The sequence below is a fragment of the Actinoplanes awajinensis subsp. mycoplanecinus genome (assembly GCF_001509495.1).
Lineage (GTDB): Bacteria > Actinomycetota > Actinomycetes > Mycobacteriales > Micromonosporaceae > Actinoplanes > Actinoplanes palleronii.
In genome coordinates, this window is the sequence record NZ_LLZH01000122.1 from 1 (window position 1) to 55,980 (window position 55,980).

Below are 55,980 nucleotides of genomic sequence, written 5' to 3' on the forward strand. Positions count from 1 at the left end.
CTCGACCGCACCCGAACCACCCACCTCCAACGCCTCAACTTCACCCTCGCCGCATAACCCCACCAAATAAACCAACAGGGTCTCCGCAGGCTACGAGCCGAGTCCCGCGGTGGTCCCGCGCGATACCGCCCCACTCCCGACCGCAGCGCGCCCCCGGCCCCGGCTGGTTCTCCGGGGTGCCTCCGGCACCCCGAGACACCCCTCACCACCAGCCGAAACCCGCCAGCTGGCATTCACAGCCGAATCCAGCACCCCGCGCCAGCCCTCACCACGAGCCCGCCACCGTCAGCTGGTGCTGGCGGCTGTCTCCGGTCCGTTGAGGCAACCGTGAGCACCAGCTCCGCCGTGGCCGGCTGGTGGTGGCGGTTGTCTCCGGCGCCTTGAGACCGCCGTGAGAACCAGCCGGGGTCGGGAGACGCGCAACGGTCCGGACCGGCGCGGGTGTTCCGCGCTGCGGATCAGCCCACGCGTCACGACCGCGCCACTCACCACACAGGGCCCCGCACCCCCAACCCGCGACGCGCCCTTCACATCCCAGCTGGTCCGCAGGGGTGTCTCCGGGCCTGCGAGGCACCTCTGGGAGCCAGCCGGCGTTCGTGAGCTGGTCCGCAGGGGTGTCTCCGAGCCCTCGAGACACCTCTGCGAGCCAGCTGGCGTTTGTGGGCTGGTCCTCGGGGGTGTCTCCGAGGCACCCCCGGGAGCCGGCCAGGTTCTCGGGCGTTGAGCGCCGGGCCCCCGGCTGGTCCGCAGGGGTGTCTCCGGGGTCGCGAGGCACCCCTGCGGACCAGCCGGGGATGCGGGGGCGCGGCGCGGTCGGGGGTGGGGCGGTGTCGCGTGAGACCGCCGGGGGAGCTGGCGTGTGTCCTGCGGGTGCTCCGTATGACGAGCGAAAGGGGCACCGGTTTACGGTGAGGATCATGCGGATTGTGGTGCTTGACGACTATCAGCGGGTGGCGCGTTCCTATGGGCCGTTCGACGGGCTGCCCGAGGCCGACGTCGAGGTGCTGCACGAGCACCTCGACGATCAGGAGGCGCTGGTGAGCGCGCTCCGCGGCGCCGACGTCGTGGCCGCGATGCGGGAGCGGACGCCGTTCACCGCGGAGTTGTTCGCGCGGCTGCCGGACCTGCGATTGCTGATCACGACCGGGATGGTCAACGCGTCGATCGATCTGGACGCGGCGAGGGCTTGCGGTGTCACGGTCTGCGGGACCACCATGGCCGGGTCCGTGACTAGCTCGAACACCGCCGAGCTGACCTGGGCGCTGATCCTCGCGGTGCAGCGGCACGTCGCCGCCGAGGACCGGGCGCTGCGGGACGGGCGCTGGCAGACCACGATCGGGACCGATCTGAACGGTACGACGCTGGGCGTGCTCGGGCTGGGCCGGCTCGGCTCCCAGGTGGCGCGGATCGGGCAGGCGTTCGACATGCGAGTGATCGCGTGGAGCGAGAACCTCACGCCGGCGCGCGCGGCCGAGGCCGGTGCCACCTACGTCAGCCGGGACGAGCTGTTCGCGGCGAGTGACGTGCTGACGGTCCACCTCAAGCTCAGTGATCGTACAAAATCGGTTGTCGGTGCCGCCGAACTGGCGGCCATGAAGCGAACCGCGGTCTTGATCAACACCTCGCGCGGGCCGATCGTCGACCGGGACGCGCTGGTCGCGGCACTGACCGCGGGCACGATCGCCGGCGCGGGCCTGGACGTCTACGACGTGGAGCCGCTCCCTGCCGGTGATCCGCTGCGCGGCGCGCCGAACACCGTGCTGCTGCCGCACCTCGGTTACGTCACCGACCGGACCTACCAGGTGATGTATCAGCAGATCGTCGACGACGTCACGGCCTGGCGCGACGGCACGCCGGTGCGCGTGCTGACCTGACCTCAGGCCGCGAGCCGCCCGAAGCTCGACCGGTGGAAGACCAGCGGCGACGCCCCCTCCGCGTGCTCGACCGCGTGCAGCCGCAGCAGCACGATCGCGTGATCGCCGGCCGCCACCTCCCGGTCGATCGAACAGTCGAACCGGGCCAGCCCGTTGTCGAGCAGCACCGCGCCGGCCGCGGTCACCGAGGCGGGCAGGCCGTCGAAGCGGTGTTCGACCGGCCCGGCCAGCTGCCGGCAGGTCTCGCCGTGGTGGTCGGCGAGCACGGTGATGCCGAGGCGGGCGGCGCGGCGCAGGTCCGGCCAGGTCTTAGAGCTGTTCGCGATCGAGAACGAGACCAGCGGCGGGTCCAGGCTCACCGAGGTGAACGAGCTGGCGGCGAGCCCGAGCAGGCGCCCGTCGACCGCCGCCGCGACCGCGACCACGCCGCTGGGGAAGGCGCCGAACGCCCGGCGCAGAGCGGCCGGGTCCAGGCTCATGGCGTCGGCCGTCCCGCGGCGGCGAACGGCACCGCGACGCTGTGCCGCCGCCGGGGACGCTCGTCCTTCCACAGTCCCCGCTCGGCCAGGATCGGCAGCACCCCCTCGCCGAACCAGTACGCGCCCTCGAGGTGCGGGTAGGCCGACAGCACGAACTCGTCGATGCCGAGCGCGGCATATTCCGCGATCCGGTCGGCGACCTGCTCGTGGCTGCCGACCAGCGCGGTGCCGGCGCCGCCGCGGACCAGGCCGACCCCGGCCCACACGTTCGGATAGATCTCAAGGCCGTCCTTCGAGCCGCCGTGCAGCTCGAGCATCCGCTTCTGGCCCTCCGACTCGCTCAGCCGCAGACCCTGCTGCACCTTGACGATCATCTCGGGGGAGATCCCGGCCAGCAGCCGGTCCGCCTCGGCCCAGGCCTCCGCGGCGGTGTCGCGGGTGATGGTGTGCATCCGGATGCCGAACCGGATCGGCCGGTCGTCCGGCCCACGGCCCTGCTCGGCGGCGAGCTTGCGGATCCAGGCGATCTTCTCGGCTACCGCGGCCGGCGGCTCGCCCCAGGTCAGGTACACGTCGGCGTGCTTGGCCGCGACGATCCCGGCGGCCGGCGAGGACCCGCCGAAGTAGACGGCCGGCACCGGGTCGGGGATCTGGTCGAGCCGGGCCGCGTCCACCGACAGGTGCTCGCCGTGGAAGTCGACGGTCTCACCGGCCCACAGCCGCCGGACGATCTCCAGGAACTCGTCGCACCGCTGGTAACGGGCGTCCTTGTCCAGGTAGTCGCCGTACATCCGCTGCTCGTGGCTCTCCCCGCCGGTGACCACGTTGAGCAGCAGCCGCCCGTCGGTCAAATTCTGGTAGGTGCCGGCCATCTGCGCGGCCAGGAACGGCGACACCAGTCCGGGGCGGAACGCGACGAGGAACTTGAGCCGCTCCGAGGTCTGGCTGAGCATCGCGGTGCTGAGCCACGCGTCCTGGCACCACGCGCCGGCCGGGGTCAGCGCCGCCTCGAAGCCGTTCGCCTCGGCGGCCCGGGCCACCTGCGTGAGATAGCCCAGGTCAGCGGGCCGTCCGGAGCCGCCCGCGGACAGTCCGTGCCCGCCGCCGACCACCTGACGCCCGTCGCCGCCGTTGGTGGGCAGGAACCAGTGAAACTTCAGCGACATGGGGCGTCCTTCGCTCGAAGACGAGATTACCTACAGAGTTACTAGGTTTTAGATCAACATCAAGATCTTTGGGGTACGGCAAAGCCGACCGCCCCATCGGCCCCGCCGATCCCTCAGCCCTCCCGGCGCCAGTCGCCACGCGCCACCGCCGCGGGGCTGGCTCCGGCCCGTGACACTCGCCGCGGGTCGCCGCCGTCGGCCCGTCCCGGCCCGCTGCGGACGTCGCTGGTCGCTGCCCGTGGGCACGTTCCGGTCCCGGCTGGTCGTCAGGGGTGTCTCCGGGTGGCGGAGGCACCCCTGACGACCAGCCGGGGGTCTGCCAGTGCGGCACTGGTCAGCGCGACGCGCCGGCCAGCCGGATGATCGTTTGCTCGAAGTCGTGGATCACCGGGGGCACCCGGTCGAACCGGCGGCGCAACAGCAACATCGTGACCGGCGGCACCGGCTCCGCCAACGGCCGCGTAGTGATCACCCCGGCCTGTTCCAGCGGGTCACCCACCACGCTGTAGTCCGGCAGGATCGTCGGCCCGGTCCCGTTCGCGACGAGCACCTTGCCCATCTCGGCGCCGTCGGTGGAGAACGTCTCCGGCGGGGGAGCGTCGCCGAACAACCGCTGCGCGAGCCGGTGCATCAGATACCCCGGCCGCATCGCCACGAACGGCCGCGCCCGCAACTCCTCGACACTGATCACGTCGAGCGCGGCGAGGGGGTCGTCGGCGCGGCAGCACACCACCGGCCGCCCGCGCAGCAGCACGGTCCGCTCCAGCGTCGGCGGGATCGGGTCGTCCGGGAAGACGTTCACCAGGCCCACGTCGAGCCGGCCCTCCAGCAGTGCTTCCTGGATCTCGCCCTGCAGCATCGCGGCCACGTCGACGGTGGTGTTCGGGTGCCCGGCGCCGAACTCGCGCACGGCCGGTACCAGCAGCGCCGACGTACCGGCGTTGACCGTGCCGACCCGGATGGTGCGGATCGTCCGGGCGTGATCGCGCGCCGCGTTCTTCAGCTGCGCCACCCCGGCCAGGATCTCCGCCATCAGCGGCAGCAGGTCCCGGCCCTCCCGGCTGACCCGGGCGCCGGCCCGGTGCCGTTCCAGCAGCGGAACGCCCAGCTCGCGCTCCAGGCTGCTGATGCCCTCGCTGAGCGCGGACTGCGACACGTGCAGTTGCTCGGCGGCACGCCGCAGCGACCCGTGCTGCGTCACGGCTGCCAGATATTCGAGCTGCTCCAGCCGCACGGCGGACACCTTTCCTGCTGTCAGGGCCGATCAGCGCCGGCCGAAGCTCTCAGACCGATCGGCGCCGGCCGACGCTGCCGGAGCCGATCGGCGCGGGTCGACGATGGCGGCGGTCAGACCGGGCTTACTCCCGCGACGGTCAAACCGAGCAGCCGACTCGCCTCCGCGGCCCCGTCCGGGTGGTGCTCGGTGGCCAGCGCGATCCCGGTGATCAGGTTGAGCAGGTCGGTGATCGTGACACCGGGCGTCACCATGCCGTCGGCGGCCGCGCGGCGCACCAGCGGCTCACCGGCCTCGGTCAGCCGCGCGGTCGCGCAGTGCTCGTGCCCCTCGCCCGCACCGGCAAGCTGGTCGCGGCCGTGAGTGGCTCCGCCGGGCGAGGCGGGCTGGTCGCGGCCGCCGGCTGCGGCGATGTGGTCGCGGTTCAGGGCCTCGGCCAGCCCGCGGGTGGTCGCGCCGAAGGTCAGCACCGAGCCGAGCCACTCCAGCAGCGCGGCGCGGCTGTCCGGGTGCCCGGCCAGGCTCGCCGCCTGCTCGGACAGCTCGTCGATCTGCTTGCGGAACACCGCTTCGAGCAGGTCATGGCGGGTCGGGAAGTGCCGCCGCACGGTGCCGGACCCGACGCCGGCGGTGCGGGCGATCTGCTCGAGCGACGCGTCGGTGCCCTGCTCGGCGACGGCCTGCTTGGCCACGGCCAGCAGCAACTCGTAGTTGCGGCGGGCGTCCGCGCGCTGGCCGGCCATCGCGCTCCTCACGGTGGTTAAGTGGCGGGGTCCGCCGTATCGTACTCTTCAAGAAACGGCGGACCCCGCCGTTTATCTCGGTCGCGAAGGAGAAGAAGATGTCCGATCCCGTTCTGGTCGTCGGCGCCACCGGAAAACAGGGCGGCGCCGCGGTCCGCTCCTTGCTTGCGGCAGATTTTCCGGTACGAGCACTGGTCCGCGACCCGGCCACCGACCGGGCGAAAGCAGTCGCCGCCCTCGGCGTCGAGCTGGTCACCGGTGATCTGAACGATCCCGCGTCGCTGCGCGCGGCGGTCGACGGCGCACGAACCGTGTTCTCGGTCCAGATGGCCCCGGTCAAGGACGGCGCCTACGACTTCCCCGGCGAACTCCGCCAGGCGGAAAACCTGATCGAGGCGGCCCGCACCGCCGGGGTGCCGCAGCTCGTGCACACCTCGGTGTCCGGTTCGGATCGGCTTGCCACGGCACCCGGCCGGGAGTCCGGCCGGTGGAAGCCGCTGGAGCCCTACTACGACACGAAGTCCGGCATCGAGCACGTCGTACAAAAAGCGGGTTTTGCTCGGTGGACCCTCATCAAGCCGGGCTTCTTCATGGAGAACTTCCTGCTCTCGGCGGCCTATCTGTTCCCGCGCGGCGTGGCGGGCGGCCTCGTGACCGTCGTCAAACCGTCCACGTGGCTGTCCCTGGTCGCGGTCCAGGACATCGGCGCCGCGGTCGCCGCCGCGGTCGCGGCGCCGCAGCGCTTCCACGAGGTCGAGCTGGAGTTGGCCAGTGACTACCTGCCGATGACCGCTATTGCCCAGGTGTTGTCCGACGCGCTCGGCGTCCCGCTCACCGCGCCGGACATGACGGAGGAGCAGGCGCTGGCGGCCGGAATGCCGCCCTACGCGGGCCTCCCGATGGAGCTGATGAACGTCGCCGGCCAGCCGGCCCGCCCGGAGTTCGCCCGCGCCCTGGGCATCCCGCTCACCTCGTTCGAGACGTGGGCCAGCACCCACATGCGCTGACCCGATCCCGGCTGGTGCTGAGGGCTGCCTGAACACCCTCGAGACAACCCTCAGTACCAGCCGAGGCCCGCCCGCCGAGGCCGCCCGCCGAGGCCGGTCGGCTGGTGCTGAGGGCTGTGTCAGCGGTCGTGAGGCGACCCTCAGCGCCAGCCGGGTTCGGATCGCGCGCGGCCAGCGCCCATTGCCGGCTGATGCGTTCACGAGGGAGCACCGCTGGCGACTTAGACCAGGCCGGCCGCGTTGTGCTCCGCGACCAGGCTCGGGAGTTCGTCGAGGGCGTCGATGCGGAACAGGCACCGCTCCGCCACGGCGGGCAGGTCGAGGATGTGTGCCCACGGGCCACGCCGGATCAGGCACGCCTGCATGCCGGCGTCCATGGCCGGGCGGGCGTCGTTGTCGGGCCGGTCGCCGACGTAGAGGATCGTCGACGGGTCGCGGCCGGCCTCGCGGATGACCCGATCAAAAAAGGCCGCCGACGGCTTCTGCGCGCCCCACCCGTGCGACGTGCCGATCACGTCCACCGGGAGGTCGAGGGCGCGCAGGATCGGCTCGGCGTGTGCGGGCTGATTGCCGGCCAGGCCCACCAGCAGGCCCTGAGCCTGCAGCGCGGTCAGGCACGCCCGCGCGTCCGGATAGAGGTCCTGTTCGCCGAACGACTCCGGCTGCCCGGCCGCCACCCGGCGCTCCGTCTCCACCGCGAGATCAAAATCGGGCCGGAACGTCCGGAACGTCTCCTGGTAGTCCAGCCCTCGGGCGATCACCGACCCGAACACCGCCGAGAACGTGTGCCGCGGCACGCCGAGCCAGTCCGCCCAACCGGCGAACTCCCGCGACTCGTCCAGGATGGTCCCGCCCACGTCGAAGAACACCGCGCCGATCATCAGCCGACCGTAAGGCCGGCGCGGCCGGTTCCCCAAGCCGTGCGCAGCTCGGCGATTGCCGAAGGGACCGCTCTGGCCCTCCGGTTCCAGCTCTGGCTGCTGCCGCTGGACGGCTCCGGCAGCCTCTCCTTCGTGAACGGTTGTTCCGATGTCGTCACGCTGACGCTCGACGGGAACGTGGTGACGCTGCGGGGGTCAGGGCCAGTTTTCGTACGTCGATCTGGTCGGTGCCACCGCCGCGTTTCTCCGGACGCTGATCGATACCGGGACCGCGAAGAGCCCCGCCCTGATCAGGCACCCCCTGATCGCATCGCTGTATCGCGAGAGCGGTGTGCGAGAACTGGGCCGTGCGCAGTTCCTGCGGCACTCGCACCAGGTGCGAAGGGCTCACGACCTCAGCGGGGCCGTGCCGGACAACACAACTGCCTGGTCATCTTCCCGCCGGTCGCCTCATGGTCATTGCGGCCCGGGTTGACCGCGGTCGACATAGTCAACTTACTTATCTAGCAACGCTAGACAAACGAGCGCTGTTAGATCTAGCGTTGCTCTGTCAGGTGTCAGCGCTAGATTTTGGGGTGGTCGTGGTGCTCAACGCGCTCGAGGTGTTCACCGTCGTGGTTGTCGGCGTGATGGTGGGCGTGGAGTTCGCCGTCGCCTTTGTGCTCAACCGGATCCTTGACGCCCTTCCGGACGACAGCGGACAGCTCGGCCGTGCCCACGGCGGCCGGATGCTCGGCGCCGTGATGCCGGTCTGGTACGTCGGCTCGCTCGTCCTCGTCGCGGTCTGGGCCGTCACCGGCTGGCGCGATCCCGGCGCCGGTCTCGTCGTCACCGCCGGCGCACTGCTGGTCCTCAGCGTGATCATGTCGATCCTGCTGCTCGTTCCGATCAACAACCGGAGCAAGACGTGGACGCCGGAAAACCGGCCCGCCGACTGGAAGCAGCAGATCAACCGCTGGGACCGCTTCCACTACGGTCGCGTCGCCGTCATCATCGCCGCGTTCGCACTGCTGGCCGCCGCCCACTGAGCCCCGGCCCGGCAATGCGCTGCCGACAACAAGCCGACAATGCGCCGCGACCCGCGGAAGTGGCTATCCGGCGGTCGCGCGGAGCAGGGCGTTGCCGCCCAGCAGCAGGACGTCGGCGCCGGCGATGAAGGCCATTCCCCGGCGCAGCAGCTGCGCCGCGCGCTCCGGGTCGGGGGCCAGGAAGCCCTGCACCACGTTGGTCAGGCCGACCAGCAGCAGCGGGACGCCGCCGATCAGCAGCAGGCCGACCGAGTTCGGGGTTTTGCCGGTCGCGACCAGCAGGGCGACCATCGTGGTCGGGAGGATGCCGAAGAACACCGCGGCGAGGCCCGCGTACCACTTCAGCGACCGCGTCGGGTCCATCGTCTGCACCCGCCGATGGTAACCGGCCGATCCCGCAGGCGATCGGGGCCGCTGGTCATACCCTTCCAGTTACAAGCTATATCGGACATAGGGGCTTGCCGCAAGGCCCTGGTCACCCCGCAGAATCGGCCGGTAACAGCGCCGATGCGAGAGGACGGTGAGCGGTGACCCGCTCAGTCGTGAACCTGTTCGAGGTCGACCGGAACGCGGTCGAGCTCGTCGGCGGTAAGGGCGCGCATTTGGGGGAGCTGTCGCGCATCGACGGCATCCGGGTCCCGGCCGGGTTCTGCGTCACCACCGCCGCGTTCGACCGGGTCCTGCCCACATGGAGTGAAGAGGGGGTCATCGCGGAGATTTCCGCGGCGGTCCGCGGGGACACCGCGTACGCCGTTCGTTCCAGCGCGACCGCGGAGGATGCGGCGGGGGCGTCGTTCGCCGGGCAGCACGACACGTACCTCAACGTGATCGGGGCGGCGGCCGTGCTCGAGCACGTGCGCCGGTGCTGGGCGTCGCTGTTCACCGAGCGGGCCGTTGCGTACCGGCTGCGCCACGGGGTCGAGCGGGACGCGGTGCGGATGGCCGTGGTCGTACAGGAAATGGTTTTTCCTCAGGCGTCGGGCGTCGCCTTCACCGCGGACCCGGTCACCGGGAACCGTAGGGTGACCTCGATCGAGGCCGGCTTCGGTCTGGGTGAGGCGCTGGTGTCGGGCCTGGTGAACACGGATGTCTACCAGGTGCGCGACGGCGCCGTGATCGCGGAGACGGTCGGGGCGAAACGGCTCGCCGTCCACGCCACGCCCGGCGGCGGGACCGCGCACCACGAGATCGCTCCGGACCGGCAAGGTCTGCCGGTGCTGACAACCCCCGAGATCGTACGACTGGCCGCGCTCGCCCGGCGCGTCGAGGAGCATTTCGGCAGCCCGCAGGACATCGAGTGGTGCCTGGACGACGACGGGTTCGCGATCGTGCAGAGCCGGCCGATCACCACGCTGTTCCCGGTCCCGCCGGCCCCCGACGACCGCAACCGGGTGTACGTCTCGGTCGGTCACCAGCAGATGATGACCGAGGCGATGCGCCCGCTGGGCCTGTCGGTGTGGAAGGCGACCTCGCCGGGGCACATGCTCGACGCGGGCGGGCGCCTGTTCGTCGACGTCACCGCGCGTCTGGCGTCGCCGAGCGCCCGCGCGGCACTGCTGCCGATGATGAGCCGCTCGGACCCGTTGATGGGTGACGCGATGCAGAACGTCGTCGACCGCAAGGACTTCGTCCCGGTGCAGCCGGAGGAACCCCTGGTCGCCCCGGGTGGCACTCCGCCGGCGCCGATCGCGACGGATCGCGCCGTGGTCACCGAGCTGATCGCGGAGCGGGAGGCGGCTCTCGTGACCCTGAAGCGTGACATCGCGCCGCTGACCGGTCCGGAACTGATCGATTTCGTGGTGGCCGACATCGGGCGGATCCGGCAGATCCTTTTCGGTCCACGGAACCTGCAGGCGATCATGGCGGGGATCGACGGCACCTGGTGGCTCAACGAGCACCTGGAGAGCTGGCTGGGTGAGACGAACGCGGCCGACACGCTCACCCAGTCGGCCCCCGACAACGTCACCTCGGAGATGGGGATGGCGCTGCTGGACGTCGCGGACGCCGTCCGTCCGTACCCTGAAGTGGTTGCCTTCCTGCGGAACCTGGAGGGGGACGACTTCCTGGACCGGCTGCCGGAGCTGCCCGGTGGGCGCGAAGCGCGCGCCGTGATCGAGGCCTACCTCGAGCGGTACGGCATGCGCTGCGTCGGCGAGATCGACATCACCCGGCCGCGGTGGAGCGAGCACCCCGCCGCGATCGTGCCGATGATCCTCAGCAACGTCCGCAACGCGGAACCGGGCGCGCGGGAACGGCGCTTCGAGCAGGGCCGGCAGGACGCGCTGCGCAAGGAGCGCGAGGTGCTGGCCCGGCTGCGCTCACTGCCTGGCGACGGCGCGGCCAAGGCGGCCGAGACGAAGCAGGTGATCGACCGGGTCCGGACCTTCATCGGTTACCGGGAGTATCCGAAGTACAACATGATCGCCCGCTACTTCGTCTACAAGCGTGCCCTGCTCGCGGAGGCCGAACGCCTGGTGGCGGCCGGGGTGCTCGGCGACGCCGAGGACATCTACTTCCTGACCTTGGAAGAGCTGCAAGATTTGGTACGTACCCAGCGTGCCGACGACCGGCTGATCGACGAGCGCAAGGCGGCGTTCGCGTCGTTCCGCATTCTCGTCCCGCCCCGGGTGCTCACCTCGGAGGGCGAGGCGGTCACCGGCGCGTACCGGCGCGCCGACCTGCCGTCCGGCGCGCTGGCCGGGCTGGCGGTCTCGGCCGGCGTCGTCGAGGGCCGGGCCCGGGTGCTGCACGACCTGGCCGACGCCGACCTGGCGCCGGGCGACATCCTGGTCACCGCGTACACCGATCCGAGCTGGACGCCGGCCTTCGTCGCGGTCAGTGGCCTGGTGACCGAGGTCGGCGGCCAGATGACCCACGGCGCGGTGATCGCCCGCGAGTACGGCCTGCCCGCCGTGGTCGGCGTCGAGAACGCCACCACCCTGATCAGCGACGGTCAGCAGATCAGGGTGCACGGCACCGACGGCTACGTCGAGCTGCTCTGAGCCCGCTGTCAACTGTGGCTGGCGGTACCTTTTGTTCGGTGGCTGGCCGGATCGGAACGGTTGCCGTATTCGCCCTAGCGTGACGCCATGCGCCGTATTTCCGTGGTCACCGCCCTGATCGTCCTGACCGGAACGACCGCCGCCGCGTCGCCACCCGGTGGTGGACTGCAGCGGTCTACCGACGCCATTCATGCGCTCGGCGCCATCGGTGTGCAGGCCCGCGCTGTCGGTGCCGACGGCCGCTACCACGTGGCCACCAGCGGTGTCGCCGACCTGAGCACCGGGCGGCCGGTGCCGCCGGACGGCCGGTTCCGGATCGCCAGCGCCGGCAAGACCTTCACCGCCGTCGTCGTCCTCCAACTCGCCGGCGAGGGACGGCTGCGGCTCGGCGATCCGGTGGAGCGCTGGCTGCCCGGTGTCGTCCGCGGCAACGGCAACGACGGCCGGCGCATCACCGTGCGCCAATTGCTGCAGCACACCAGCGGCCTGCAGGACGACATCCCGGACTACGCCACCGAGGCCGACTTCCAGCGCCATCGCTACGACGTCTACTCGCCGGAACAGCTGGTGGCGCGGGCGCTGGCGAACCCGCCCGCCGCCGGGTGGCACTACTCGAACACCGGGTACGTCCTGCTCGACATGATCATCGAGCGGGTCACCGGCCGGCACTGGTGGGACGAGGTGCGGCGGCGGATCGTCGGGCCGCTTGGGCTCACCGGGACGTCCTGGCCGGGGGACTCGCCCGCGATACCGGGCCCGCACGCCCGGGCGTACCAGCCGTTCGAGGCGGGCCCGCCGATCGACGTCACCGAGCAGATCATCCCCGACCCCGGCTCAGCGATCATCTCCACGACCCAGGACCTCAACACCTTTTTCCGTACGCTGTTCAGCGGCCGGTTGTTGCCCCCGGCGCAGCTCGCCGAGATGACCCGTATCGTGCCGGTCGCCCCCGAGCTGGCGGCCCTGCTGCCCGGCGCCCGGTACGGCCTCGGCATCTTCCAGCGCCCGCTGCCCTGCGGCGGCACGTACTGGAGCCATCCCGGCGGCTGGGGCGGCTACCTCACCGACAACGGTGTCACCGCGGACGGCCGGCGCAGCGTCGTTCTGTCGGTCAGCAGCGTGCTCGGCACCGGGCCGGACGACTACGTCCGCCAGCAACACGCCGCCGACGCCCTCGTCGAAGGCACACTGTGCGCGGCGGGCGGCTGAGGTCAGACCGTGCAGGTGCCCGGCGGCAGCGAGGGTGAGCTGATCTGCGCCATCGACTGGTTGACCTCGGTGAACGTGGCGAGCTGGCGGTACTGGTCGCCGACCAGGACGTCGATCACGTCGGTGGTGCGGGTGGGCACGAAGACCGGCTCGGCCTGACCGAGGAAGAACGCCCGGATCCACTGGGCGGCGCCGACCGTCTTCGGGCCGAACTGGATCACCGCGACCTGCTTGACCTTGGTCTTGGACTTCCCGGGCTTCTGCACCACGAAGCCCCGGCCCTTGAAGTCGGCGGTCACCTGATCGGCCAGACCGGCGGTCTTGGTCCCGTTGAGCACCCGGATCTTCACCTCGGACGGCTCGTCGGGAAGCGTGAGGTTCACCCGCACCGCACCGGCCGGGCAGTCGTCCGCTGCCGCCGTCCCCTGGGTGTCGCGCACCAGCGAGACCACCACCACGATGATCGCTGCGACGGCTAGGAAGCCGATGACTAGGTAGGCCCGGATACGCGCGTAACTCACGCATGATTAGACGCATGCCGATCGCATTTCGTGTACTCGAGAGGCGAGGAAGCGACGCGCGTCACAGCCTGAGCGGTGAACCGGTGACGCCCCGCAATCAGAGGACGACGACGAGTTTGCCTTGGGTGTGGCCGCGTTCGGCGTCCCGGTGCGCCTCGGCGATCTTGTCGATCGGGTACGTCGCGGCCAGGTGCGGCGTGTATCCGCCCTTTTCCCCCAGGGCGGCCCCCTCGGCGAGCACCGCGGAGTCGTTCTCCGCGTAGAGGTGCCGCACCCCGAGCTCGAGGGCGCCGGCAGCGTCGGCGACGGTCACCACGGTGTCCGGCCCGCCGGCGATCGCGACGAGGTCGGCCAGCGACCCGGAGGCGGCCGCGTCGAGCACGGCGTCCACTCCGGACGGCGCCAGACCGCGGACGCGATCGGCAAGCCCTTCACCGTACGTCGTGGGCAGCGCGCCCAGGCTGCGCAGGAAGTCGTGCTTGCCGGCGCTCGCGGTGCCGATGACCGTCGCGCCGCGGGCCACGGCCATCGCCACGGCGGCGCTGCCGACGCCACCCGCGGCACCCTCGATCAGCAGTGTGCGGCCGGCCAGGTCGCCGAGGGCGTTGAGTGCCCGCCCGGCCGTGGCGACGGCCAGTCCCGCCCCGGCGGCCTGCTCCAGGGTCCACTGCTGCGGCACCGGCGCCCAGGCGGACAGCACGGCGTACTCCGCGGAGGCGCCGAGAACGCCGCCGAGGCCGAACACCCGGTCACCGACGGTCACTCCCGTCACGCCGTCACCGACCTCGTCGACGATGCCGGCGGCGTCCCGGCCGGGGATCGCCGGCAGGGGTGCCGTAGTCGTGGTAGCGGGCTGCACGCATGAGAACTCCTCGGTAGGTGATCACTTTCTCTGGAAAGTAACTTACGGTTGATTACTTTCCGCGGCAAGCGTTTCCCGGATCACTTTCCGCGGCAAGTGTCCGGGTGCTACGGTCGCGCCCATGGGGGCGGATCATGAGTTGGCGCCGGCCCAGGCGGAGACCTGGGAGTCGCTGCTGGCGGTGCTGCTCTGGCTGCCCGCGACCCTGGAGACCCGGCTCAAGCGGCAGGGGCTGAGCCACGCCGAGTTCCTGATCCTGTGGTGCCTGACCCAGCATCAGGACCGGCCGCACACGATGAGCTCGCTCGCCGAACTGTCCCGGGTCACCCCGTCACACCTGTCCCGGATCGCCGCCCGGCTGGAGAAGCAGGGCCTGCTGGTCCGCGAGCCGGACCCGGCCGACGCCCGGTACACGATCGCGTCGCTCACGGCGGCGGGCTCGCGGAAGTACGCCGAGGCGGCGCCCGGGTACTACGCGACGCTCCGCGAGCATCTGTTCGGCCGGCTGACCGACGAGCAGGCCCGGCAGCTCGGCGGGATCACCGGGCAGATCGCGCGCTCGCTGGACCCGCGCGCGAGCTGACCTACTCGGCACGCTCATTGTTGACCATGTGGAAGTGGGTGCAGCGGCCCTCGCCGTCGAACGTGACGGTCCACTGGTTGTCGAACACGCCCAGCTCCGCGTAGGTCCCGGTGCCGTCGATCGTCGCGGTGGCGCCGTCGATCGCGCGGAGCGTCCAGGTGAACTCCCAGCCGCCCTGCTGCCAGGCCCACCGGCCGCGCCAGCCCTCGACGATCGCGTCCCGCCCGAGCCAGTGGGTCGGGTAGGGCTCCTCGTGATACTCGCCGTCCGCGGCGAAGAGGGCGGCGATGTCGGCGGGGTCGTTGGTGCGCCAGGCGTGCTCATACCGCCCGACCCAGGCCGCGACGGCGGCCGCAGTGATCGTTTCCATGCCCTGATGCTGTCCGAGCACCCGCAATCGTGACAGGGTGCACTACACCCACCTGCGGCCCGGTTGGCTCTGAGGGCCGCTATGAGGTCGACGCCGCAGGACGCCGTCGCCGCGGAAGGGGCCGCTGATGACTGCCGATGACACGCTCGCCCGGATCGCTCAGGGTGTTGACCTGCACCATCACCGGGGTGAGCGGGAGGCCGCTCGGGTGCTGTTCGCCGAGATCTGGGCGGAGATCGGTGGTGAGCGGGGAGATCCGCTGCACGTCTGCGTCCTGGCCCACGCGATCGCCGACGTGCAGGACGACGTGCGCGAGGAACTGGCCTGGGATCGACGCGCGCTCGCGGCGGCCGACCTGCTCACCGACGCCAGGATGGCGGCGGCCGGGCTGACCCTGACCGCGGGCGGGCTCTATCCGTCGCTGCACCTCAACCTGGCCGACTGCTATCGCAAGCTCGGTGACCTCGACCAGGCGCGCGAGCATCTGCGGCGAGCCCGGAACGGGATCGGTGCGCTCGCCGACGACGACTACGGCCGCCTGATCAGAGACGGACTGGCCCGGCTGACACGGGAGCTGGCCTGACGGTGCGGGTTCAGCCGTGCGGCGCGTGGTGACCTGCCGTCGGACAGCTCGTGGCCAGGACCCGCGGTATCTTGAGGCCGCTGGCCCATCGACTTCCGGGAGGTGTCCATGACTGCAGAGATGGTCGCGCCGGCCTGGATGCATGAACAGGTCACCGCCGAGCAGTACGCGTCGTGGACCGAAGAGCAGTGTGCGGGCATCGAGATCGTGGATGGGATGGTTCTCGTGAGTCCGAGTGCGTCCAAGCGCCACAACCGCCTGGCCCGGCTTCTGGCGAACGCCTTGGACGCTGCGGCCGGACCTGATTGGAACGCTGACACCGACTTCGACGTCCGGCTGCAGGACGTGCCGTTGAACAACCGTCGTCCTGACGTGACGGTGTACCGGGCGGAGACCATCGACGTCACGCCGACACGGCCCGAGCATGTGCTTCTGGTGGTCGAGGTGGTCTCACCCGGTTCGGAGACGACCGACCGGATCGTCAAGGCGGATCAGTATGCGAGGGCTGGCATTCAGTTCTATTGGCGTGTCGAGCAGGCGGCTACCGGTGCACCGCTGGTTTATACGTATGTTCTCGACCCGGCGACCGGCCGCTACCGCGACGGGGACGTCTTCGCCGGCGTCGTGAAGCTGGTCGCACCCTTTGCCGTCGAGATCGATCTCAGCCAGACCTGACCCCGCTCCGGATCAAGCTCGTCCGCACCGTCGCCTGAGGGTCAGCTGGGCACCGGGGTGAGGGTGACCTGGCCGTCGCGGGCCGCGCCGACCAGGGCGAAGCCGGATCGGTCGACGTCGCAGCAGAACGGCAGATCGCTGGACAGGTCGACGCGGTCGGCCGCGGGTTTCCGGGCGTAGGACCGGGCGTGCTCGGCCGCGCCGGCCACGATGCCGGCGACCAGGTCGGCCCGGCTCGGCTCGGATCCGTGGAGCAGAGCGCTCAGATAGGTCGCGCAGGCCCGGTCCTCGGCGGTCGACCCGGTGCAGACGATCGCGTACCGGGCGCCGGGGTGACGGCGGGCGATCCAGCGTGCGGTGGCGCCGACGTTCGCCGCGGACACCGCGAGCAGGGCCGCCGGGTTCCGGTGCCGCGCCAGCCCGCGCGTGCCGTTCGTGGTGGCCTGGATCAGCCCGCGGCCGTCGAGCCGGGCCGTCGCCATCTCGGCCGGTGAGTTGCCGAAGTCGAAATCCGCCGGCCGCAGCCCGTTCTTCTCACCGGCCAGCAGCCGATCCGGGTGCGATCGTCGAAAGGCGCGGCCGGCCTCCACCGAGGGCACACAGACGATGTCCGTCGCGCCGCGCTCGAAGGCCACCGCCGCCGTGGTGAAGGCACGGATCACATCGACGACCACGACGACGGCGCCGGGCGGCACCTCGGCATCCCCATCCACGATCGACACGTCTGCGATCTTCCGGTGGACCGTCCCGGCGCGGCAAGGTGATTCCCGCGGCGGGATCAGGTGCCGGTGCGGGCCGCGCGGGACTCCAGGTAGCGCTGTTCCGGCAGGCTCAGGGTGCGGCGGGCGGCGGCTCGGTAGTGCTCGCGTGCCGCGGCCGGGTCACCGGCCAGCTCGAGCAGGTGGGCGCGGACCGCGGCGAGCCGGTAGTGCTCGGCCAGCACCGGGTCGGTCGCTGCGGCGTCCAGGTCGGCGAGCGCGACCGCCGGGCCCTCGACCATGGCCCGCGCCACGATCCGGTTCAGCGTGACCATCGGGCTGGGCGCGATCGCGTGCAGCATGCCGTACAGAACAAGGATCTGCGGCCAATCGGTGGCCTCGGCGCGCGTCGCCTCGTCGTGCACCGCGGCGATCGCGGCCTGCAGCTGGAAGGGGCCGAGACGGGCCCGGGGGAGCGTCGCGGTCAGGATCGCGACGCCTTCGGCGATCGCCGCGGCATCCCAGCGCCGCCGGTCCTGTTCGGCGAGCGGGACCAAGGCACCGTCCGATTGTGTACGGGCCGGCCGGCGCGCGTCGGTGAGCAGCATCAGCGCGAGCAGCCCGGCCACCTCGCCCTCGTCCGGCAGTTGCCGGTGCAGCTGCCGGGTGAGCCGGATCGCCTCGCGGGTCAGCTCCACCCGGTGCAGGCTCGGGCCGGAGCTGGCCGTGTAGCCCTCGTTGAAGATCAGGTAGAGCACGTGCAGCACCGCGTCGAGACGGTCGCCGAGCTGCTCCGGCGCGGGCATCTCGAAACGCCCGCCGGCCGCCCGGATGCGCTGCTTGGCCCGGCTGATCCGCTGGCCCACGGTCGGTTCCGGGATCAGCAGGGCGCGGGCGATCTCCGCGGTGGTGAGCCCGCCGACCGCCCGCAGGGTGAGCGTCACCTGCGACGGCGTGGACAGCGCCGGATGGCAGCAGAGGAACAGCACGGTCAGCTCGTCGTCGCGTACCTCGGGGAGCGGCTCGACAGCGACCGCCTCCTCGCGCTTACGGCGCGCCGTGTCGTTGCGCAGCGCCTCCACCCGCCGGCGCGTGGCGACGGTGACCAGCCACCCGCGCGGCGACGCCGGGATCCCCTCGGCCGGCCACTGCCGGGCGGCCGCGAGCAGCGCCTCCTGCACGGCGTCCTCGCAGGTGTCGAAGTCGCCGTAGCGGCGGGTCAGCGCGGCCAGGACCTGCGGCGCGCACTCGCGCAGCAGGTCCTCCAGGCCGGTCAGATGTCCCATTCGCTCAGGTCCAGCACCGGTCGCACCTCGACCTGGGTGTATCCGGCGTCCGGCACCTGGGCGGCCCAGCCGATCGCCTCGTCCCGGCTCGCGCAGTCGATCAGGTAGAAGCCGGCCAGGTGCTCCTTGACCTCCGGGTACGGCCCGTCCGAGGTGATCGTGCGGCCGTCGCGGACCGAGACCTGGGTGGCCAGTTGCGGGTCGGCGAGCCCCTCGCTGGCGACCAGGACCCCGGCCTCACGCAGCTGCTCGGTCAGCTTCAGGTGCCCGACGCCGAAGTCGAAGCGCTGCTGCTCGGACAGGGTTTCCCAGATCTCCAGGGTCCGCGGGTTGGACTGGACCAGGATCACGTACTTCATCGGTGCACTCCCTCGTTTTATCGTCACGGTGGTGTCGAAACCGCGGTCGACGGCTTCGACATACCCACGAAAGCCGTTCGTGCGAGAGAGGAACCGCCGTGGAAGAGATCCGCAAGGTCATCGAGGCCCGGGCCGCGCTGCTGGAGAAGGGCGACGTCGACGCCATTGTGGCGTACTACGCGCCGCAGGTGGTCCAGTTCACCCTGGCGCCGCCGCTGCGTCAGCCGGCCGGGATGGACCCGGCCGGGCTGGCGGCGTGGATCGCCGGGTTCGAGGCGCCGCCGCGCCGCGAGGTCACCCAGCTGGAGATCACCACGGACGGCGACGTCGCGTTCGCGACCAGCATCGACAGCATGGCGGCGACGCCGCGCGGGGCGAGCGAGGGCTTCCGGATGTGGTACCGGGTGACGACCGGGCTGCGCCGGATCGACGGGCGCTGGCTGATCACCCACGAGCACCAGTCGGTGCCGTTCGAGATGGACGGCTCCCTGCGGGCGTCGGTCGACCTGGAACCGTGACGGCCTTTTCACTCATGCCAAGATCAGGTTGTGGATTGGTCGCGGCCGCTCGACGGCATTGAGGACGTCGCGTGGGGCGAGTTCGAGCGGGGTGTCGCGGTCGCGGCGGCGCTCGCGAGCCTGGCCCGGGCGACGCCGGAGCAGGCCGGGCCGATCGCCGACGACATCGATCAGCTGCTGGAGCACTGCAACATCTACCAGCCGGCGGCGGTGCCCGCGGTGGGCGTCCTGGCCCGGATCGCGGCCGCGCACCCGTGTGACGAGGCGAGTGAGCAAGCGCTGCGGCTCATCGACGGGATCGCCTTCGGCTGGACCGACGGTGCGACCGACGAGGAGCGGCAGGCCCGCCGGGCGGAGCTGCGCACCGTGCTGGTGAGCAGCGTGCCGGCGCTGCGGGAGGCGGCCCGGGTGGTGCCGGGGGTACGGCGGCAGGCGTTGCGGCAGGTCGAGCAGATCAGCACCGGAGTGCTGCCGGGCGGGGTGTGGGATCCGCGGTGGCGTGGCGTGGCCCGCGCGTTCATCGAGCGGGATGCGTCTCGGGTGTGGGCGGTGACCGTCGCCGGACGGTCGTTGCTGCTCCTCAGCGGATCGGGTGGACCGGCGGCGCTCTGGGACCCGGCCACCGGGGAACGGGCCGGTCCGGCGCGGCCGCACGACGGCTACGGCAGCCGGGCGCACGCCGACGGCGACGGCGGCCGGTCGCTCGTCCTCACCGAGGCGGAGGTGGCGGCCGCGAGCCGTGGACTCCCCGAGACGGAGTCACGGGCTCTGTTGAGGGCGGCCGGTCACGCCCGTCCCAGCCGGTGGCGCTCCTGGTTCCGGCTGTTCTCGCGGGCCGGCTCGCCTCTCGACCGGATGAAGGGGGCGCGCGTCCCCTTCGAGAGTGCCGGGCGGCCCTGCGTGGCGATCGGCGTCAGCGGCGCGTTGCGTCGTTTCGACGCGACCACCGGCGAGGAGATCGGCCCGGAACTCGCCTTCGGCGACGGTGACCTGCCGCCGGCGGTCTGTGCCTATCAGCAGGACGGCCGCCCGATCCTGGCCGTCGGCGCGCACCGGCAGATCCACCGGCTCGACGCCGAGACCGGTGAACCGGCCGGTCCGCTGCTGGACGGCCACCCCGAGGAGATCACCGGCATCGCGGTGGCCTCGGTCGGTGGCCGCCCTACGCTCTACGCCGCGACGTCGCTGGGCGTGTTCCGCTGGGATGCCTGGACCGGCACCCCCTGGCCGGCCGAATCCGATCAGTACGAGAACGGGTCGTAGCCGGTGTTGTTGCAGGTGCGGCGCTGGGCGATGCAGTTGCGCACGCGCTGGTTCATCGCGGCGGCGTCCCACATCAGGAACGCGTCGCCGTGCATCGACGAGGCGCTCTTGCCGTCCGGGTCCGAGGAGAGGTAGTAGCCGGCCTTCGTGCCCTTCGCGCCGTACGCGATGTCGAACGTCAGGGCCGGGATGCGGACCGGGTGGGCGGCCGGGCAGCCGTCGTTGGTGCCGAACGCGACGTGGTCCTTGTGGTTCGGGCTGTCCAGGTTCTTGCCGTCCCAGCAGTCCGGGAACTGCAGCTGGTAGTGCAGGGTGGCCGGGTTGCCGCAGATCGGCCAGTTGCCGTTCGTGCTGCGGGTGTCGCCGTCGATGTTGCCGGGGCCGTAGAAGGCGCAGTAGAACTGGCCCTGCGTGCCGCGCGGGGTCGGCTTCTTCTTTTTGGCGTCACCGGCGATCATCCGCAGGCCGTTCGGGATCGGCACGATGCCCGTCGAATTGGTGCGGATCGAGCGGTAGTAGACCCGGAACCCGGTGGTCTCGACCGGCTTCTTCGTCGCGGCCTCGTAGAGCGTCGGCACCCAGTAGGCGGAGTGGTCGACGGTCGGCTTGCAGGTGGTGGCGGTGAACTTCGTCAGGTCACCGGCCGTGGTGCCGGCGTCGACGGCCTTGTTGCCGACGAACGAGTGCATGTGCGAGGCGCCCGGCAGGCCCGGGAAGACGATCGGGTCGTCGGCCTTGCGGTGGCTGTACTTGCAGTCGGCCCGGAACTCCGGCAGGTTGCCCGCGTCGCCGGGGGCCTGGGCCTTGGTGGCCTGGTACTTGGCGAGCTGGGTGTTCCAGGCGGCCTGGTCGACCGGGATCCAGCCGCCCTTGGGTGCGGCGGCGGCCTGCTGCGTGGCCGCCTTCGACGCGGGTGCGGCTTTTGTGGAGGCGGAGACGGCGGCGGATGTGGGTGCGGATGCGGACGCCGGTGCGGCTGCCTGACCGGCCGGCGGGGTGGCCGGCGGGCGGTCCGCGCTCGCCTGCTGCGGTTGCTGCTCGGTGGCGGCGTCGGGCCGGCTCGCCCACACGGCCGCTCCGGCGATCAGGGCGACGGCCACACCGGCGGCGGCGATGGCCAGGGCCCGCGGGCGCCGGGCGTGCCGGCCGGGACGCGCCGGCGTCGGGTCGGGCTCGCGGAACGTGGAAGACGGCACAACTAACTCCCCAGCAGGCGGCGCAGACGACATGGCCGGGATCGAGCGGCCGCCGGAATGGTAGGCAGGCCAGTTGCGCGCCGCACAGGCACTTAAAGCAAAACAAAAGAAGAACTGCCCATTCGTACGCAGTTTCCGGACGCTATCCAGAAAGTGTTATTCGCCGTCCCGGCGCGCGTCGGCCGGTGGCGCGGCCGGGCCGGAAATCCGCGCGGACCTCGCGCGAGACCACCGCGGGACGTGGCTCGTAGCCTACGGACGTGCGCCCGCTATTCGTACCAGAAAGGGGTGATGATGAGCGGAAGCGGCCTTGCGTGAAACGAGGGTTTCCGGTTTGTCATCGGACGATTCTGCCTGTCGTTCACGGCAGGGCGCTGCCGGCCCGCTGGATGCCGAAGTTGCGGGCCACCAGGTCGGTCACCAGTGACGACATCGTCTGGGTGTCGCCGCCGGTGGCGGTCCACAGCATGGCGGCGGCCGCGCCGTCGATGCGTACCGTCACGGCGGGCAGGAGGCGCGCCTCGGCCACGATCGGGGGGCCGAGGTCGATGGTGGCCGGCGCGGGCCGGGGCACGGTGGCCGGCGCGGCCTTGGCCTCGGGCGCGGGGTCGTGGCAGATCAGGCAGCCGCCGGTGGTGCCGGTGAGGACGTACTTGGTCACCGCCACCCGGTTCACCGGCTTCCAGGAGCGCTGCCCGCACCAGGAGCAGGCGACACCCGGCAGGTAGGCCTCGGCGGCGGCGTGCGCGTCGGCCGCCTCCCGCGGGTCCTCGGTGTGCTCACCCGGGCGCTGCAGCGCACCCGGGTTCCGGGTCAGCGCGAGCCACCGCGGCTGGGCGCCGCCGGGCGCGCACGCCCAGTAGCGTTGCGCCCGGGCGAAACCGTCGCCGTTGGCCCGGGGATGACGCCGTAGCGCCAGGTGGAGCAGCCCCCGCCCGTCGGGGCCGATCGTCAGCGTGAAGCGGTCTACCTGTTCGGTCACGGCCCGATGATCGGCATCACTCCGGCGGCCACGAGAAAATGTTTCGGCCTGAACCCCGGCTGCTACCCGGCGCCGGGCGTGGGCTGGTGCTCGGGGGTGTCTCGCGGCCCGCGAGACACCCCCGAGCACCAGCCGGAGAAGGGCGGCGCGCTGCGGCCCGGACCGGCTGCGGCGTCGCGCGGGTCCGGCCGGCGGTTACTCCCCGACCAGGTGTGCGAGCAGCGCGAGCACCGCTCCGGTGACGCCCCAGACCAGGGTGACCTGGCCGAGGACGACCGCGGTGGTGCGGGCGCCGGAGGGGGCCGTGCCCGGTTGCTGGAGGGCCCGGACCGCGGCGAACGGTGACAGGGCCATCAGAAACGCGAGGGCCGCCGCGGGCACCGCATAGATCATGTTCTGGTCGGAGCACGAGTCGCTGAAGCAGGCCAGCGAGATCACGGCGGCGAAGAGGAAGTAGATCACCGGCAGGGCCGCGACGACGATCGCCACCCAGAGCGCGATCGTCGCGTTCCGTGAGGCGGGGAGCCAGGCCGAGCGCTGCGGCGGGAAGACCGCCGGGCCGGTGGGGGTGTTCGTCGATGCGGTGGACATGTTGATGATCATGTCAGGTCACCGCCGTCGATATCGGTGTCGGTTCCCCGGGCCGGTCGGGCATGATCCCGAGCATGGTCACCTACCGGTTGCTGCGACAGACGAGCCGCTCCTGCCGATTCGCGAAGGTCACCGTCGAGGTCGCGCCGGCGGGCGAGACCGAGGTGGACGTGACCGCCACCGTCGACGAGGACCGGCGGCGGGAGGCCGTGCTGGGTGCCCGATGGGCCCTGCGCGGCGCCGCCCCGGCGAAGGTGACCGTGGCCGACGTGGTCACCACCGAGATCGACACCGGGATCGGGGACGTCTACGAGGCCACCGCCCGTGCGGTGTGGCAGGCGCTGGGTGTCGAGCACCAGGTGCCGCACGTCGGGTTCAGCGATCCGCTGATGGTGACCACGTGGCTGGGCGACATGGCCGGCCAGCGTCTGCTCGACGTGACCGAGGCGCGGCACCGGGGAGCAGGCCTGCTGCACGCCTGGCTGCACTTCGAGCATGCCATCACGGTCGGGCTGCACGGCCGTGGCGACACGTTGCTGCTGGCGAAGGAGTATCCGTACCCGGCGTACGACGAGACCCGGGTCGGGCCGGCGTCACGGCCGGACGTGCTGGCCGGATTCGTCGGCGGGCGGCTCGTCGACGGCGCGATCATTCTCGGCCACGACGGCGGGGCGGTGTGCGCTGGGCTGGTGCTGCGCTTCGACCGGGGTGACCTGGTGATCGGTTCGCTCGGCGACGAGTGGGTGCTGGCCGTGGACACCGCGCCGGAGACGATCAGTGCGCAGTGGACCACGCAACCCTTTGTCGGCGGGTAGGCCGAGCAGGTCGGCGACGGCGGGGGCAGGCAGCGGCGCACGATCGCGGTCGGGTCCCGGGCGCGCCCGAGCCACCGGCCTTCATCGGCTCAGGGCGACGGGCCGCACGGTCATCGGGGGCAGCGGGTGCCAGCTGGCGGTGACGTCGCGCATCAGCAGCCCGCAGTCCGGGAGCGCGGAGCCGGGCGGGAACCGGACCGGGTTGTCGAAGAACGTGGAGCGCACCGAGGTCAGCTCGACCGCGGTGACCCGCCAGTCCGGGGTGCGCAGCTCCATGCCGTCGAGCCGGGTCGGGTCCGGCGTGCTGGAGAAGCCGGCCGCTCCGCGCCGGAAGAACTCCGACGCCTGGTCCAGGTTGTCGAAGAGGTGACTGCCGGTCAGGGCTGCTGTCGTGCGCACGCAGACGTCGGCGTCGCGGAAAGCGATCCGCAAGGCGTCGGGATTTTCCTGTACGTCGAAGCGGCTCAGCCGGTGATGCCCCGGGAAGACGCGGCCGCCGGCCCAGGCGTTGAGCCGGGAACCGGTGTCGCGGCGCGGGATGTAGACGCCGTGGGCGACCCCGCCGGGGGTGTCCCACTCGACGGCGATCCGGTGCGCGCCGTTCTCGCTGCGCAGGCCGATCGGTGCGGGCAGCCCGGGCGGGCGCACACCGGCCAGCCGGATCAGGCAGATGCCGGCCACCGCCCACCCGTTGACGACCTGCGGGCGCAGCGGTGCGGGCAGCAGTCGCGCGGTGGTCTCCGGGTCGGTGCGGTAGTTCACGAGCAGGCGGCGCTCGATGACGCTCACCAATCGAGGGGCTCTCATCAGGGTGCCTTCCCTCTTCCGGGCCGGTTTTGAGCGGTCGCTCAAGTCGGAGCCTACGCCGGATTGAGCGACCGCTCAACCCGGTTCTCGCTAGGCTGCGGGGATGGTCCGGGATGAGCTGATGCGGTTGCGGGAGCGCGCGGAGGCCGAGGCGGTGACGCTGGCCCGGGATCTGGAGGCGCTGTTCGCGGCGTCGCGGGACTCGAACGCCGACGACGAGCACGATCCGGAGGGCGCGACGATCGGCTTCGAGCGGGCTCAGCTGACCGCGCTGCTGGCCGCCTCGCGGGAGCGGATCGCCGAGGTGGACGACGCGCTGGGCCGGGTGGACGCGGGGACCTACGGCGTCTGCGAGCGATGCGGGCAGGTGATCGCGGGGGAGCGGCTTGCCGCGCGGCCGTTCGCCCGCCACTGTATGGCGTGCGCTTGATCTTTTTTGGACAGTGGACCCGGGTCGCGGCGGTGGTGCTCGGGGCGCTGCTGCTCGGTGTCGTGGGCGCCACCGCGGGGTCGTGGGTGGCCGGGCGGGAGTTCGGGGCGCTGCCGGACGACGTCGAGGCGGTGCGCCTGGCGCAGGAGATCCTGCCGGGTGCGGCGGTGGCCGAGGAGATCGACCGGCACGACTTCCTGTACGGCGCGCACCTCGGCGACGAGGAGTACGGGCCGGGGTATGTGCAGATCTCGTACCAAAAAGGGGTTGATTGCGACCTGGACCGGCTCGCCTGGCAGAACGCGGCGAAGCACGGCTGGGAGGAGGCCGGTGCGATAACCGGCCGGCAGTGCTCGAGCTGGAACTTCCGGCGCGGCGACCTGGTGATGGCCTATGCGCACCAGGGGTCCGGCACCGAGGTGACGTTCTACCGGTCCACGACGAGGTCCACGATCGGTGCGTTGATCGGTGCGCTGGGCGGGATCCTGGCCGGTGTCGCGGTGTTCCGGCCGCTGAGCCGTCGGCCGGTGGTCCTGCTCGCGGCCTTGATCCCGCCGGCGCTGATCCTGGTCCCGGTGACGGGGCTCGTCGTGGTGGCCGCGGTGTCCGGCGTCGAGGGGCCGACACCCCAGTTGTGGAGTGTCTGGCCCGCTCTCGCCCGGCTTGTCTTTTCCTGAGGCCTTTCTTCTATCGAGGGTCGTAGCCGCCGCCGGCGATGTCCTCCAGCAGCGACGGGCGGGACGGCTTCCAGCCGAGAACGGTGCGGGCCTTCTCGCCGGTGGCCTGCTGGTCGAGCAGCAGTGCCGCGCCGAAGCCGCCGAGCCGGTCGACAAGCGCGTCCGGGGTCTCCGGCACCACGCGGCCCTGCAGGCCGAGGCGGTGGCTGGCGGCCTCGCCGAGCTCGCGGACGGTCGGGTTGTCGCCGCTGACACCGAGGAAGACCTCGCCGGTCGCGCCGTGCGTGAGGGTCGCGAGGTAGAGCTCGGCGAGGTCGTCGACGTGCACGCTGGTCCAGTGCTGGGTGCCGGGGCCGACCAGTCTCAGCGCGGCGGGCTCGCCGGCCTGCTCGGCGCCGGCCTGCTCTCCGCCGGTTTTCTCGGCGCCGACGACGTAGGTGATGATGCCCTTGCCGTGACCGTAGACGAGGCCTGGCTCGACCAGCAGCGACCGGATGCCCGGCGCGGACAGCACGCGGGTGTCCAGGGCCTCGCGCCAGGCGACCAGGTCCGGAGCGTTGCGGGGCGTCCGCTCGGTGATCTCCGCGCCGGAGCCGTGCACCCACACACCACCCGTGCGGACGAACGTGCCGCCGGGGCGGAGCCCGTCGAGGACGGCGTCGGCGAACGCGGTCTCGACGGTGGAACTGCTCTGGTCACCGGGGGACGCGGTCGCGATGACCGCGTCGGTCCCGGCCGCGAGGCGACGGACGAGATCGTGGTCGTCGATGCTGCCGATCACCGGTACGGCGCCGAGGCCGCGGACCCGCTCGGCCTTGGCGCCGTCGCGGACCAGGGCCGTCACGGTGTGACCGGCCGAGATCAGGGCGGGCAGCAGGGCCGAGCCGATGTAGCCGGTCGCGCCGGTCAGGAAGACGTTCATGAACGCTGTGCTCCTCGTAACGGGGACTGTGTGCACGTCAAGATCTACCCGCCGGCGGTGTTCGGGAGAAACGAATACTCTCGATTCACCTGATCGCCCACGGCGATAAGCTGAGCCGGTGGAACAGCGTCAGCTCGAATTCTTCGTCGCGGTGGCCGAGGAGCTCAACTTCACCCGGGCCGCCCGCCGGACGCACGCCGTGCAGTCGACCGTCTCGTCGAGCATCCGCGCCCTGGAACGTGACCTCGGCACACCGCTGTTCGCGCGGAGCACCACCCGGGTCGAGCTCACCGAGGCCGGCCGGGCGCTGCTGCCCGAGGCCCGGCGCTCCCTCGACTCGCTCGACCAGGCCCGCGCCGCGGTCGACGGGCTCCGCGCCGGGATCACCGGCAGCCTGCGGATCGGGACGCTGTCCGGGCTGACCGCTGTCGACATGCGCCGGCTGGTCCGCGACTTCCGGCAGCGGCACCCCGGCGTGCAGCTGAACATGCGGGTGGACGCCGCGGGGAGCGACGGGCTGCTGGCCGGGCTGCGGGCTCGGACACTCGACGTCGCGTTCGTGGGTGTGCAGTCGACGACGATTCCCGGCCTGCACCTGGACCCGATCGCGACGTTCCAGCCGCGGCTGATCGTGCCCGCCGGCCACCCCCTGGCCGGCCGGTCCCGGGTGACGCGCGCCGAGCTGGCCGACGAGCCGTTCATCGATCTGCCGGTCGGGTTCTGCAACCGGGCCCGCACCGACGCCGACTTCCGCGACGCGGATCTGACCCGCACGGTGGCGGTCGAGGTGAGCGACGTGACGACGATTCCGAGCTATGTGGAGTCCGGGATCGGGGTGGCGCTGGTGCCGCCGCTGGCGACCGAGGCGGCGGCCGGCGTCGTACCGATCGAACTGGATCCTCCGGCCCGCCCGTGGACCTTGGCCGTGGCGCGGCTCAGCACCCCGGAGCCGACGCGAGCGGTGAGCGCCTTGCTGGCCCTGATCGACGGCGTCGTGGTCCGGCACGGCTGCTACTGAGTTCGCCGGAGGGTGCCGGGCCGCTTTCGCGGCAGGAGGCCATTTTTCGTACGAATGCAGAGCGGACGGCGCGAGTCTGAACGCGACCCGGTGAGCGGTGGCGTTCGGCGGGGAAATAGTATTCCGCGGCCCGTATTCATCGTCGTCGTCACGCCTGGCTCACATCAGCGCGCACACGCTCATGCGGGGTTGGTGGGGTTTCGCGTCGTTGTTCATCACCGCCGGGGTGCTGGTGCTGAACGCGGTGCGCTGGGCGCGGATCCGGGTGCTGCCGGAATCGGAGCGGCCCGCCAACGATCGGACGCTGAAGCCCGGCAAACCGTTGCTGGACCGGCCGGCGGCCTACGGGCTGCTGGTGCCAGCATTGCTCGCCATCTACGTGTGGTTCAGCACCGTCCATTCCTGAGCGCGCCGGTTCGGCCGAACTGCTCCGGAGAAGGTGACAGTGCGTCGCCCTCCTCCGGAGCGCCCGGCCTGACCGTTCAGGACTCGCAGTTGACCGCGGTGTCGGGGTCGGTGTTCGGGGCGCAGGTGTCGTGGTCGGCGCCGCCGTCGAGAGTGTCGACCGTGCCGTCCTTGGTGCCGTCGAGGTGGTCGTCGCCGGCGTCGCCGTAGAGGTGGTCGGTGCCGCCGCCGCCGATCAGCGTGTCGGGGCCGCCACCACCACGGATGATGTCGTCGCCCTCCGAGCCGTCGAGCCGGTTGGTGCCGTCGTTGCCGGTGAGCGTGTCGGCGGCCTGGCCACCGTGGATGTTCTCGATGTCGGTACCGATGGTGTCCTTCTCGCCGGCCTGGCCGTCGTCGGCGATGGCGCCGTCCAGGTCGACGGTGACCGGCACGAACCGCCAGTTGTAGTCGACGGTGTCGCTGCCGGCGCCACCGAGCAGCAGGTCGTCGCCGGTGCCGGACTCGAGCACGTCGTCGCCGGCGCCGCCTTCGAGGCGGTTGGTGCCCGCGTAGTCCTCCAGCACGTCGTTGCCACCGTTGCCGATGATCACGTCGTTGCCGGCCAGCCCGGACAGCCGGTCGGGGCCGTTGGTGCCGTAGAGGTGGTCGTTGCCGAGGCCACCGACGATGTACTCGGCGCTGAGGATGGTGTCGCCCTCGCCCTTGCGGCCGTCGTCGCCCTTCACCCCGTCGGAGTCGGCGGTGAGCGCCTTCTTCCGGCTGGCGTAGGAGACCATGTCGGTCCCGGCGCCGCCGGAGAGCAGGTCCGCGTCCGGACCGGAGGTGTCGGCATCCTGCGCCATGGTGTCGTCGCCGGCGCCGCCGTACTCCCGGTCGTTGCCCTTGCCGCCCTGCAGGTGGTCCTTGCCGTCGCCGCCGGAGAGCGCGTCGTTGCCGTCCCCGCCGGTCAGGAAGTCGGCGCCGGCCAGACCGTAGAGGCGGTCCGCGCCCGATTCGCCCCGCAGCAGGTCGTCGCCCGGACCGCCGATCAGCGTGTCCGCACCGGAACCGCCGTTGGCGAAGAGCGTCAGGCCGGTCCGGTTGGTGACCTTGTCGTTGCCGGAGCCGAGATACGTCACGACCTGGCCGATCTCGAGCGAGGTGGTGCAGCGGACCTTGGTCTTGTCGCCCTTGACCGCCTTGCAGCCCTTGCCGGGTTTCATCGCGACCCGGTCGTCGATCGTCACGGTACGCCCGGAGCGGGTGACCACCACGGTGTTCTTCTTGCCCGAGCCGGCCTTGAACACGACGCTGATCGGGTCGCCCCGCTCACCGCTGGTGTCCAGGTAGACCGTGCCGGTGGCGGCGGCCTCGGCGGGCGCGGTGAACACGCCGACCGCGGCGGTGGTGGAGAGCAGAGCCACACCGACTCTGGTCAGCCAGATGGTTCTGGACAATGTGGACCCCCGTCGTTCAGATGATGTTCATCAACTCGGTCGGATCGTAGGTCATCAGCGGCCGGCGGTGGTTCCCCCGCGGAGCAGGCGCCGCATCGCGCGTCCGAGCCTCGATGTCACCTCGATCCTCCGCAGACCCCGATCGGTGGCGGCGACCAGGCCGCCGGTGACCGGGCAGACCGCTACCGAGCGGGCATCACCGCCGACCGGCACCACCGCGAGCGTCGCGCCGTCGTTCGTCCTGAGCAGCACGACCACCCCGTCGAAGCCGATCGCGATCATCGCACCGTCCGCGGAGAAGCACGGCCGGGTGAACCAGTCGAGCTGCGGCGTGGCCACGCCGGTGATCTCGGCGTCGACCGAGCGCTGCCAGATCACGAAACCGTCGGTATCGGTCAGCAGGATGTCGGCGCGCCAGCCCGGGGGACGGCTGTGGTCGATGCCCGAGGTCTCCCAGACCACCAGGTAGCGGTTGTCCGGGGCGAACACGGCCGCTGGGATGGTGTCGCGCGCCGCCCGCTTGATCTCGGTGACCGGCTCGAGCCCGCCGCGGGCGGTGACCCGGTCGACGCGGACGTGGGCGCCGGCCTGGAACGAGCAGGTCGTGGCGAGCAACGTGCCGTCGGGGGAGAAGTCCACGCAGCCGATCCGCTCGCCGGCCTCGACGTCGGCGGTGATCGTCCGGGTGTCCAGGTCGAGCAGGACCACACGTTCCGGGTCCAGGGCGGCGGCCAGCCACCGGCCGTCCGGGGAGAAGGCCAGCGCGGAGACGTTCGTCAGCTCGCCGAGCAGTTCGGGGTCGGCGAGGTCGTCGCCGCGGAGCTCGACGGGGGCGTCGACCGGCGCGACAGCGATCAACGGCCGCCGCGGATGGACGGCGAGGTCGTGGATCGCGGTGTGCTCGGTCGGCATGATCACCTCGGGCTGTGGCGTCCGGTCGAGCCGCCAGCGGACCAGGGTCGCGTGCCCGGCCACGCTGACGGCGCGCCGACCCGTCCACAAAGCACTCTGCGCGCTACCGATAACGATCACCGGGTCGGTGGGTTCGAGCAGCGATCCGCCCGCGGCGGCCAGCCTTACCCGAACCTCCTCCGGACCGCGGCTGCGCGCCAGGTGGTGCGGGCTACTGCCGCTTCTATCGCGTACGACGGGATTTGCGCCCTCCGCGAGCAGCAGCGCGACCAGAACGTCGTCGCCTTCCCAGACCGCACGGTGCAGCGGCGTCTCGCCGCGGCCGTTCCGGGCTTCGAGTTCCGCCCCGGCGTCCAGCAGCAGCCTGGCCTTGGCCGCACCGGCTTTGTGCAGTGGGGTGTCTCCTTGAAAATCCCGGGCGGTGAGGGACGCGCCACCGCGCAGCAGCACGGTGACGACCTCGGGGTCCCGGGCCCGGTGCAGCGGCGTCTGCCCGAATTCGTTCAGGTGATCGGGGCTGTGCACGGCCTGGAGCAGCAGCGCGGCGACCGCCCCGGTGGTCGCCCAGTGCAACGGCGTGTCCTGGTTGGTGCGGCGGGCCAGCGGATCCGCACCCGCGTCGAGCAGCATCCGGACCGCGCCGGCCGATCCGACCTTGGCCGCCACGTGGAGCGCGGTCTCATCCATCCACCCGCGGGCGCCCACCGCGGCCGCGTCCTCGTCGAGCAACTGTCGCAGGGTGAGCAGGTCACCCTCCCGCGCCGCCTCGATCACCGCGACCTTCTGCACCACACCACCCACCTCGTCGAGCCCCGGATCCTGCCATGATCGCCAATCCTGCCCCGGGAATGCGGGGAGGCCCGCCGCGCGGACCGCTGATCACCGCCCCCGTGGCGGTGATCATGGACCGGCGCCGGGCCGCCGTGGATGATGGGATGACCTTAGGAAGGCCGGCTACAGCCGATCTACAAATCGGCGGTCAGCGCTTGTAGCTTCTCCCGGGCGCGCGCGGCGTCCGCGTGGCCGAGCGCTTCCAGCAGTTCCAGAGCGCGCTCGGCAGCGGCGATCGCCTCGCCGGTCTGCTCGTGCGGGTCGAGGGCGTCGGCGAGGTGCAGCAGGGTGTCCGCCTCGAAGTAGTGGTCGCCGTGCTCGGCGAACAGTTCGACGGCCCGCCGGTAGCAGTCCGCGGCCTGTCGTCGGTCGTCCCGCCGCAGGTGGGCGTAGGCCAGGCTGTCCCAGGCGGCCGCGGCACTCCGGGTGTCGCCGAGCTCGCGGGCCAGCTCGACCGCACGGGTGCAGTGGATCAGGGTCTGGTCGTAGTGGCCGAGCTGGGCGTGGTACCAGCCGACCGAGTTCAGCGCGTTGGCCTGGCCGTAGCGCTGGCCACCGGCCTGGAACGCGGCGTAGGCCGCCTCGGCGTGCGCGAGGGCCAGCTCGTACGAACCGGTCCGGGCGTGCAGCTGGCCCAGCGTCATGGCGGTGTGCCCCTGCGCGACGTGATCACCCAGTTCCCGGTTCATCTCCAGGGCGCGTGCGAGGTGGTCGCGGGCCTCGTCGTAGCGGGCCTCGCGGCTGGCGGCCAGGCCGATGAGCCGGTGCGCGCGGGCCTGCCGGGCCGGGTCGTCGAGGCGCTCGGCGGCGGCCAGCGCGACCCGCTGGGTGGCGGCCATGTCGTGGTAGCGGCTGCGCAGATCGAAGAACCGGGCCAGGGCCCAGGCGAACTCGGTCACCTGCCGGTCGAGTCCGGCGGCGGCCGCTGCCCGGAACACGCCGAGCAGCACCGCCTGCTCGTGGGCGAACCAGGCTTTCGCGGCAGTGGCGTCCGCGAGCGCTTCCGGTCGTACCCCGGAAGCGGGTTCTCCGGGGTCGGAGCGATCACCGTGCGGGACGAGCAGGTGCGCCGCGGCGCACACGGTGTGCAGGTAGTGCTCGGTGGTGCGGACGACCGCTGCCTGCCGGTCCGGCTCGGCGTCGTCGCGCCCGGCCCTCTCGACGGCATACGCCCGCACCAGGTCGTGCATCGTGTACCGGCCGGGTTCGGTCTCGGTGACGAACGCGGCCCGGCACAGCTCCTGCAGGTCGCGGCCGGCCTCGGCGTGGGTGCCGCCGGCCAGGCTGGCGGCGGCCGGCACCGTGATGTCCGGCCCGGGGTGGATCCCGAGCAGCCGGATCAGCCGTTGCGCGCCGGCGTCGAGGATCCGGTACGACGACGAGAAGACCGCGCGCACGTCGCTGGCCGCGTCGCCGACGGTCAGCGCGTCCAACTCGCTGTCGCGCAGCTCGGCGGCCAGGTCGGCCAGGGCCAGGCGGGGGTCCGCGGCGGCCCGGGCGCCGGCGACCGACAGCGCGAGGGGCAGCCCCGCGCACCGCTTGACGATCTCGTCGGCGGCTTCCGGTTCGGCCGCCACCCGGTCGGCGCCGACCCGGCCGGCCAGCATCTCGCGCGCCTCGGCCGGGCTGAGCACGTCGAGGGCGAGCACGTCCGCGCCGTCGATCGCGACGAGCCCGGTCAGCTGGTTGCGGCTGGTGATCACGGCGAGGCTGCCCGGGGTGGCGGGCAGCAGCGGGCGCACCTGTTCCGCGTCGTGGGCGTTGTCGAGCAGGATCAGCATCCGCTTGCCGGTCAGCAGACTGCGGTAGAGGCCGGCCTGCGCGTCCAGCCGGAACGGGATGCGCTGCGGCGCGACACCCAGCCCGTCGAGCAGCACCCGCAGCGCGTCGCTGGGTGTCACCGGCGGGGCGACCGGGTCGAAGCCGCGCAGGTTGACGTAGAGCTGACCGTCCGGGAACCGGGTGCGGACCCGGTGTGCCCAGTGCACCGCCAGGGTGGTCTTGCCGACCCCGGGCAGTCCGGCGATCGCCGAGATGACCACCGGGGCGGCCCGGCCGGGGAGCAGTGCGTCCAGGTGGCGCAGGCTCTGCGCACGGCCGGTGAAGTGCGGGTGGTCGGCCGGCAGCTGTGCCGGGGTCATCGCCGGCGCGGCCACCGCGACGGCGGTCAGGCTCAGCGACGGGTCCGCGGTGAGGATCGCCTTGTGCAGGCGCTGCAACTCCTCGCCCGGTTCCAGGCCGAGCTGGCCGGCCATCGTCTGCCGCAGGTCCCGGTAGGTGGCGAGGGCATCACCGCGGCGCCCGCACCGGTGCAGGGCCAGCATCAGCCGTCCGCGCAGTCCCTCGTCGTGCGGGTGCTCGCCGGCCAGCGCGACGAGTTCGTCGACGACCGCCGCGTGCCGCCCCAGCCGGAGGTCGGCCTCGATCCGATCGGTACGGGCCGCCAGCCGCCGCTGCCGGAGCCGATCGCGCTGCTCGTCCAGCGCCGGCGCCGTGACGTCCTCGAACGGCTGTCCCCGGAACAGTGCCAGCGCCTCGCCCAGCAGTCCGGCGGCCTGCTCGGCGTCACCGGCGGACAGGGCTTCGCGGCCGCGGTCGGCGAGCTCGGTGAAGCGCTGCAGGTCGAGTTCGCCGGCGTCCACCCGCAGCAGATAGCCGGGTGGCCGGTGCAGCAGGCGGTCGTCGCCGGCGTGCGCGTCCGACAGGGCCCGGCGCAGCTGGGAGACCCGTACGTGCAGGGCGGACTGGGCGGTGCGGGGTTGCCGGTCGTCCCACAGCACCTCGGCGAGCCGTTTCGCGCTCACCACCCGGTTGGCGTGCAGCAGCAGCATGGCCAGCAGCGCCGTGCGTTGCTGGCCGCCCAGCGGGACCGGCTCACCGTCGACGGTCACCCCGACCGTGCCGAGCACGTGAAATGCGGTTGTCAGACCACTCACTCCCCAAGCCTTGTCAAGATCACATCAACCAGCTCTGAGCTGTGGGAGACGTCACCGAGGTAAGCCTGCGGTAAGCGTCCGGCCAGACCCTTTCCCCAGCGAGTTGATCGTAGGGAGGATAGTCGTGACGCTGGTCCTGCGGGTGCTCGGTCCACTGGAGATCCAGAACGGGACGCGGGCGATGCGGCTGGGCGGCACCAAGCCACGGGTGCTGCTGGCCTACCTGCTGGTGCACGCGAACCGTACGGTGCCGATCGGCGAGCTGGTCGAGGAGCTGTGGGGCGCCACCCCGCCGGCGTCGGCGGTGGCCAATGTCCGTACCTATGTCGGCGCTCTGCGTCGCACCCTGCGATTCTGGCCGTCCTCGGTGGATGTGGTGGCCCGGCCCGGCGCCTACACGCTCGCGCTGACCGGTGACGGTCACCGGCTGGACCTGGACGAGTTCCGGCAGGAGGTGCGGCTCGGCCGCGCCAAGATGAACAACGGTTTGCCCCTCGCGGCGGCCGACCACTTCGACCGGGCGCTGGCGATGTGGCGCGGTCCGGCGCTGGAGGACCTGCGTGCCGGCGCGGTGCTCAACACGTTCGCCTCGCACCTGGAGGAGGACCGGGCGCAGGTCGCCGCGGAACTCGTCGAATGCCGGCTGATGCTGGGCCAGCCGGCCGAGGTGATCCCGGGGCTGCGCGGGAGCATCCGGGCCGAGCCGTTGCGCGAGCAGGCGTACGCGCAGCTGATGCGCGCCCTGTACCTCAACGGCGACGCGTCGGCGGCGCTCGAGGTGTTCCGGGCCGCCCGCGCGGCGCTGACCGCCGACCTCGGCATCGAACCCGGCCCGCAACTGACCGACCTGCACCGCGCGATCCTGACCGGACGGCCCGCCGGCCCCACCCCGTGGCTGCGGGGCGCGCCGTGCCTGCTGCCGCCGGCCGCCGCCGGCTTCGTGGGCCGGCAGGCCGAGCTGACCCAGGGGATCCGGGTGCTCACCGCCGACCTTCAGGGCGCGCTGCCGCTGGTGGCCGTCTCCGGGCCCGCGGGCACCGGCAAGACCGCTGTGGCGACGACGCTGGCCCATCGGGTACGCGGTGACTACCCGGGTGGCCAGCTCTACGCGGACCTGCACGACGAGTGCGGGGCGCCGGTGGATCCCGCCGTCGTGATCCGTCGTTTCCTCGGCGCGCTCGGGGTGCCGGCGACATGCGTACCCGAGGATCCGGCCGAGCGGACCGGGATGCTCCGTAGCGAGTTGGCCGACCGGCGGGTCCTGGTGCTGCTGGACAACGCGGCCGGCGAGGCACAGATCCGCGCCCTGCTGCCGAGCACCGCCGACTGCGCCGCGATCGTCACCAGCCGCCGGCGGTTGCCGGGCCTGGACGGCGCGCACCGGATCGAGCTGGGCGGCCTCACCGAGCCCGAGGCGATCACCATGTTCACCACCGTGCGCGGCCGACCGGCGGCCGAGGAGGAGACCGCCGCGGTGCGCGAGGTCGTCCGCCGGAGCGGCATGCTGCCCGCCTCAGTACGGGCAGCGGCCACCCTGGCCGCCGACCGTCCGTTGACCGAGCTGCTCGATGCGGCGGCGCCAGGTGCCGGCTCCGTCGTACCCACGGATCTTGATCTTGAATTTCTCGCGGTGTGCCGCGGTCGTGACTGATCAGCGGACCGCCCCGGAGCGGACCGTCGAGGTCCTGGACACCTGGGCCCGGCCGCGTCGTGCGAAGCCCTGCGACGCCGGACCGGTGCCCGGGAGGCGGCCCGCGGTCTCGCCGCCGGTCGAGCCCGGATTGGTGCGGTTCACCGTGCGGCGCAGGCCCGGATGACGGGTCTCCCACGCCTCGCGGACCCGGACAGGCAGGTGCAGATCGCGCCAGACCCGGCGCAGCATCGCCGGGTTGATCAGATCCTCGACCTCGCCGCAGCCGGCCGCCTCGCAGAGCACCTGCTCGTAGGCGTGGCGCAGCTGGGCGGGGTCCTGCAGGTCGTAGCGGCGGCGGCTGGCGTGCCCGCAGCTCATGTGGTGTGGCACCTCGAGGACGCCGAGGCTGTGGCCGTGCAGGTCGTCGATCCGGTCGGGGACGGCTGGGGCTCGGTGTGCGGCGCTGCGATTCCGGCGGCCGTCACGGGTGGCGACGTAGGACATGCCCTCAGGTTAGGGCGACCGGGACCGCCGGTTCCGGTTGTCGCGGCCATCGGTGACGGGGGTCTGCCGGAGTGCCTGGTGGGGGACAGGATGCTCCTGGTGGCGACGGCCCGGATTCAGCAAGATCGACGGACTGGTCCAGAGTGGACTTGATCGGACGACGGCGTATCCTCGTCGGAAACCGCCGCGACGGGAGACACCGCGATGACCGAGAGTGACGCTGCCGCCAAACTGGACACCAGCGTGCCGCACTCGGCGCGGGTGTGGAACTACTGGCTGGGCGGCACGGACAACTTCCCGGTGGACCGGGCGGTCGGCGACGACTTCGCGAAGCTCTACCCGGACATCACCGTGGTGGCGCGGCACTCGTGGGCGTTCCTGCGGCGGGCCGTCACGTTCCTGGTGACCGAGGCCGGCATCCGGCAGTTCCTGGACGTCGGCACCGGCATGCCGACCGCGGAGAACACCCACCAGGTGGCGCAGGCCGCGGCCCCGGACGCGAAGATCGTCTATGTCGACAACGACCCGCTGGTGCTGGCGCACGCCCGGGCGCTGCTGACCAGCACGCCGGAGGGACGCACCGACTACCTCGACGCCGACCTGCACGCGCCGGAGCGGATCCTCACGGCGGCCGGCGCGACGCTCGACCTGAACCGGCCGGTCGGCCTGATCCTGATGAACATCCTCGGTCACGTGCCCGACGCCGACCAGGCGATCCGGATCGTCCGGGAGTTGATGGCCGGCCTGCCCGCGGGCAGCTACCTGATCACCGCCGACGGCACCAACGTGCTCGACGGGCCGGCGTTCGAGGAGGCGATCGCGGTGTGGAACGCGAACGCGCCGCTCAGCTACCACCTGCGGCACCCGGACGAGATCGCCCGCTTCCTCGACGGCCTCGAGATCCTCGAGCCCGGCCTGGTCCCGTGCTCACGCTGGCGGCCGTCGCCGGACGCGGCCGGCGAGGACCTGCGCGAGGTCGACGAGTTCGGCGCGGTCGCCCGTAAGCCCTGACCCGGCTCATCCGTCGACGAACCCCATCTCGAACGGGAACAGCCGCAACTGATGCCGGCGCCCGCCGTGCTGTTCCGCGTCGGCCAGCCAGTCGAGCACAGCGGTCACGAGCTGCTGCAGCAGGCCGGCGAGGGCGGCGTCGTCACGAGTGTTCATACCGCGCGTACTGTATGCCCGGTCCTGTACATGATCGTAGATGGGTTGACTGATGAGGACCCCGCTGCGTCCCGGCGATCCGACCTCCCTGGGCGGCTACGAGCTGCTGGCCCGGCTCGGTGAGGGCGGCATGGGCTCGGTGTTCCTCGGCCGGCGCGCCGACGGGCCACTGGTCGCCATCAAGGTCATCAAGTCCGAGTACGCCCACGAGGAAGAGTTCCGCGGGCGGTTCCGCAGCGAGGTCAAGCGCGCCCGGCAGGTGCCGCCGTTCTGCACCGCCGCGGTGCTCGACGCCGACCCGGAGCACCGCACGCCGTACCTGGTCGTCGAGTACGTCGACGGGCCGAGCCTGGACGAGGTGGTGCAGAGCGGCGGCCCGCTGCTGGACAGCCGGCTGCACAGCGTCGCGGTCGGGGTGGCCACCGCGCTCACCGCCATCCACGGCGCGGGCGTGATCCACCGGGATCTCAAGCCGCGCAACGTGCTGCTCGCGCTGGGCTCGCCGAAGGTGATCGACTTCGGTATCGCCCGAGCGCTCGAGGTGACCAGCCAGCACACCCGGCCCGACCAGATGGTGGGAACGGTGTCCTACATGGCGCCGGAGCGCTTCGACGGCGATCACCGCGACATCACGCCGGCCGCGGACGTGTTCGCGTGGGGCGCGGTCATCGCGTACGCCGGAACCGGCCGCACCCCGTTCCGCGCGGACTCGCCGGTCGCGACCGCGGCCCGCATCCTGACCCAGCCGCCGGACCTGACCGGGCTGACCGGCCCGCTCGCCGACCTGGTCGCGCTCACCCTCGCCAAGAACCCCGAGGACCGGCCGACCGCGCACGAGCTGCTCAACCTGCTGCTGGCCCAGCACACCGGCGAGCACTCGTTCGGCCGGTCGCCGACGCTCGACCCGGGGCTGCGCGAGGCCGCCGAGGCCGCTCAGCTCTCCGGCCGTCACGCCTCCGGCAGCAGCAAGCGTCTGGGCGCGGTCATCCCGCCGGCTCCGGGCCGACGAAGCAGATTTCGTACGGTCATAGCAGTCACCGCCGTGGCCACCGTGCTGGCGGCAGCGGCCGGCGTCTACGGCCGTAGCCGGGAGGATGCCGCCGCGGGCCCGTCGCCGGGACCGGACACCGCCGTCGCGCTCGTCACGCAGCCCGCCATGCCGGTGCCGGACGCCGTCCGCGGCCCGTGGGTGGCCGACGCGCTCGACCGCCCCGGCCAGTGGAAGAACTACGACGACCCGTCCGGCTACGGCACCTGCCGGTTCGACAAGGGCCTGGTCATGGCGACGACCAGCTTCGCGCTGGAGTGCCCGGGCACCACCGAGTCGTTCGCCGGCGACCAGTCGATCAGCGCCGACGTCACCCTGGACTCGGCGCTGTCCTGCGTGACCGTGTCGTTCCGGGCGGTGGCCGACAGCGCGTACTGGCTGGACCTCTGCCCGACGACCGTGCGGATCCGGCACCAGGGCGTGAACACCACCGAGACGCTGAGCGAGACCCCGTCCACCCTGTTCGCCCCGAAACAGCGCCGTACCGTCGGGCTGATCCTGCTCGGCACGCAGGCGATCGTGGCCGTCGACGGCGCGCGGATCCTCGAGGCCACGATGGCCGATCCGAGCCTGCTGGCCGGCAAGGTCGGCTTCGGCCTCACCCCGGTCACCCGGAGCGATGCCGACGATGTGGCGATCGGGGCGCTCGTCGCCCGTACCGAGATAAGGCCGATCGAAACCACGACCGCCGCGCCCGCCGCGGCGTCGCCGAAGTTCACCGACGTGCGGAAGGGCAGCACGACGTCGATCGTGAAGGTGCGCGGGTACTACCCGAAGTACCACTCGGTGGTGGTCGAGCCGGTGCTGTTCATGACCGGCGACGAGTACTGCAAGACGTTCGCCGTGAAGCCCTCGGCCGACGCCCCGTGCGAGCGGGAGTGGGTGACCGAGGACAGCCGGATGGTGGTGACCCTGCCGGTCGCGGCCACCCCGAAGCTCACTTCGGTCCTCGACGATACGGAACGCTGCGCCGACGACCCGGTGACCGTCGGCACGTGCGCGATCAGCAGCAAGAAATTCACCGAACGTGTGGTCCAGGGGGAGGGTTTCTTCATGGTGCGCGTGACCACTCGGAACGGTGTCGTCACCGCGATGGCCGAGGTCTATGTCTCCTGATGCGTCGCCCTGTTTATCCGGCCGCCATTCGGGAGTCAAGAAATATTCAGCAACCCGAAATTGATCTTGGCTTTACATCGAGCACCGTCTAACTTTACGCGAGATTCGCCCAGTCAGTTACGGGGAGTAACGTGAAAAAGATCAAGACAGTTCTCGCGACGTTGTTTCTCACCGTCGTCGCCGTGATATCGGTCCCGTCGCCGGCTGCGGCAGCGCCCAGTTCGGAGTTGGACTACGCGGAAGCCTCCGGGGCGCCGTCGGACACCTCACACTGTGTCACCCAGTACTGGGCGAAGACCTGCTATGTCGCCGCCGGCGACAAGTGGTACATCCTCGACCGGCTGGATGACGGCGGGCGCCCCTTCATCCGGTGGGAGAACTACAAGGACGGAGCGCTCTACCGCACCGGCATCTGCAGCAACCGCCTTGGCTTCAACCACTGGGGTGTCTGCAACAAGGACTACTACGAGTCGTCCATTCTCTGGGTGCGTCAGAACGCCTGGAAGATCAGCAACAATAATGAGATGTACGAGTGGTCGGACTGGTTCAAGGTTCAGTAGGTTCTCGGGGGCGTCGTGCGTCGGCGGCGGCAAAAGCCGCCGCCGGGGCCTAACCTCTCGTCGCCCGGTGGCGGCGGGTCAGGTGTCGTGGGACCAGCGGGGGACCAGGGACTCGTGGGCTTCCAGGCGTTGCTGGGTTCGCTGCGGGTCGGTTTTGGTGATGGCGTCCAAGAGGCTGATTGCCAGGGTGACCACGGCGGCGTGTGAGTCGAAGACCAGGCCGGTGCCGACCGGGGCGACCAGCAGCACGTCGGCGTCGTCGGCGAACGGGACCAGCGCGGTGTCGGCGATCACCACGGTGGCCAGGCCGAGGCTGCGGGCCAGCCGGACGGCGGCGACTGTGCCGGCCGGGTAGCGCGGCATGGCGAAGACCAGCAGCGCGGTCGCGCCCTGCTGGCTCAGTTGCAGCACGGCGTCGTCGACCTCGCCGGCGTCGGTGCAGACGCTGACCGCGGGCAGCACCCGGCGGGCGAAATATCCGAAATATTGGGCCAGGGCGGCCGAGGCGCGCAGGCCGACGACGCCGAGCGGGGTGGTGCCGGCGAGCAGGTGCACGGCCCGGCTCATCAGGTCTCCGGAGACCACCCGATGAAGGCGCGCGAGGTTCGCGCGTTCCTGCTCGATCGCGGCGCCGCCGAGGTCCGCGCGCTGCCCGAGGCCGTGCCGCCCGACACCGTGCTGGCTGACACCCTGCCGGTCGCCGCCGCGCTGGCCGAGGCCCTGCTGGTCGCTGCCGGGCCGCTCGGGGCCGCGGTGGTCGCCGCTGGGGCGGTCGAAGCGCTGCTGGTTGCCGCCGGGCTGCTCGAGGTCCTGCTGGTCGCCGCCGCCGGGCTGGTCAGTGCCGGTGCCGGCGCCGCGCTGCTCCGGGATGCGGGCCAGGACGGCGTCGCGGAGGGCGGCTCGGAACTCCGGGAAACCGGCGAAACCCAGCGCCGTCGCGAGCCGGGTGACGGTCGGCTGGCTGACCCCGGTGCGCTCGGCGATCTCGATGGTCGACAGGAACGCGACGTCCGGGAACATGCCCAGCATCCGCCGGACGATCTGTCGTTGCGCGGGCGAGAGCCGGTGCGCCTGCGCCAGATTCAGCAGCCAATCCACGGCCCCGTCGTGTTCCATCGATGCCCTTCGTCGCGCTGCTCTCCGTGAATACTCTAAAACACACGGGAGATATGGTGCATTCGACGATTCAGGCGGGCCGGGCGAAGGTGTGATGGGCTGATGACCGAACGGGCGATCTGGCTGCGGTTCCTTTCCGGCTTCGACATCGACGAGCTGAACATCGGCACGGACGAGGTGATCGCCGCGGTCGAAGGGGTCGTCGACGCGCACGGCCGGGGCCGGACGGTCTTCGAGCCACGGACCCACCTGGTGCCGGACAACGGCGGCGCCGGGCACTTCAACATCCTTCGCGGGCACGTCTCCACGCTGGGTGACCACGGCCTCAGCGGGGTGAAGGTGGTCGGCGACTTCGTCCCGAACTACCTGCAGGGCCTGCCGAGCGAGCTGGCCATGATGACCCTGTTCGACCCGGCCACCGGCGTCCCGCTGGCGATCATGGATGCCACCCTGATCACCGAGGTGCGTACCGGTGCGATGACCGCGGTCGGCGCGAAGCACCTGGCCCGCCCGGACTCGAAGATCCTCGGGCACGTCGGCGCCCGGGGCACCGCGTTCGCCAACGTCACCATGCTCGACCGGCTCTTCCCGCTCGAGGAGATCCGGGTGACCAGCCGCCGGCCGGAGTCGCGGGAGGCGTTCGCCGAGCGGTTGCGCACGGTCACCGACACTCCGGTCCGCGCCGTCGCCACCGCGGACGAGGCGTATGCGGACGCCGACATCCTGGTCGAGGCGTCCCGGTTGGAACAGCCGACCCCGCTGCTGCGCACCGCGGCGGTCAAACCCGGAGCGTTCGTGGTCCCCTACGGCACGGTCAGCGCCGTCGAACTGGACCTGCTCGACGTGATGGACAAGGTGGTCGTCGACGACTGGCGCGAGTCGCGGTCCGGCCGGTTCGGCGCCCTGCGCGCGCACGTCGACACCGGCCGGCTGACCGAGCAGTCGCTCTACGCCCAGATCGGCGAGATCGTCAGTGGCGCCAAGCCCGGCCGCGAGCGCCCCGACGAGCGGATCCTGTTCTGGCACCGCGGACTGTCGATCCTCGACGTGGCCCTGGCCCACCTCATCCTGACCAGAGCCGAGGCGGCCGACACCGGAACCATGCTCCGGTACCGATGACCGGCGTGCTGCGGGTGCGTTCGGCGGCGGACTTCGATCGTACGAAAATGGGCCTTGTCGCTCGCACCGCGACCCGCGTCGTGCTGGAACCCGCGCTGCTCGCGCACGTCGCCGCCAACCGGGCGTCGGTGTTGACGGCGCTCGATGGCGACCACGCGGTCTACGGGGTCAACACCGGGATGGGCGCGCTCGCCGGGATCCGCCTCGACGCGGAGTCCCGCGCGCGGCACCAGGACACCCTGATGGCCGGCCGGGCGGTCGGGTCGGCGCCGTGGCTGCGGCGTGAGCAGGCCCGCGCGGTGCTCGCGGTGCGGCTGCGGACCTTGCTGCACCCGGCCGCAGGCGTCTCGCCGGAGCTGTGCGTGCGGCTCGCCGACCTGCTGAACGCCGACGTGGTGCCGGCCATCCCGGCGCGCGGCGGTGGCGCGGCCGGCGAGATCATCCCGCTCGCGCACGCCGGTGCTGTGCTGATCGGAACCGGTCAGGTGCTCGACGCCGCCGGGAGCGCGGTCGATGCCGGGCCGGTGCTGGCCGCGGCCGGGCTGCGTCCGGGGTCGTTCGGGGCGAAGGAGGGTGTCGCGTTCCTGGAGGGTGTGCCCGGCCTGACCGGGCTCGCGCTGCTCGCCACGGACGAGGTCCGGGTGCTGGTCGGCCAGGTCGTCGCGGTGGCCGGTGCGGCCCAGGCGGTGGTCGGGGCGAGCGCTGATCCGTTGCGGCCGCAGTTGGCTTTCGGTGACGACGATTTGGGTACGGTCAACGCCGCCCTGCTGGCCGCGCGCGGCGACGGACCGGCCCGCGCGCTGCAGGCACCGGTGTCGTTCCGGGTGACCGGGCCGGCCCTGGCCGTGGTGGTGCGGGCCGTCGCGGCACTGGAGGCGGCCGTCGAGCGGGCGCTGACCGGCGTGACCGACTCGCCCGCGCACCTGGACGGCCGGTTCTACGGCACCGCGGGCTTCGCCGGCACCGACCTGGCCGCGGCCTGCGCAGCGCTGACCACCGCGCTCACCCACCTGGCCGAGATCGGCGCGGCCCGGCTGCACCGGCTGCTCGACCCGGCGGTCACCGGCCTGCCGAAACAGCTCTCCGACGCGCCCGGGGTGCACGCCGGGATGGTGGCGGTGCACAAGCGGGCGGCCGGGGTGGCGCATCGGATGCGGCGGTTCGCGATGCCGGCGCTGATCGGGGCGATGGAGACGTCCGGGGGTCAGGAGGACGTGCAGAGCTTCGGGTTCGAGGCCGCGGAGTGCCTGGGTGAGACGGTGGACGGGCTGCGGGACGTGCTGGCCTGTGAGCTGCTGGCGGTGCACCAGGCGGGACTGTTGTCCGGTGCGGTCGCCCCGATCCTGCCGGCCGGTGTGCTGCCCGGTGGCACTGCGGACCGGCCGTTCGGGCGGGATCTGGACGTGCTCGTCGAGCTGCTGCGGGCGGGGTGGGCGAGTTCGGTCAGCTAGGGATCTTGACGGTCGGGGCGGCTGATCGTCGTACCGTAAGGGTTGGCTGGTTTTGATCGGTCTGGACCAACCGCGGTCGGTGAGTGAGCGGGCTGGTTTCGCTTCGCGCGGTGGGTCAGCGGGCTTCGGTGCGCGGGCTTGTCGAGCTGCGGACGATCAGTTCCGGGCGGAACATCGGGGCGTCGGCCGGCTTGTCGAGCTGGGCGACCGCGGCCTCGACGATGGCGTCCTCGTCCCAGGCCATCGTGGTCAGGCCCGGGTCGACGAGCGCGGCCAGCTGATGATCGTCATAGCCGACCACCGACAGGTCGGCCGGGATGCGCAGGCCGGCCTCGCGGGCGGCCCGGTAGACCGCGAACGCGAGCGAATCGGTCAGGCAGAAGACCGCGGTCGGGCGGTCGGAGCCGGCCAGCATCGCGGCCACCACGGTGACGGCGTCGGTGGTGGCGGCCGGCGCGGCGACCACGGACAGCTCGATGCCCAGACCGGCGGCGACCTCACCGGCGAGGACCTCGGCCGGGCGGCCCGGCGTGGTGGGCAGCGACGGAGCGAGCAGCCCGATCCGCTGGTGACCCAAAGCGGTCAGGTGGGCCAGCGCGGTGTGCACGCCATAGGCGTTGTCGAACAGCACGCTGCCGGAGCCGGGCCGGGCGATCAGGGCGTCGCCGATCGAGACGACCGCGACCTCCGGGCCGAGCAGCCGCCAGTAGTCGGCGGCCGGGTCGACCGGGGAGACCAGCGCGCCGTCCACCCGCTGCGCGGCGAACTGCTCGACGATCAGGCGTTCCTGCTCCGGGTCGGCGTCGGCGTCGGCGATCGTCGCGTAGCGCCCGCGGTGCCGCAGCGCGCGGGTCAGCATCACCGAGAGGTCCTGCTGCCACAGGTCGCGCAGCGAGCCGCTGACGCCGACCGAGCCGGTTCGTCCGCTGGCCAGCGCCCGGGCGATCGGGTCGACCGTGTAGCCCAGCTCGGTGGCGAGGGCCCGCACCCGGTCGATGGTGGCGGGGGAGCCGCGGACGCCGCGCAGCGCATACGAGGTGGCGGCGAGCGAGAGGCCGGCGGCGGTCGCGAGGTCCTGCAGGGTGCGCCGGGACTGCCCTCGTGGCGTCGGGCCTCGTTGCATCGACCGAGGGTAACACCGCGTGGAGATACCGGTCGCTGAGATCACCTTGCGCTACGGCGTGTGAAGCGCTTCACTTAGCGGTGGAGTGAAGCGCTTCACTTCCGCGGGACGGGAACGGATCGGAGGCCACCGGTGCTCATCGACTGCCATCAGCACCTGTGGCCCGCGCGCCTGATCGAGGCGCTGCGCCGCCGGGACGCGTACCCGTACCTGCGGGACTGGACGCTGCACCTGCCCGGCGAGGCGCCGTACCAGGTCGACCCGGCCGCGCACGACGTCGGGCTGCGCCGGGACCGTGAGCTCGCCGAGGGCCGGGAGCAGGTGCTGCTCTCGCTCTCCAGCCCGCTCGGCATCGAGCACCTGCCCGGCGACGACGCGGCCGAGCTCGTCGCGATCTGGCACGAGAGCGCGCTGGAGTTGCCCGAGCCGTACCGGATCTGGGCCGCCGCGCCGGTCACCGACCCGGACCCGGTGGCGCTGGCCAAGGTGCTCGGCGAGGACCGGGTCGCCGGGCTGCAACTGCCCGCGACCGTGCTGGCCGAGCCGGCCGACATCACCCGGATGGGGCCGCTGCTCGCCGAGGCGGAGAACGCGAACAAGCCGGTGCTGGTGCACCCCGGGCCGGCGCCGGCCTGCGCCCCCGACCTGCCGTCGTGGTGGCCGGCCCTGGTGCCCTACGTGGCCCAGCAGCACCGGGCGTGGCTGGCCTGGCACATCGCCGGACGGGAGCAGCACCCGCGGCTGCGGATCGCCTTCGTCGCGCTCGCCGGGCTCGCGCCGCTGCACCACGAACGGCTGGCCGCGCGCGGGGGCGCGCTGGGGCCGCTGGATCCGTACGTGTACTACGAGACCTCGTCGTACGGCACCCGGGCGATCGACGCGCTGGTCCGGGTGGTCGGCGTCGACCCGATCGTGCACGGGTCGGACCGCCCGTACGCCGAACCGACCGACCCGGGCCTGGGCGCGGCCTTCACCCACGCGATGTTCACGGCGAACCCCCGCCACCTGTTGACAGGAGAAAATCGATGACGACGGTCGCCGGCCCCGGCGTGCTTCCCGCCCTTCCCGGCCGTGCCCTTACCCCCGAGGAACTGCAACTCTGGGTCGCCGAGCTGGCCGCCCGCCCGGAGCTGTGGGAGGAGCTGGTCCGCCACGACACCGGCAAGCGGCATTATGTGTCGCTCTACCGCGACGGCGACATCGACGTCTGGGTGCTGTGCTGGAACCTCGAGGACGACACCGGCTGGCACGATCACGACGTGTCCTCGGGCGCGGTCGCGGTCGTCCGGGGCGCGGTCAGCGAGGCGACCCCGCGCATCGGCGGCGATCCGTCGGGGCGGGTGGTCGCGGCGGGCCGGACGTTCGCCTTCGGCCCGGACCACATCCACCGGATGGGCGGCGCGGTGGACGGCTCGGTGTCGCTGCACGCCTATTCACCGCCGCTGTGGCGGATGGGCCAGTATTCGATCAGCGGCGACGGCGTCCTGCGCCGCATGTCGGTCAGCTATGCCGACGAACTGCGCCCGATCGACGGCTGACCATCGCCGCCGGACCGTCGCTGGTCACTGTCACCCCGTTTTTGGTACGCGTGGCAGGCTCCGGGCACGGGCTTGGCGGTTCCGGCCTCGCCCTCGCGGACGCCGTGCCCGTCATGGTGTCGCTGTGGCCCCGGCCGCTGCGGGCGGCCCGCCGGTGTTCACGTCCCGAATAGGCTTGGGTGATGCCGTTGAGCGACCCGCCCGTGGTCTACCGGATCGAGCGCCACGCGCCGGACATCCTGCGGCTGTTCCGCAACGGCCACCTTGTCGACACGGACGTCGAACACGAGGGCGACAGCCGCGCCGACATCGAACGCTGGGGAACCGGGGTCGCCTGGGCCGAGGACCACACCGGCATCGCCCGCTGGGACGCCCAGCCTGCTGGTGCCGACCGCTGGCAGGTCCTGGTAGGCGTGGCATACCGGTATGTGCACCGGCAGTTCGAGAACGTGAGCGCCTGGGACGAGGTAGGACCGAACGGCGAGGTGAGCCGCCACATCGAGGCCGCACCAGATGGCCGCTATCTGGCCGCGACCGCGTCGTCCGAGACACTCGCCGCTCGCGAGTCAGGCAGGGCCGCCGCGGTCGCCGCCTGCGAGCGAACCTATGGCGTCGCGCAGGAGGCGGAGTCTGCTCCCGAGGCCGAGCACGAGCCGACACCGATCACTGGCAGAGAATTCATCGACCGATGGCTCGAGGCCCGCCACGCGCTGAACGCAAGCCCAACCCCCATCCGGTGATGACCTTCAGCTCCGGTCTCTGAGTTCGCAGCCCGCGCCAGCGGCCGCGCGGATCGCGGCATGTAAGTACGGGTCGGGATCCTTGGCTCTCCCGCACTCGCCCTTTAGGCTCGTGACCTGTGGAGATCGAAGCCGCTGCGCTGGAAGTGTTTATCGGGACTCTGGCCGGGGACGGAGCAGGCGGAGATTCGCCGTTCGGTGCTGTCGTCGGCGCGTGTGATTGGGACCGTGATGTCATCTTCAACGAGCTGTTTAAGAGGCGGTTTTGATGCGTGATCTGTCGGAGGAGATCATCGAACTGATCTCGCCGCCGCCGACACCTTCTGAATTGCGGTGGGAACGCGCGGAAGCCGAGATTGGTGCACGCATTCCCAGTGACTACAAGGCTTTGCTTGCAGGGCTCGGCGGAGCCGGTGAGTTCGATGAGTGCTTGTGTCTTTTTGAGCCGGACAGCCGCCTGACTGGATGGGATCTCGCCAATCTGGTTGCAGAGCGTGATGCCGTCTGGCAGTACCTCAAAGACCGAGGGCGCACGGAGCTTCCTGAGAAGTATTTCAACAAGAACGTCCGCCTCATACCCTTTGCTCTTTCAGAGCAGAACGTCTTCTACTGGATCGCCCTGTCCGGCAGGTTGGAGGATGAGTCGGCGGTACTGTTTGTCAATGCAGATATTGATGATTGGCTCGAATTTGACAAGTCTGCGACGGAAGTTATCTACGATCTCCTGCACCGGCGCATACGTCATTACGTGTTCGATGAGTACTTCTCCGATCTCCCACACACTTACGAACGATTCTGACGGGACGGCCTGAACGCGGTCCCGTGCATGGTTCGGGTCCATTGTTCAACTCCGGTACCGGCGCCGCCGAGGGGTCGCCAAACCATCGCACGCTGCCGCCAGGAGCACTCACTTCGGCATGACAGCTCAGCGCAACAGCGCGCGAATCGCCATCGCTGAGGTCTCGGCTGCGTGAGAGCAAGATCTGGGCCTCGGGCCACTCGGCTGGTTATGCGCGCGGTCTGTGCCAGAGCAGCTAAAACGCATGAACGAATGTGGATGTTCGGCCAGCTTCCCCGTAGTCTTCCCTTAGGCGTGCACCCAAGACCGAGTGAGGAACCTCATGCGCGAGCACCTCATTGGAATGCCATGCGACGCTCAGCATCCATTTCCCGCGCCCCCGAGCGGCGCTTGGCAAAATTCTTTAGATTTTGGCGCAGCGAGCCAGCGATCGGAGATCGGTCCGTACTCCACAGACGTCGACCCTTCTCTGATGTGGCGCGCGATAGCGGCGTCAATCTGGGATGCCCCATGCCGCGAGGAACATGAATTTAAGCTCTCCGACGACACAGTTCTGACGACATACTTACTTGCAGCTGCCATGCTTTCGAGCAGGTCACCGACTGCCATGACCGGCTTGTCAATATCCTTCGTTGATTCAAGCCGCGCCGTCGACGCACTCAATCGAGGCGGCCTTAAGGGGGCACATGACACAATTCAAGACATGCCGCCGAAGGTGCGACGTCAGCTGGTGAGAGAATGCATCGCACTCATCCTGATTGGCTTCACCAATTTGCAGGCTGACTTGCCGGGAATATATTTGCGCAGGCCACCTCCTGCGAGTGATGCTTGATTTGGAAGGCACGGCCGCCCCGTGGCGAGCCATCCACCCGCTCGGGGACTGCAGCGGCTCGAGGGTTGGCGCGGTTCCGGAGCTGAATCGAGCAAATGGCTATCCGGACGCGCTCTCATCGGCAGTTGCGTGCGGGCGGTGGGATTTCAGGTTTGGGTCATTGTGAGGGCGTTGGGGGTGGTCGGGTCGTGGCTGGCGTTTCTCAGTTTTGGCCGGTTGCTGCGAGGCTTGACTGCCATAGGCGCTGGGCCCGGGCCGGGGAAGTGGAGCGGGTGGTTGCTGTGAACGGGGAGCGGTTGGCGACGTACGCGCCGGGGAGCAGGGACTCGGGGGCGGTGGCCAGCCAGACGAGAGTGTCGGCGCCCTGGTCGGGGGAGCGGAACAGGCCGGGGGTGAAGCGGGCCAGGCTGAAGGCGGGGCTCCTGCTGCCGAAGCCGCTGCGGATCAGGCCGGGGAAGAAGCACGTTGCCACGATGCCGTCGGCGGTCCAGCGCCGGGCGGCCTCGACCGTCATCAGGATGTTGGCCTGCTTGCTGGCGCCGTAGGCCAGCCAGCGACTCCACTGGCGGCGGCCCGGGCGATCCACGTCCAGCGTGCCCCACGCCTCCGCGACCGAGGACGTGGTCACGATCCGGGCCGGGGTCTCCGGTGTGGCGGCGGCCCGCAGGCGGTCCAGCAGCAGGTGGGTGAACAGGAAACCGGCCAGGTGGTTGATCTGCATGGTGGGGTCGTGGCCGTCGACGGTGGGGTGGCGGACCGAGGTCAGCAGGCCGGCGTTGTTCGCCAGCACGTGGATGTGCTCGTGCTCGGCCGCGATGGCGGTGCCGGCCGTGCGGACCTCGTCCAGGACCGCGAAGTCGGCGCGGTAGGACGCCGGGGTGCGGCCGCCGGCCTCGCGGACCCGGGACACCGCGTCGGTCAGGCGGTGCGGATCCCGGCCGAGCAGCACCACGTCGTCGCCGGAGCGGGCCAGGGCCACCGCCGCGGCCAGGCCGATTCCCGAGCTTGCGCCCGTCACCACCACTGTTCGAGGCATGGCTTGATTGGATCATCAGGGCGGTAGCGATCATGATGGCGGGATGGTTCGGAACCGGTTTGCCGTGGGGGCTGGGCTCGCGGTCGCCGGGGGAGCCAGCGTGATGCTGGTGGCGCTCGTCGCCGGGCCGGGGTCGTGGTGGCGGGGCTACGTGAGCGAGGCCGGGGCGGCCGGCCAGCCGTACGCCATGGGTTATCGCTTTGGTTTGATCTTGCTGGCGTGTGGTGTGGCGCTGTTGAGCCGGGAGGTGCCGCGGATCGGGGTGTTGCTGCTGGTCGCGGCGGTGCTCGCGGGCACGTCCGGTGTGGTGTCGTGCAGCGCGGGGTGCCCGCTGCCGCCCTATGAGACGACGACGCTCGCCGATGTCGTGCACACCGCGGTCAGCATCCTGGGTCTGGCCGTGCTGGCCGCCGCGATGGCGATGACCTGGTGGACGAGCGCGCGACCGGCGATGCGGCGGCTCGCGGCGGCCGCTCTGGCGCTGACCGTGCCGCTGGGTGCGGCCCTGGGGCTGATGATGCTGTTCGCCGGGCGGGGCGCGACGAGCGCCGTGCTGGAACGGGTGCTGCTCGTGGTCGCGGTGAGCTGGCTGGTCGGCACCGCCGTGGTCAGCGGCGTCAGGGCAGGTCGTTCCGCGTCTGGATGAGGCCCGAGCCCACGTCGGGCGCCGCGGCCTGCGCCGGGCGGACGAGTTCGGTGTGCACCTCGTGCATCCGCAGCTCGCCGCTGTGGATCTGTTCGGCGAAGTGGCAGGCGACCCGCTGTCCGGAGTCGTCGAACACCCGAAGCTCCGGCCGGTCCTCGGCGCAGCGGGGCTGTGACCAGGGGCAACGGGTACGGAACCGGCACCCGCTCGGTGGGTTGACCGGGGACGGCAGGTCGCCGGCCAGCAGGATCCGCTCGCGCCGGTCCTCGGTCCACGGGTCGGGGATCGGCACCGCCGAGAGCAGCGCCCGGGTGTACGGGTGCAGCGGTCGCTGGTACAGCCGGTCGCCGTCCGCCTCCTCGACCAGCGCGCCCAGGTACATCACGCCGATCGTGTCCGAGATGTGCCGCACCACCGCCAGGTCGTGGGCGATCACCAGGTAGGTCAGGCCGAGGGACTCCTGCAGGTCGCCGAGCAGGTTGACCACCTGCGCCTGGATCGACACGTCCAGCGCGGACACCGGCTCGTCGGCCACGATCAGTTCCGGTCCGAGGATCAGGGCCCGGGCGATGCCGATGCGCTGGCGCTGCCCGCCGGAGAACTCGTGGGGGTACTTGTTCAGTGTCGACGCGGGCAGGCCGACCGAGTCGAGGGTCGAGCGCAGCCGCTGTCGTACCGCTGCCTTGTCTTGATGCATGTCGTGCGCCTTGAGACCCTCGACGAGCAGGGACTCCACCGACTGCCGGGGATCGAGGCTGGACATCGGGTCCTGGAACACCATCTGGATGCGCCGCCGGAACAGCCGCATCTGCTCGCCCTGGAGCGCGCGCACGTCGGTGCCGTCCACGATGATCCGGCCGTGGGTCGGCTCGACCAGCCGCAGCAGCCCGCGGCCGAGCGTCGACTTGCCGCACCCGGACTCGCCGACCAGACCGTAGGTCTCACCCCGCGCGATCTTCAGTGACACGCCGTCGACGGCGAGGACATGAGCGATCGTACGGTCGAAGAGCAGTCCGCTCTTGATCGGGAAGTGGACCTTGAGGTCGTCGATCTCGACGAGCACGTCGCTCATGCCGGCACCTCCTGCGGTACGGGGTTCGTGCACCGCAGCGCGCCGTCGCGGCGGGTGGGTTCCAGGGGCACCGTCGCACCGACGCAGTCGTCGATCACCCGATCGCAGCGCGGCGCGAACGCACAGCCCTCCGGCCAGGGGATGTTGTCGCTGACCGAGCCGCGGATCTGGTGCAGGCGCCCGCCGCGATCGACATCCAGCCGGGGTACGGACTGCAGCAGCCCGTGGGTGTACGGATGCCGCGGATCCGCGAACAGGTCGTGGCGCCCGGCCCGCTCGACGACCTTGCCGGCGTACAGGACGTTCACCGTGTCGCAGAGCCCGGCCACCACACCGAGGTCATGGGTGATCATCACGAGGGCCGTGCCGGACTGGTCGACCAGCTCCTTGAGCAGGGCGAGGATCTGTGCCTGGATGGTCACGTCCAGCGCCGTGGTCGGCTCGTCGGCGATCAGCAGCCGCGGTTTGCAGGCCAGCGCGATCGCGATCAGCGCCCGCTGCCGCATGCCGCCGGAGAGCTGGTGCGGGAACTCCTTGAGCCGCCGCGCCGGATCCGGGATGCCGACCGCGTCGAGCAGCCCACCGGCCTGGCGCAGCGCCGCCTGCCGGGTCTTGCCCTGGTGGCGTTCCAGCACCTCGGCCACCTGCAGGCCGAGCGGGATCACCGGGTTCAGCGAGGACAGCGGATCCTGGAAGATCATGCCGATGTCCCGGCCGCGCCGGTCCCGCAGGTCCTGCGGGCGCAGTGTCAGCAGGTCGGTGTCCTCGAACCGGACCTCGCCGGTGACCTGGTTGCCGCGCCGCGGCAGCAACCCCATGATCGCCAGGCTGGTCACCGACTTGCCGCAGCCGGACTCGCCGACCAGCCCGACGGTCTGGCCGGGTTCCACCGTGAAGCCGACACCGTCCACCGCGGTGAAGGGCTCCGCGCCCTTGCGCCGGAAGACCACCGACAGATCACGAACGTCGAGCAGGGCCATGACAGATCACCGCCGGTTCTTCGGGTCGAGTGCCGCCCGCATGCTCTCGCCGAGCAGCGTGAAGCCGAGGGCCACCAGGACGATCGCGATCGCCGGGTAGTAGGCCAGCTCCGGGCGCACCTCGAGGTATCGGACGCCGTCCACACCCAGCATCAGACCCCACTCGGCCCGGTTGATGTCCGGGTCGCCGAGGCCCAGGAACGACAGCGCGGCCGCGTCCAGGATCGCCACCGCGAAGGTCAGGGTGGCCTGCACGATGACCGCGGTGAGCGAGTTCGGCAGCATGTGCCGGGTCACGATGTCGTGCCGCTTCACGCCGAGCGCGCGGGCCGCGAGCACGTGATCGCTCTCGCGTTGCGCCAGCATCGACCCGCGGAGCAGCCGGGCGAAGATCGGCACGTTCACCACCGCGACGGCGACGATCACCGTCCACTGCGTCGACTGCCGGGCCAGGGCGACCAGGGTGATCGCCAGCAGCAGGCTGGGCAGCGCCAGCATCACGTCGGTGATCCGCATGATCACGACGTCCACCCAGCCGCCGACCGCGCCGGCGACCGCGCCGAGCAGCACCCCGAACAGCAGGCCGATCAGCGTGGCCAGGACACCGACGAACAGGGTCTGCCGGGCGCCGTAGATCATCCGGGAGGCGAAGTCGCGGCCCAGCGGGTCGCTGCCGAGCGGGTGTCCCGCGCTGGCGCCCGGCACCGAGTCGACGGTCAGGTCCCGGGTCAGCTCCGGGAACCGCTGCACCGGATCGTGCGGCGCCACCAGCGGCGCGAAGATCGCGATGATCAGGAACAGCAGGATGATGGCCGCGCCGACGATCGCGGCCGGGTCGCGCCGCAGCCGCCGCCCGGCGTCGCGGATCAGGCTGACCCCGGCGGCCGTGGACGTCCGCGCGGTCAACTCGTCGATGCGGCGGCGCTTGTGGTCGCTGAGCGTCGTGATCCCCCCGGTTCGGCTCATGGCACACGCACCCTCGGGTCGATGACCGCGTACGAGAGGTCGACCAGCAGGTTGACCACGATGAAGACGACCGCGGCGAGCAGGATCAGCGCCTGCAGCACCGGATAGTCACGGCTACCGCTGATCGAGTCGGTGATCACCGTGCCCAGGCCGCCCCAGTTGTAGACCTTCTCGGTCAGCACCGCCCCGGCCAGCAGCGCCCCGGTCTGCAGCCCGATGGTGGTGACCACGGGCAGCAGCGCGTTGCGCAGCACGTGCCGCCGGCGGATGGTGGCGTCACGCAGGCCCTTGGCGTCCGCGGTCCGGATGTAGTCCTCGTCCAGGACGTCCAGCACACTCGCCCGGGTGATCCGGACGATGATCGCCAGCGGGATCGTGGCCAGTGTGAGCGCGGGCAGCACCAGGTGCCAGAGCGCGTCGGCGGAGGCGTCCAACTCCCGGGTCAGCAGCCCGTCCAGCACGAAGAAGCCGGTCACGTCGGTGTTGTCGGCGCCGGTGCTGATCCGGCCGGACGGCGGGAAGACGTGGATGTCCTGGGTCAGCCAGTCCTTGAGCAGGTAACCGAGGAAGAAGATCGGGATCGAGATGCCGATCAGGGTGACGACGATCGTCGCGTTGTCGAGCAGCCGGCCGCGGTACCGGGCCGCGAGATAGCCCAGCGGGATGCCCAGCCCGACCGCGACGATGATCGCCGCGATGGCCAGTTCGACGGTCGCCGGGAAGGCCCGGCCGATCACCGCGGTGACCGGCTCTCCGGTACGGATGGAGTTGCCGAAGTCGCCGGTCACCACGTTCTCGACGAAGCGGCCGTACTGGACCCAGATCGGTTTGTCGTAGCCGAGCGCCCGGGTCAGCGTCTCGCGGGTCTGCGGGGTCGCGCGTTCGCCCAGCAACGCGTCGACGGGTCCGCCGGGAAGACTGCGCAGCCAGAAGAAGACCAGGGTCATCAGGGCGATCAGGGTGACGCTCAACTGGGACAGGCGGCGTAGGACGATTCTCACCATGGAACGGCGACTCCTGTCAGAATCGCGCCGCCGTGGCCCGGTGGCCGGGTCACGGCGGCACCCGGCGCTTACTTGGTGATCGAGACCGTGTTGAACGTCTCGGCGGTGAGCGGGCTCGGCACCAGACCCTGGACGTTCTTCGTGGTGACCAGGGCCGGCGGGGCGTGCCAGATCGGCACGGCGGGCAGCCACTTGGTGGCCATGTCCCGGTTGACCTGCTCCCACGCGGTCTTCTTGGCCGCCTGGTCGACGGTCGCGTCGGCCTTGGCGATGGCGGAGAACATCTCGGTCATCGACTGGTCGCCGAACTCGGGCTTGGCCCGGCCGAAGAACGTGCCGACAAAGTTGCCCGGGTCGTTGTAGTCGCCGGTCCAGCCGAGGATGTGCAGGTCCTGCTTGCCGAACTGCTGCACGTCGTCCTTGAAGCCGCCGTTCCACGGCCGCGGAACACCGTTGACCTTGATACCGGCCGCCTGCAGGTCGTTGGCCAGCACCGTGAAGATCTCCTGCGGGTTCGGCATGTACGGCCGGGAGACCTCGGTCGGGTAGTAGAAGTTCAGCGTGAGACCGGTCGCGCCGGCGTCGGCCAGCAGCTGCTTGGCCTTGTCGACGCTGTACTCGTACTTCTGCACGTCCGGCGCGTAGCCGAGCACGGTGCTGGGCAGGAACTGGTCGGCCACCGCGGCGCCGCCCGGGCCCTTGGTCTGCACCAGCTGGGCGCGGTTGAGCGCGTACGCGATCGCCTGCCGGACCCGCAGGTCCTTGAGCTTCGGGTTGTTCTTCTGGTTGATGCCCAGGTAGAGGATGTTGAAGGCGGGCCGTTCGAGCACCTCGTAGCCCTCGGCGGCGAGGGCCTTGCGGTCGGCCGGCGCCGGGAAGTCGATCGCCTGGACCGTGCCGGCGCGCAGCTCCTGCTTCCGGGTGTTCTCGTCCTTGATCACCTTGATGATCATCTTGTCGACCTTGGCCTTGTCACCCCAGTAGTTCGGGTTCTTGTTCAGGGTGAGCTCGCCGGTCGCCTTGTTCCAGCCGCCGAACGTGAACGCGCCGGTGCCGGTCGGGTGCTCGTTCGCGAACGCGCTGTAGGAGAACGAGTCGCCGCTCTGCGTCACGGTGTCGGCGCCGTACTGCTTCATCGCGGCCGGGCTCGCGATGGAGAACGCGGTGAGCGCGAACGCGCCCGGGAACGCGCCCTTGTACTTCTTCATCGTCACGACCGCGGTGCCGG

At 71.3% G+C, this 55,980-nt stretch carries 57 protein-coding genes (1 of these 57 only partly in view); 27 read left to right on the forward strand and 30 right to left on the reverse strand.

All coding sequences use genetic code 11. The annotated features are described in order from the left end of the window. Positions 1-917: 917 nt before the first annotated feature. Entirely contained in the window at positions 918-1,874 is a 957-nt protein-coding gene (locus ADL15_RS16380) for a D-2-hydroxyacid dehydrogenase family protein (RefSeq protein ID WP_067691021.1), read from the forward strand. A 2-nt stretch (positions 1,875-1,876) separates the two neighbouring features. On the opposite strand, the gene ADL15_RS16385 is transcribed toward ADL15_RS16380, so the two are convergent. The 4 genes from ADL15_RS16385 to ADL15_RS16400 form a co-directional block, all read right to left on the reverse strand. Beyond that, positions 1,877-2,353: a flavin reductase family protein gene (locus ADL15_RS16385; protein ID WP_067691026.1), complete on the reverse strand. Its 477-nt coding sequence runs from the start codon at positions 2,351-2,353 to the stop codon at positions 1,877-1,879. Next, a complete protein-coding gene (locus tag ADL15_RS16390) occupies positions 2,350-3,519 on the reverse strand; it encodes an LLM class flavin-dependent oxidoreductase (protein ID WP_067691030.1) in 1,170 nt (389 codons plus the stop codon). The genes ADL15_RS16385 and ADL15_RS16390 overlap by 4 nt, the downstream gene beginning before the upstream one ends. Positions 3,520-3,853: 334 nt before the next feature. Next, complete coding sequence (locus tag ADL15_RS16395) at positions 3,854-4,753, reverse strand: LysR family transcriptional regulator (RefSeq protein WP_067691388.1); 900 nt, start codon at positions 4,751-4,753, stop codon at positions 3,854-3,856. A 113-nt stretch (positions 4,754-4,866) separates the two neighbouring features. Continuing rightward, entirely contained in the window at positions 4,867-5,496 is a 630-nt protein-coding gene (locus ADL15_RS16400; protein WP_067691033.1) for a TetR/AcrR family transcriptional regulator, read from the reverse strand. Between the two features lie 98 nt (positions 5,497-5,594). Between ADL15_RS16400 and ADL15_RS16405 the strand changes: the two genes are divergently transcribed. Beyond that, entirely contained in the window at positions 5,595-6,503 is a 909-nt protein-coding gene (locus tag ADL15_RS16405; RefSeq protein WP_067691036.1) for an NmrA family NAD(P)-binding protein, read from the forward strand. A gap of 221 nt (positions 6,504-6,724) precedes the next feature. Here the strand turns inward: ADL15_RS16405 and ADL15_RS16410 are convergent, their stop codons facing one another. Beyond that, positions 6,725-7,384 (reverse strand): HAD family hydrolase, encoded by a 660-nt coding sequence (locus tag ADL15_RS16410; RefSeq protein ID WP_067691039.1) that lies wholly within the window; start codon positions 7,382-7,384, stop codon positions 6,725-6,727. A gap of 542 nt (positions 7,385-7,926) precedes the next feature. Here ADL15_RS16410 and ADL15_RS16415 point away from each other — a divergent pair. Then, positions 7,927-8,412, forward strand: a complete 486-nt coding sequence (locus ADL15_RS16415) for a DUF1772 domain-containing protein (RefSeq protein ID WP_232344153.1) — start codon at positions 7,927-7,929, stop codon at positions 8,410-8,412. Between the two features lie 63 nt (positions 8,413-8,475). On the opposite strand, the gene ADL15_RS16420 is transcribed toward ADL15_RS16415, so the two are convergent. Next, a complete protein-coding gene (locus tag ADL15_RS16420) occupies positions 8,476-8,775 on the reverse strand; it encodes a hypothetical protein (protein ID WP_067691394.1) in 300 nt (99 codons plus the stop codon). Between the two features lie 164 nt (positions 8,776-8,939). Here ADL15_RS16420 and rph point away from each other — a divergent pair, with 164 nt between their 5' ends. Together rph and ADL15_RS16430 are read left to right on the forward strand one after the other, a co-directional pair. After that, positions 8,940-11,414: a rifamycin-inactivating phosphotransferase gene (rph, locus tag ADL15_RS16425; RefSeq protein WP_067691041.1), complete on the forward strand. Its 2,475-nt coding sequence runs from the start codon at positions 8,940-8,942 to the stop codon at positions 11,412-11,414. Positions 11,415-11,501: 87 nt separating this feature from the next. After that, positions 11,502-12,623: a serine hydrolase domain-containing protein gene (locus tag ADL15_RS16430; RefSeq protein WP_067691043.1), complete on the forward strand. Its 1,122-nt coding sequence runs from the start codon at positions 11,502-11,504 to the stop codon at positions 12,621-12,623. 2 nt (positions 12,624-12,625) lie between these two features. Here ADL15_RS16430 and ADL15_RS16435 read toward each other — a convergent pair whose 3' ends face one another. Both ADL15_RS16435 and ADL15_RS16440 read right to left on the reverse strand, forming a co-directional pair. Beyond that, on the reverse strand, positions 12,626-13,144 hold the full coding sequence (locus ADL15_RS16435) for a LytR C-terminal domain-containing protein (RefSeq protein WP_232344156.1): 519 nt from the start codon (positions 13,142-13,144) through the stop codon (positions 12,626-12,628). Positions 13,145-13,241: 97 nt separating this feature from the next. After that, on the reverse strand, positions 13,242-14,003 hold the full coding sequence (locus ADL15_RS16440) for a zinc-binding dehydrogenase (protein ID WP_083971322.1): 762 nt from the start codon (positions 14,001-14,003) through the stop codon (positions 13,242-13,244). Positions 14,004-14,127: 124 nt separating this feature from the next. On the opposite strand from ADL15_RS16440, the gene ADL15_RS16445 reads away from it, so the two are divergent. Beyond that, positions 14,128-14,589, forward strand: coding sequence for a MarR family winged helix-turn-helix transcriptional regulator (locus tag ADL15_RS16445; RefSeq protein ID WP_067691045.1), 462 nt, complete (start codon positions 14,128-14,130; stop codon positions 14,587-14,589). Between the two features lies 1 nt (position 14,590). Here ADL15_RS16445 and ADL15_RS16450 read toward each other — a convergent pair whose 3' ends face one another. Continuing rightward, a complete protein-coding gene (locus ADL15_RS16450) occupies positions 14,591-14,959 on the reverse strand; it encodes a nuclear transport factor 2 family protein (protein WP_067691047.1) in 369 nt (122 codons plus the stop codon). Between the two features lie 127 nt (positions 14,960-15,086). Here ADL15_RS16450 and ADL15_RS16455 point away from each other — a divergent pair, with 127 nt between their 5' ends. After that, the gene (locus ADL15_RS16455; RefSeq protein ID WP_067691049.1) at positions 15,087-15,542 is read left to right on the forward strand and encodes a tetratricopeptide repeat protein; all 456 of its coding nucleotides are present in this window, start codon (positions 15,087-15,089) and stop codon (positions 15,540-15,542) included. 108 nt (positions 15,543-15,650) lie between these two features. Next, positions 15,651-16,217: a Uma2 family endonuclease gene (locus ADL15_RS16460; protein ID WP_067691400.1), complete on the forward strand. Its 567-nt coding sequence runs from the start codon at positions 15,651-15,653 to the stop codon at positions 16,215-16,217. Between the two features lie 41 nt (positions 16,218-16,258). On the opposite strand, the gene ADL15_RS16465 is transcribed toward ADL15_RS16460, so the two are convergent. From ADL15_RS16465 to ADL15_RS16475, 3 genes are read right to left on the reverse strand one after another with little or no spacing between them, the layout of a single operon-like run. Beyond that, positions 16,259-16,939, reverse strand: coding sequence for a 2-phosphosulfolactate phosphatase (locus ADL15_RS16465; protein ID WP_067691051.1), 681 nt, complete (start codon positions 16,937-16,939; stop codon positions 16,259-16,261). Between the two features lie 56 nt (positions 16,940-16,995). Then, positions 16,996-18,201, reverse strand: coding sequence for an RNA polymerase sigma factor (locus ADL15_RS16470; protein ID WP_083971325.1), 1,206 nt, complete (start codon positions 18,199-18,201; stop codon positions 16,996-16,998). Continuing rightward, complete coding sequence (locus ADL15_RS16475) at positions 18,189-18,560, reverse strand: YciI family protein (protein ID WP_067691053.1); 372 nt, start codon at positions 18,558-18,560, stop codon at positions 18,189-18,191. Before ADL15_RS16475 ends, ADL15_RS16470 begins: the two co-directional genes overlap by 13 nt. 98 nt (positions 18,561-18,658) lie before the next feature. Here ADL15_RS16475 and ADL15_RS16480 point away from each other — a divergent pair, with 98 nt between their 5' ends. Beyond that, the gene (locus tag ADL15_RS16480) at positions 18,659-19,078 is read left to right on the forward strand and encodes a YybH family protein (RefSeq protein ID WP_067691056.1); all 420 of its coding nucleotides are present in this window, start codon (positions 18,659-18,661) and stop codon (positions 19,076-19,078) included. Positions 19,079-19,108: 30 nt separating this feature from the next. After that, on the forward strand, positions 19,109-20,341 hold the full coding sequence (locus ADL15_RS16485) for a WD40 repeat domain-containing protein (protein ID WP_067691059.1): 1,233 nt from the start codon (positions 19,109-19,111) through the stop codon (positions 20,339-20,341). Here the strand turns inward: ADL15_RS16485 and ADL15_RS16490 are convergent. The 3 genes from ADL15_RS16490 to ADL15_RS16500 form a co-directional block, all read right to left on the reverse strand. Then, positions 20,320-21,537 carry a DUF1996 domain-containing protein gene (locus ADL15_RS16490; RefSeq protein WP_067691062.1) on the reverse strand — a complete coding sequence of 406 codons (1,218 nt, stop codon included), beginning with the start codon at positions 21,535-21,537 and terminating at the stop codon, positions 20,320-20,322. The genes ADL15_RS16485 and ADL15_RS16490 overlap by 22 nt on opposite strands. Before the next feature lie 361 nt (positions 21,538-21,898). Then, on the reverse strand, positions 21,899-22,519 hold the full coding sequence (locus ADL15_RS16495) for a hypothetical protein (RefSeq protein WP_067691065.1): 621 nt from the start codon (positions 22,517-22,519) through the stop codon (positions 21,899-21,901). 195 nt (positions 22,520-22,714) lie between these two features. Next, positions 22,715-23,110: a hypothetical protein gene (locus ADL15_RS16500; protein WP_157441396.1), complete on the reverse strand. Its 396-nt coding sequence runs from the start codon at positions 23,108-23,110 to the stop codon at positions 22,715-22,717. Between the two features lie 74 nt (positions 23,111-23,184). Between ADL15_RS16500 and ADL15_RS51460 the strand changes: the two genes are divergently transcribed. Continuing rightward, positions 23,185-23,925 (forward strand): hypothetical protein, encoded by a 741-nt coding sequence (locus tag ADL15_RS51460; protein ID WP_198170807.1) that lies wholly within the window; start codon positions 23,185-23,187, stop codon positions 23,923-23,925. A gap of 81 nt (positions 23,926-24,006) precedes the next feature. On the opposite strand, the gene ADL15_RS16510 is transcribed toward ADL15_RS51460, so the two are convergent. Next, entirely contained in the window at positions 24,007-24,714 is a 708-nt protein-coding gene (locus ADL15_RS16510; protein ID WP_198170809.1) for a DUF2071 domain-containing protein, read from the reverse strand. A 121-nt stretch (positions 24,715-24,835) separates the two neighbouring features. On the opposite strand from ADL15_RS16510, the gene ADL15_RS16515 reads away from it, so the two are divergent. Both ADL15_RS16515 and ADL15_RS16520 read left to right on the forward strand, forming a co-directional pair. Beyond that, complete coding sequence (locus ADL15_RS16515; protein ID WP_067691074.1) at positions 24,836-25,162, forward strand: TraR/DksA family transcriptional regulator; 327 nt, start codon at positions 24,836-24,838, stop codon at positions 25,160-25,162. Continuing rightward, complete coding sequence (locus ADL15_RS16520) at positions 25,159-25,839, forward strand: hypothetical protein (RefSeq protein ID WP_157441397.1); 681 nt, start codon at positions 25,159-25,161, stop codon at positions 25,837-25,839. Before ADL15_RS16515 ends, ADL15_RS16520 begins: the two co-directional genes overlap by 4 nt. A 10-nt stretch (positions 25,840-25,849) precedes the next feature. Here the strand turns inward: ADL15_RS16520 and ADL15_RS16525 are convergent, their stop codons facing one another. Further along, positions 25,850-26,761: an NAD-dependent epimerase/dehydratase family protein gene (locus tag ADL15_RS16525; RefSeq protein ID WP_067691080.1), complete on the reverse strand. Its 912-nt coding sequence runs from the start codon at positions 26,759-26,761 to the stop codon at positions 25,850-25,852. 118 nt (positions 26,762-26,879) lie between these two features. Between ADL15_RS16525 and ADL15_RS16530 the strand changes: the two genes are divergently transcribed. Both ADL15_RS16530 and ADL15_RS54180 read left to right on the forward strand, forming a co-directional pair. Continuing rightward, a complete protein-coding gene (locus ADL15_RS16530; protein ID WP_067691084.1) occupies positions 26,880-27,779 on the forward strand; it encodes a LysR family transcriptional regulator in 900 nt (299 codons plus the stop codon). Positions 27,780-27,987: 208 nt separating this feature from the next. Further along, entirely contained in the window at positions 27,988-28,185 is a 198-nt protein-coding gene (locus tag ADL15_RS54180; protein WP_198170810.1) for a hypothetical protein, read from the forward strand. Between the two features lie 76 nt (positions 28,186-28,261). Here ADL15_RS54180 and ADL15_RS16540 read toward each other — a convergent pair whose 3' ends face one another. The 3 genes from ADL15_RS16540 to ADL15_RS16550 all read right to left on the reverse strand — a co-directional run bounded on the left by ADL15_RS16540 (position 28,262) and on the right by ADL15_RS16550 (position 34,302). Then, entirely contained in the window at positions 28,262-29,623 is a 1,362-nt protein-coding gene (locus tag ADL15_RS16540) for a calcium-binding protein (protein WP_232344160.1), read from the reverse strand. A gap of 54 nt (positions 29,624-29,677) precedes the next feature. After that, positions 29,678-31,327, reverse strand: coding sequence for an ankyrin repeat domain-containing protein (locus ADL15_RS16545; RefSeq protein ID WP_157441399.1), 1,650 nt, complete (start codon positions 31,325-31,327; stop codon positions 29,678-29,680). 173 nt (positions 31,328-31,500) lie between these two features. After that, positions 31,501-34,302 (reverse strand): AfsR/SARP family transcriptional regulator, encoded by a 2,802-nt coding sequence (locus tag ADL15_RS16550; protein WP_083971330.1) that lies wholly within the window; start codon positions 34,300-34,302, stop codon positions 31,501-31,503. Positions 34,303-34,426: 124 nt separating this feature from the next. Between ADL15_RS16550 and ADL15_RS16555 the strand changes: the two genes are divergently transcribed. After that, positions 34,427-35,953, forward strand: a complete 1,527-nt coding sequence (locus ADL15_RS16555) for an AfsR/SARP family transcriptional regulator (RefSeq protein WP_067691120.1) — start codon at positions 34,427-34,429, stop codon at positions 35,951-35,953. On the opposite strand, the gene ADL15_RS16560 is transcribed toward ADL15_RS16555, so the two are convergent. Beyond that, a complete protein-coding gene (locus ADL15_RS16560) occupies positions 35,954-36,439 on the reverse strand; it encodes a hypothetical protein (RefSeq protein WP_067691124.1) in 486 nt (161 codons plus the stop codon). It lies immediately after the preceding gene. Positions 36,440-36,643: 204 nt separating this feature from the next. On the opposite strand from ADL15_RS16560, the gene ADL15_RS16565 reads away from it, so the two are divergent. Further along, on the forward strand, positions 36,644-37,450 hold the full coding sequence (locus ADL15_RS16565) for an SAM-dependent methyltransferase (RefSeq protein WP_067691128.1): 807 nt from the start codon (positions 36,644-36,646) through the stop codon (positions 37,448-37,450). Between the two features lie 6 nt (positions 37,451-37,456). Here ADL15_RS16565 and ADL15_RS52945 read toward each other — a convergent pair whose 3' ends face one another. Further along, complete coding sequence (locus ADL15_RS52945) at positions 37,457-37,606, reverse strand: hypothetical protein (protein WP_157441400.1); 150 nt, start codon at positions 37,604-37,606, stop codon at positions 37,457-37,459. A 52-nt stretch (positions 37,607-37,658) separates the two neighbouring features. Between ADL15_RS52945 and ADL15_RS51465 the strand changes: the two genes are divergently transcribed. Both ADL15_RS51465 and ADL15_RS16575 read left to right on the forward strand, forming a co-directional pair. Then, positions 37,659-39,770 (forward strand): serine/threonine protein kinase, encoded by a 2,112-nt coding sequence (locus tag ADL15_RS51465; RefSeq protein WP_083971331.1) that lies wholly within the window; start codon positions 37,659-37,661, stop codon positions 39,768-39,770. A gap of 131 nt (positions 39,771-39,901) precedes the next feature. Then, positions 39,902-40,330, forward strand: coding sequence for a hypothetical protein (locus tag ADL15_RS16575; RefSeq protein ID WP_157441401.1), 429 nt, complete (start codon positions 39,902-39,904; stop codon positions 40,328-40,330). A gap of 78 nt (positions 40,331-40,408) precedes the next feature. On the opposite strand, the gene ADL15_RS55360 is transcribed toward ADL15_RS16575, so the two are convergent. Continuing rightward, a complete protein-coding gene (locus ADL15_RS55360) occupies positions 40,409-41,446 on the reverse strand; it encodes a MurR/RpiR family transcriptional regulator (RefSeq protein WP_083971333.1) in 1,038 nt (345 codons plus the stop codon). Between the two features lie 102 nt (positions 41,447-41,548). On the opposite strand from ADL15_RS55360, the gene ADL15_RS16585 reads away from it, so the two are divergent. Next, on the forward strand, positions 41,549-42,565 hold the full coding sequence (locus ADL15_RS16585) for an ornithine cyclodeaminase family protein (RefSeq protein WP_067691131.1): 1,017 nt from the start codon (positions 41,549-41,551) through the stop codon (positions 42,563-42,565). A gap of 47 nt (positions 42,566-42,612) precedes the next feature. After that, positions 42,613-44,016, forward strand: coding sequence for an aromatic amino acid lyase (locus ADL15_RS16590; RefSeq protein ID WP_067691409.1), 1,404 nt, complete (start codon positions 42,613-42,615; stop codon positions 44,014-44,016). A gap of 115 nt (positions 44,017-44,131) precedes the next feature. Here ADL15_RS16590 and ADL15_RS16595 read toward each other — a convergent pair whose 3' ends face one another. Beyond that, the gene (locus tag ADL15_RS16595; RefSeq protein ID WP_067691132.1) at positions 44,132-45,139 is read right to left on the reverse strand and encodes a LacI family DNA-binding transcriptional regulator; all 1,008 of its coding nucleotides are present in this window, start codon (positions 45,137-45,139) and stop codon (positions 44,132-44,134) included. Between the two features lie 132 nt (positions 45,140-45,271). Here ADL15_RS16595 and ADL15_RS16600 point away from each other — a divergent pair, with 132 nt between their 5' ends. The 5 genes from ADL15_RS16600 to ADL15_RS16615 all read left to right on the forward strand — a co-directional run bounded on the left by ADL15_RS16600 (position 45,272) and on the right by ADL15_RS16615 (position 48,216). After that, entirely contained in the window at positions 45,272-46,168 is an 897-nt protein-coding gene (locus ADL15_RS16600) for an amidohydrolase family protein (protein ID WP_067691135.1), read from the forward strand. Beyond that, the gene (locus ADL15_RS16605) at positions 46,165-46,677 is read left to right on the forward strand and encodes a cysteine dioxygenase (RefSeq protein ID WP_067691137.1); all 513 of its coding nucleotides are present in this window, start codon (positions 46,165-46,167) and stop codon (positions 46,675-46,677) included. The genes ADL15_RS16600 and ADL15_RS16605 overlap by 4 nt, the downstream gene beginning before the upstream one ends. 182 nt (positions 46,678-46,859) lie before the next feature. Beyond that, entirely contained in the window at positions 46,860-47,417 is a 558-nt protein-coding gene (locus ADL15_RS16610; RefSeq protein WP_067691139.1) for a hypothetical protein, read from the forward strand. Between the two features lie 119 nt (positions 47,418-47,536). Then, positions 47,537-47,686 (forward strand): hypothetical protein, encoded by a 150-nt coding sequence (locus ADL15_RS52960; protein ID WP_157441402.1) that lies wholly within the window; start codon positions 47,537-47,539, stop codon positions 47,684-47,686. Further along, a complete protein-coding gene (locus ADL15_RS16615; RefSeq protein WP_067691144.1) occupies positions 47,686-48,216 on the forward strand; it encodes an SMI1/KNR4 family protein in 531 nt (176 codons plus the stop codon). The genes ADL15_RS52960 and ADL15_RS16615 overlap by 1 nt, the downstream gene beginning before the upstream one ends. 1,034 nt (positions 48,217-49,250) lie before the next feature. Here the strand turns inward: ADL15_RS16615 and ADL15_RS16620 are convergent. Next, complete coding sequence (locus ADL15_RS16620) at positions 49,251-50,072, reverse strand: SDR family NAD(P)-dependent oxidoreductase (RefSeq protein ID WP_067691146.1); 822 nt, start codon at positions 50,070-50,072, stop codon at positions 49,251-49,253. Positions 50,073-50,127: 55 nt separating this feature from the next. Between ADL15_RS16620 and ADL15_RS16625 the strand changes: the two genes are divergently transcribed. Next, the gene (locus ADL15_RS16625) at positions 50,128-50,730 is read left to right on the forward strand and encodes a DUF998 domain-containing protein (protein ID WP_067691149.1); all 603 of its coding nucleotides are present in this window, start codon (positions 50,128-50,130) and stop codon (positions 50,728-50,730) included. Here ADL15_RS16625 and ADL15_RS16630 read toward each other — a convergent pair. The 5 genes from ADL15_RS16630 to ADL15_RS16650 form a co-directional block, all read right to left on the reverse strand. Next, complete coding sequence (locus ADL15_RS16630) at positions 50,702-51,802, reverse strand: ABC transporter ATP-binding protein (protein ID WP_067691152.1); 1,101 nt, start codon at positions 51,800-51,802, stop codon at positions 50,702-50,704. The two genes, ADL15_RS16625 and ADL15_RS16630, sit on opposite strands and share 29 nt — an antisense overlap. Further along, positions 51,799-52,782 (reverse strand): ABC transporter ATP-binding protein, encoded by a 984-nt coding sequence (locus ADL15_RS16635; protein ID WP_067691157.1) that lies wholly within the window; start codon positions 52,780-52,782, stop codon positions 51,799-51,801. The genes ADL15_RS16630 and ADL15_RS16635 overlap by 4 nt, the downstream gene beginning before the upstream one ends. Positions 52,783-52,788: 6 nt before the next feature. Beyond that, positions 52,789-53,748: an ABC transporter permease gene (locus ADL15_RS16640; RefSeq protein ID WP_198170814.1), complete on the reverse strand. Its 960-nt coding sequence runs from the start codon at positions 53,746-53,748 to the stop codon at positions 52,789-52,791. After that, a complete protein-coding gene (locus ADL15_RS16645) occupies positions 53,745-54,752 on the reverse strand; it encodes an ABC transporter permease (protein ID WP_067691160.1) in 1,008 nt (335 codons plus the stop codon). The genes ADL15_RS16640 and ADL15_RS16645 overlap by 4 nt, the downstream gene beginning before the upstream one ends. A 68-nt stretch (positions 54,753-54,820) precedes the next feature. Further along, positions 54,821-55,980, reverse strand: the 3' portion of a protein-coding gene (locus ADL15_RS16650) for an ABC transporter substrate-binding protein (RefSeq protein ID WP_067691414.1). The gene runs 517 nt beyond the window's last position; the window shows 1,160 of its 1,677 coding nt (coding positions 518-1,677); its start codon lies off the right edge, out of view — the gene reads right to left on this strand; its stop codon occupies positions 54,821-54,823.

Coding starts and splice junctions, on each gene's coding strand:
- ADL15_RS16390 (WP_067691030.1), bottom strand. CDS start 3,519: ATGTCGCTGAAGTTTCACTGGTTCCTGCCCACCAACGGCGGCGACGGG.
- ADL15_RS51465 (WP_083971331.1), top strand. CDS start 37,659: ATGAGGACCCCGCTGCGTCCCGGCGATCCGACCTCCCTGGGCGGCTAC.
- ADL15_RS16585 (WP_067691131.1), top strand. CDS start 41,549: ATGACCGAACGGGCGATCTGGCTGCGGTTCCTTTCCGGCTTCGACATC.
- ADL15_RS16400 (WP_067691033.1), bottom strand. CDS start 5,496: ATGGCCGGCCAGCGCGCGGACGCCCGCCGCAACTACGAGTTGCTGCTG.
- ADL15_RS16450 (WP_067691047.1), bottom strand. CDS start 14,959: ATGGAAACGATCACTGCGGCCGCCGTCGCGGCCTGGGTCGGGCGGTAT.
- ADL15_RS55360 (WP_083971333.1), bottom strand. CDS start 41,446: ATGGAACACGACGGGGCCGTGGATTGGCTGCTGAATCTGGCGCAGGCG.
- ADL15_RS16640 (WP_198170814.1), bottom strand. CDS start 53,748: ATGAGCCGAACCGGGGGGATCACGACGCTCAGCGACCACAAGCGCCGC.
- ADL15_RS16445 (WP_067691045.1), top strand. CDS start 14,128: ATGGGGGCGGATCATGAGTTGGCGCCGGCCCAGGCGGAGACCTGGGAG.
- ADL15_RS16515 (WP_067691074.1), top strand. CDS start 24,836: ATGGTCCGGGATGAGCTGATGCGGTTGCGGGAGCGCGCGGAGGCCGAG.
- ADL15_RS16635 (WP_067691157.1), bottom strand. CDS start 52,782: ATGGCCCTGCTCGACGTTCGTGATCTGTCGGTGGTCTTCCGGCGCAAG.
- ADL15_RS16525 (WP_067691080.1), bottom strand. CDS start 26,761: ATGAACGTCTTCCTGACCGGCGCGACCGGCTACATCGGCTCGGCCCTG.
- ADL15_RS16595 (WP_067691132.1), bottom strand. CDS start 45,139: ATGCAACGAGGCCCGACGCCACGAGGGCAGTCCCGGCGCACCCTGCAG.
- ADL15_RS16630 (WP_067691152.1), bottom strand. CDS start 51,802: ATGAGCGACGTGCTCGTCGAGATCGACGACCTCAAGGTCCACTTCCCG.
- ADL15_RS52945 (WP_157441400.1), bottom strand. CDS start 37,606: ATGAACACTCGTGACGACGCCGCCCTCGCCGGCCTGCTGCAGCAGCTC.
- ADL15_RS16380 (WP_067691021.1), top strand. CDS start 918: ATGCGGATTGTGGTGCTTGACGACTATCAGCGGGTGGCGCGTTCCTAT.
- ADL15_RS16420 (WP_067691394.1), bottom strand. CDS start 8,775: ATGGACCCGACGCGGTCGCTGAAGTGGTACGCGGGCCTCGCCGCGGTG.
- ADL15_RS16405 (WP_067691036.1), top strand. CDS start 5,595: ATGTCCGATCCCGTTCTGGTCGTCGGCGCCACCGGAAAACAGGGCGGC.
- ADL15_RS16625 (WP_067691149.1), top strand. CDS start 50,128: ATGGTTCGGAACCGGTTTGCCGTGGGGGCTGGGCTCGCGGTCGCCGGG.
- ADL15_RS16430 (WP_067691043.1), top strand. CDS start 11,502: ATGCGCCGTATTTCCGTGGTCACCGCCCTGATCGTCCTGACCGGAACG.
- ADL15_RS16615 (WP_067691144.1), top strand. CDS start 47,686: ATGCGTGATCTGTCGGAGGAGATCATCGAACTGATCTCGCCGCCGCCG.
- ADL15_RS16610 (WP_067691139.1), top strand. CDS start 46,860: ATGCCGTTGAGCGACCCGCCCGTGGTCTACCGGATCGAGCGCCACGCG.
- ADL15_RS16590 (WP_067691409.1), top strand. CDS start 42,613: ATGGGCCTTGTCGCTCGCACCGCGACCCGCGTCGTGCTGGAACCCGCG.
- ADL15_RS51460 (WP_198170807.1), top strand. CDS start 23,185: ATGGTCACCTACCGGTTGCTGCGACAGACGAGCCGCTCCTGCCGATTC.
- ADL15_RS16500 (WP_157441396.1), bottom strand. CDS start 23,110: ATGTCCACCGCATCGACGAACACCCCCACCGGCCCGGCGGTCTTCCCG.
- ADL15_RS16565 (WP_067691128.1), top strand. CDS start 36,644: ATGACCGAGAGTGACGCTGCCGCCAAACTGGACACCAGCGTGCCGCAC.
- ADL15_RS16470 (WP_083971325.1), bottom strand. CDS start 18,201: ATGGGACATCTGACCGGCCTGGAGGACCTGCTGCGCGAGTGCGCGCCG.
- ADL15_RS16410 (WP_067691039.1), bottom strand. CDS start 7,384: ATGATCGGCGCGGTGTTCTTCGACGTGGGCGGGACCATCCTGGACGAG.
- ADL15_RS16560 (WP_067691124.1), bottom strand. CDS start 36,439: ATGTCCTACGTCGCCACCCGTGACGGCCGCCGGAATCGCAGCGCCGCA.
- ADL15_RS16385 (WP_067691026.1), bottom strand. CDS start 2,353: ATGAGCCTGGACCCGGCCGCTCTGCGCCGGGCGTTCGGCGCCTTCCCC.
- ADL15_RS16460 (WP_067691400.1), top strand. CDS start 15,651: ATGACTGCAGAGATGGTCGCGCCGGCCTGGATGCATGAACAGGTCACC.
- ADL15_RS16645 (WP_067691160.1), bottom strand. CDS start 54,752: ATGGTGAGAATCGTCCTACGCCGCCTGTCCCAGTTGAGCGTCACCCTG.
- ADL15_RS16455 (WP_067691049.1), top strand. CDS start 15,087: ATGACTGCCGATGACACGCTCGCCCGGATCGCTCAGGGTGTTGACCTG.
- ADL15_RS16605 (WP_067691137.1), top strand. CDS start 46,165: ATGACGACGGTCGCCGGCCCCGGCGTGCTTCCCGCCCTTCCCGGCCGT.
- ADL15_RS16475 (WP_067691053.1), bottom strand. CDS start 18,560: ATGAAGTACGTGATCCTGGTCCAGTCCAACCCGCGGACCCTGGAGATC.